Origin of the sequence: Bacillus tequilensis KCTC 13622, assembly GCF_000507145.1 — a bacterium.
Taxonomy (GTDB): domain Bacteria; phylum Bacillota; class Bacilli; order Bacillales; family Bacillaceae; genus Bacillus; species Bacillus tequilensis.
The window spans coordinates 1-57,671 of the sequence record NZ_AYTO01000019.1; the positions used below are offsets into that span (position 1 = coordinate 1).

The 57,671-nt window shown below is 44.8% G+C and carries 63 protein-coding genes, 1 riboswitch and 1 other annotated feature (1 of these 65 running past the window's edge); of the genes, 50 read left to right on the plus strand and 13 right to left on the minus strand.

All coding sequences use genetic code 11. The annotated features are described in order from the left end of the window. Positions 1–91 precede the first annotated feature (91 nt). The 3 genes from V756_RS0107300 to yitU form a co-directional block, all read right to left on the minus strand. A complete protein-coding gene (locus V756_RS0107300; protein WP_003239348.1) occupies positions 92–289 on the minus strand; it encodes a DUF3813 domain-containing protein in 198 nt (65 codons plus the stop codon). Continuing rightward, positions 290–442 (minus strand): hypothetical protein, encoded by a 153-nt coding sequence (locus tag V756_RS1000000124125; RefSeq protein WP_032681904.1) that lies wholly within the window; start codon positions 440–442, stop codon positions 290–292. It abuts the gene before it with no gap. A gap of 103 nt (positions 443–545) precedes the next feature. Beyond that, a complete protein-coding gene (gene yitU / locus V756_RS0107310; protein ID WP_024714082.1) occupies positions 546–1,358 on the minus strand; it encodes a 5-amino-6-(5-phospho-D-ribitylamino)uracil phosphatase YitU in 813 nt (270 codons plus the stop codon). A 120-nt stretch (positions 1,359–1,478) separates the two neighbouring features. Here yitU and V756_RS0107315 point away from each other — a divergent pair, with 120 nt between their 5' ends. From V756_RS0107315 to V756_RS0107380, 13 genes are all read left to right on the plus strand, one after another. After that, complete coding sequence (locus V756_RS0107315) at positions 1,479–2,246, plus strand: prolyl oligopeptidase family serine peptidase (RefSeq protein WP_024714083.1); 768 nt, start codon at positions 1,479–1,481, stop codon at positions 2,244–2,246. A gap of 64 nt (positions 2,247–2,310) precedes the next feature. After that, on the plus strand, positions 2,311–2,619 hold the full coding sequence (locus tag V756_RS0107320) for a metal-sulfur cluster assembly factor (RefSeq protein ID WP_014663505.1): 309 nt from the start codon (positions 2,311–2,313) through the stop codon (positions 2,617–2,619). Between the two features lie 68 nt (positions 2,620–2,687). Continuing rightward, positions 2,688–2,858, plus strand: a complete 171-nt coding sequence (locus V756_RS01000000122035) for a YqaE/Pmp3 family membrane protein (protein ID WP_032681906.1) — start codon at positions 2,688–2,690, stop codon at positions 2,856–2,858. A 62-nt stretch (positions 2,859–2,920) separates the two neighbouring features. Then, positions 2,921–4,351 carry an FAD-binding oxidoreductase gene (locus V756_RS0107330; RefSeq protein ID WP_024714084.1) on the plus strand — a complete coding sequence of 477 codons (1,431 nt, stop codon included), beginning with the start codon at positions 2,921–2,923 and terminating at the stop codon, positions 4,349–4,351. Next, positions 4,351–4,890, plus strand: coding sequence for an MFS transporter (locus V756_RS0107335; RefSeq protein ID WP_024714085.1), 540 nt, complete (start codon positions 4,351–4,353; stop codon positions 4,888–4,890). The genes V756_RS0107330 and V756_RS0107335 overlap by 1 nt, the downstream gene beginning before the upstream one ends. Positions 4,891–5,093: 203 nt before the next feature. After that, the gene (gene argC / locus V756_RS0107345; protein ID WP_024714086.1) at positions 5,094–6,131 is read left to right on the plus strand and encodes an N-acetyl-gamma-glutamyl-phosphate reductase; all 1,038 of its coding nucleotides are present in this window, start codon (positions 5,094–5,096) and stop codon (positions 6,129–6,131) included. 19 nt (positions 6,132–6,150) lie between these two features. Continuing rightward, positions 6,151–7,371 (plus strand): bifunctional ornithine acetyltransferase/N-acetylglutamate synthase, encoded by a 1,221-nt coding sequence (argJ, locus tag V756_RS0107350; protein WP_024714087.1) that lies wholly within the window; start codon positions 6,151–6,153, stop codon positions 7,369–7,371. Positions 7,372–7,385: 14 nt separating this feature from the next. Then, on the plus strand, positions 7,386–8,162 hold the full coding sequence (gene argB / locus V756_RS0107355; protein WP_024714088.1) for an acetylglutamate kinase: 777 nt from the start codon (positions 7,386–7,388) through the stop codon (positions 8,160–8,162). Then, complete coding sequence (argD, locus tag V756_RS0107360) at positions 8,159–9,316, plus strand: acetylornithine transaminase (protein WP_024714089.1); 1,158 nt, start codon at positions 8,159–8,161, stop codon at positions 9,314–9,316. The genes argB and argD overlap by 4 nt, the downstream gene beginning before the upstream one ends. A gap of 70 nt (positions 9,317–9,386) precedes the next feature. Then, a complete protein-coding gene (locus tag V756_RS0107365) occupies positions 9,387–10,448 on the plus strand; it encodes a carbamoyl phosphate synthase small subunit (protein WP_024714090.1) in 1,062 nt (353 codons plus the stop codon). Next, complete coding sequence (gene carB, locus V756_RS0107370; protein ID WP_024714091.1) at positions 10,441–13,533, plus strand: carbamoyl-phosphate synthase (glutamine-hydrolyzing) large subunit; 3,093 nt, start codon at positions 10,441–10,443, stop codon at positions 13,531–13,533. Before V756_RS0107365 ends, carB begins: the two co-directional genes overlap by 8 nt. Next, positions 13,521–14,465, plus strand: a complete 945-nt coding sequence (gene argF / locus V756_RS0107375; RefSeq protein WP_024714092.1) for an ornithine carbamoyltransferase — start codon at positions 13,521–13,523, stop codon at positions 14,463–14,465. Before carB ends, argF begins: the two co-directional genes overlap by 13 nt. Before the next feature lie 100 nt (positions 14,466–14,565). After that, a complete protein-coding gene (locus V756_RS0107380; RefSeq protein ID WP_010329358.1) occupies positions 14,566–14,745 on the plus strand; it encodes a YjzC family protein in 180 nt (59 codons plus the stop codon). A 45-nt stretch (positions 14,746–14,790) separates the two neighbouring features. Here V756_RS0107380 and V756_RS0107385 read toward each other — a convergent pair whose 3' ends face one another. Then, positions 14,791–14,976, minus strand: coding sequence for a YjzD family protein (locus V756_RS0107385; protein WP_024714093.1), 186 nt, complete (start codon positions 14,974–14,976; stop codon positions 14,791–14,793). A gap of 249 nt (positions 14,977–15,225) precedes the next feature. Here V756_RS0107385 and V756_RS0107390 point away from each other — a divergent pair, with 249 nt between their 5' ends. From V756_RS0107390 to comZ, 4 genes are all read left to right on the plus strand, one after another. Further along, positions 15,226–15,960 carry a hypothetical protein gene (locus V756_RS0107390; RefSeq protein WP_024714094.1) on the plus strand — a complete coding sequence of 245 codons (735 nt, stop codon included), beginning with the start codon at positions 15,226–15,228 and terminating at the stop codon, positions 15,958–15,960. A 79-nt stretch (positions 15,961–16,039) separates the two neighbouring features. After that, positions 16,040–16,597 carry a hypothetical protein gene (locus tag V756_RS0107395; protein WP_024714095.1) on the plus strand — a complete coding sequence of 186 codons (558 nt, stop codon included), beginning with the start codon at positions 16,040–16,042 and terminating at the stop codon, positions 16,595–16,597. Positions 16,598–16,687: 90 nt separating this feature from the next. Beyond that, on the plus strand, positions 16,688–17,653 hold the full coding sequence (med, locus tag V756_RS0107400) for a transcriptional regulator Med (protein WP_024714096.1): 966 nt from the start codon (positions 16,688–16,690) through the stop codon (positions 17,651–17,653). A gap of 1 nt (position 17,654) precedes the next feature. After that, a complete protein-coding gene (gene comZ, locus V756_RS0107405; RefSeq protein ID WP_024714097.1) occupies positions 17,655–17,846 on the plus strand; it encodes a ComG operon transcriptional repressor ComZ in 192 nt (63 codons plus the stop codon). A gap of 29 nt (positions 17,847–17,875) precedes the next feature. Here the strand turns inward: comZ and yjzB are convergent, their stop codons facing one another. After that, positions 17,876–18,109: a spore coat protein YjzB gene (gene yjzB, locus V756_RS0107410; RefSeq protein WP_081719798.1), complete on the minus strand. Its 234-nt coding sequence runs from the start codon at positions 18,107–18,109 to the stop codon at positions 17,876–17,878. Positions 18,110–18,272: 163 nt separating this feature from the next. Here yjzB and fabH point away from each other — a divergent pair, with 163 nt between their 5' ends. The 9 genes from fabH (at position 18,273) to V756_RS0107455 (ending at position 28,121) form a co-directional block, all read left to right on the plus strand. After that, a complete protein-coding gene (gene fabH, locus V756_RS0107415; protein WP_024714099.1) occupies positions 18,273–19,211 on the plus strand; it encodes a beta-ketoacyl-ACP synthase III in 939 nt (312 codons plus the stop codon). Positions 19,212–19,232: 21 nt separating this feature from the next. After that, positions 19,233–20,474 carry a beta-ketoacyl-ACP synthase II gene (gene fabF / locus V756_RS0107420; RefSeq protein ID WP_024714100.1) on the plus strand — a complete coding sequence of 414 codons (1,242 nt, stop codon included), beginning with the start codon at positions 19,233–19,235 and terminating at the stop codon, positions 20,472–20,474. Positions 20,475–20,548: 74 nt separating this feature from the next. After that, complete coding sequence (locus tag V756_RS0107425; RefSeq protein WP_024714101.1) at positions 20,549–21,334, plus strand: DUF2268 domain-containing putative Zn-dependent protease; 786 nt, start codon at positions 20,549–20,551, stop codon at positions 21,332–21,334. A gap of 187 nt (positions 21,335–21,521) precedes the next feature. Further along, a complete protein-coding gene (appD, locus tag V756_RS0107430) occupies positions 21,522–22,508 on the plus strand; it encodes an oligopeptide ABC transporter ATP-binding protein AppD (protein WP_024714102.1) in 987 nt (328 codons plus the stop codon). Further along, entirely contained in the window at positions 22,505–23,494 is a 990-nt protein-coding gene (appF, locus tag V756_RS0107435; RefSeq protein ID WP_024714103.1) for an oligopeptide ABC transporter ATP-binding protein AppF, read from the plus strand. Before appD ends, appF begins: the two co-directional genes overlap by 4 nt. Positions 23,495–23,580: 86 nt before the next feature. Beyond that, a complete protein-coding gene (locus tag V756_RS0107440; protein ID WP_024714104.1) occupies positions 23,581–25,209 on the plus strand; it encodes a peptide-binding protein in 1,629 nt (542 codons plus the stop codon). 75 nt (positions 25,210–25,284) lie between these two features. Next, entirely contained in the window at positions 25,285–26,235 is a 951-nt protein-coding gene (gene appB / locus V756_RS0107445; protein ID WP_024714105.1) for an oligopeptide ABC transporter permease AppB, read from the plus strand. A 16-nt stretch (positions 26,236–26,251) separates the two neighbouring features. Continuing rightward, positions 26,252–27,163: an oligopeptide ABC transporter permease AppC gene (appC, locus tag V756_RS0107450; protein WP_024714106.1), complete on the plus strand. Its 912-nt coding sequence runs from the start codon at positions 26,252–26,254 to the stop codon at positions 27,161–27,163. A gap of 205 nt (positions 27,164–27,368) precedes the next feature. Continuing rightward, positions 27,369–28,121, plus strand: a complete 753-nt coding sequence (locus V756_RS0107455) for a YjbA family protein (protein ID WP_024714107.1) — start codon at positions 27,369–27,371, stop codon at positions 28,119–28,121. A gap of 33 nt (positions 28,122–28,154) precedes the next feature. Here the strand turns inward: V756_RS0107455 and trpS are convergent, their stop codons facing one another. Next, complete coding sequence (gene trpS, locus V756_RS0107460; protein WP_024714108.1) at positions 28,155–29,147, minus strand: tryptophan--tRNA ligase; 993 nt, start codon at positions 29,145–29,147, stop codon at positions 28,155–28,157. Positions 29,148–29,205: 58 nt separating this feature from the next. Continuing rightward, positions 29,206–29,419, minus strand: a binding site (T-box leader). A 471-nt stretch (positions 29,420–29,890) separates the two neighbouring features. Here trpS and V756_RS0107465 point away from each other — a divergent pair. The 8 genes from V756_RS0107465 to spx all read left to right on the plus strand — a co-directional run bounded on the left by V756_RS0107465 (position 29,891) and on the right by spx (position 38,133). Next, positions 29,891–31,531 carry a peptide ABC transporter substrate-binding protein gene (locus V756_RS0107465; protein WP_024714109.1) on the plus strand — a complete coding sequence of 547 codons (1,641 nt, stop codon included), beginning with the start codon at positions 29,891–29,893 and terminating at the stop codon, positions 31,529–31,531. 94 nt (positions 31,532–31,625) lie between these two features. Then, entirely contained in the window at positions 31,626–32,561 is a 936-nt protein-coding gene (gene oppB, locus V756_RS0107470) for an oligopeptide ABC transporter permease OppB (protein WP_024714110.1), read from the plus strand. 3 nt (positions 32,562–32,564) lie between these two features. After that, a complete protein-coding gene (oppC, locus tag V756_RS0107475; protein WP_024714111.1) occupies positions 32,565–33,482 on the plus strand; it encodes an oligopeptide ABC transporter permease OppC in 918 nt (305 codons plus the stop codon). A gap of 4 nt (positions 33,483–33,486) precedes the next feature. Continuing rightward, the gene (oppD, locus tag V756_RS0107480) at positions 33,487–34,563 is read left to right on the plus strand and encodes an oligopeptide ABC transporter ATP-binding protein OppD (RefSeq protein WP_081719799.1); all 1,077 of its coding nucleotides are present in this window, start codon (positions 33,487–33,489) and stop codon (positions 34,561–34,563) included. Between the two features lies 1 nt (position 34,564). Then, positions 34,565–35,482 carry an oligopeptide ABC transporter ATP-binding protein OppF gene (oppF, locus tag V756_RS0107485; RefSeq protein WP_024714113.1) on the plus strand — a complete coding sequence of 306 codons (918 nt, stop codon included), beginning with the start codon at positions 34,565–34,567 and terminating at the stop codon, positions 35,480–35,482. 105 nt (positions 35,483–35,587) lie between these two features. After that, the gene (locus tag V756_RS0107495; protein ID WP_081719800.1) at positions 35,588–36,805 is read left to right on the plus strand and encodes an MFS transporter; all 1,218 of its coding nucleotides are present in this window, start codon (positions 35,588–35,590) and stop codon (positions 36,803–36,805) included. A 173-nt stretch (positions 36,806–36,978) separates the two neighbouring features. Further along, the gene (locus V756_RS0107500; RefSeq protein ID WP_024714115.1) at positions 36,979–37,557 is read left to right on the plus strand and encodes a GNAT family N-acetyltransferase; all 579 of its coding nucleotides are present in this window, start codon (positions 36,979–36,981) and stop codon (positions 37,555–37,557) included. 180 nt (positions 37,558–37,737) lie between these two features. Further along, positions 37,738–38,133 (plus strand): transcriptional regulator Spx, encoded by a 396-nt coding sequence (gene spx / locus V756_RS0107505; RefSeq protein ID WP_003224599.1) that lies wholly within the window; start codon positions 37,738–37,740, stop codon positions 38,131–38,133. A 130-nt stretch (positions 38,134–38,263) separates the two neighbouring features. Here spx and V756_RS0107510 read toward each other — a convergent pair whose 3' ends face one another. After that, positions 38,264–38,923 carry a TerC family protein gene (locus V756_RS0107510; protein WP_024714116.1) on the minus strand — a complete coding sequence of 220 codons (660 nt, stop codon included), beginning with the start codon at positions 38,921–38,923 and terminating at the stop codon, positions 38,264–38,266. Positions 38,924–39,091: 168 nt separating this feature from the next. Between V756_RS0107510 and V756_RS1000000123840 the strand changes: the two genes are divergently transcribed. From V756_RS1000000123840 to pepF, 4 genes are all read left to right on the plus strand, one after another. After that, positions 39,092–39,232 (plus strand): hypothetical protein, encoded by a 141-nt coding sequence (locus V756_RS1000000123840; protein WP_141770187.1) that lies wholly within the window; start codon positions 39,092–39,094, stop codon positions 39,230–39,232. After that, on the plus strand, positions 39,199–39,855 hold the full coding sequence (mecA, locus tag V756_RS0107515) for an adaptor protein MecA (RefSeq protein ID WP_024714117.1): 657 nt from the start codon (positions 39,199–39,201) through the stop codon (positions 39,853–39,855). Before V756_RS1000000123840 ends, mecA begins: the two co-directional genes overlap by 34 nt. 156 nt (positions 39,856–40,011) lie before the next feature. Further along, entirely contained in the window at positions 40,012–41,163 is a 1,152-nt protein-coding gene (coiA, locus tag V756_RS0107525) for a competence protein CoiA (RefSeq protein ID WP_024714118.1), read from the plus strand. Between the two features lie 229 nt (positions 41,164–41,392). Then, positions 41,393–43,222: an oligoendopeptidase F gene (gene pepF / locus V756_RS0107530; protein WP_167330628.1), complete on the plus strand. Its 1,830-nt coding sequence runs from the start codon at positions 41,393–41,395 to the stop codon at positions 43,220–43,222. Between the two features lie 38 nt (positions 43,223–43,260). Here pepF and V756_RS0107535 read toward each other — a convergent pair whose 3' ends face one another. The 5 genes from V756_RS0107535 to V756_RS0107555 all read right to left on the minus strand — a co-directional run bounded on the left by V756_RS0107535 (position 43,261) and on the right by V756_RS0107555 (position 46,611). Next, positions 43,261–43,428, minus strand: a complete 168-nt coding sequence (locus tag V756_RS0107535) for a hypothetical protein (RefSeq protein ID WP_019713977.1) — start codon at positions 43,426–43,428, stop codon at positions 43,261–43,263. Between the two features lie 313 nt (positions 43,429–43,741). Beyond that, positions 43,742–44,641, minus strand: coding sequence for a protease adaptor protein SpxH (gene spxH, locus V756_RS0107540; RefSeq protein ID WP_024714120.1), 900 nt, complete (start codon positions 44,639–44,641; stop codon positions 43,742–43,744). Continuing rightward, positions 44,638–45,036: a globin domain-containing protein gene (locus V756_RS0107545; protein ID WP_003224612.1), complete on the minus strand. Its 399-nt coding sequence runs from the start codon at positions 45,034–45,036 to the stop codon at positions 44,638–44,640. The genes spxH and V756_RS0107545 overlap by 4 nt, the downstream gene beginning before the upstream one ends. A gap of 253 nt (positions 45,037–45,289) precedes the next feature. Beyond that, on the minus strand, positions 45,290–46,024 hold the full coding sequence (gene cwlQ, locus V756_RS0107550; RefSeq protein WP_024714121.1) for a bifunctional muramidase/murein lytic transglycosylase: 735 nt from the start codon (positions 46,022–46,024) through the stop codon (positions 45,290–45,292). Between the two features lie 14 nt (positions 46,025–46,038). Further along, positions 46,039–46,611 carry a CYTH domain-containing protein gene (locus V756_RS0107555; protein WP_024714122.1) on the minus strand — a complete coding sequence of 191 codons (573 nt, stop codon included), beginning with the start codon at positions 46,609–46,611 and terminating at the stop codon, positions 46,039–46,041. A gap of 123 nt (positions 46,612–46,734) precedes the next feature. On the opposite strand from V756_RS0107555, the gene V756_RS0107560 reads away from it, so the two are divergent. The 4 genes from V756_RS0107560 to V756_RS0107575 are packed head-to-tail and all read left to right on the plus strand — an operon-like array spanning position 46,735 to position 49,500. Then, positions 46,735–47,103: a UPF0738 family protein gene (locus tag V756_RS0107560; RefSeq protein WP_024714123.1), complete on the plus strand. Its 369-nt coding sequence runs from the start codon at positions 46,735–46,737 to the stop codon at positions 47,101–47,103. A 28-nt stretch (positions 47,104–47,131) separates the two neighbouring features. After that, the gene (gene yjbM, locus V756_RS0107565; RefSeq protein ID WP_024714124.1) at positions 47,132–47,767 is read left to right on the plus strand and encodes a GTP diphosphokinase; all 636 of its coding nucleotides are present in this window, start codon (positions 47,132–47,134) and stop codon (positions 47,765–47,767) included. Positions 47,768–47,785: 18 nt separating this feature from the next. Further along, positions 47,786–48,586, plus strand: coding sequence for an NAD kinase (locus V756_RS0107570; RefSeq protein ID WP_024714125.1), 801 nt, complete (start codon positions 47,786–47,788; stop codon positions 48,584–48,586). 14 nt (positions 48,587–48,600) lie between these two features. Then, complete coding sequence (locus V756_RS0107575; RefSeq protein WP_024714126.1) at positions 48,601–49,500, plus strand: RluA family pseudouridine synthase; 900 nt, start codon at positions 48,601–48,603, stop codon at positions 49,498–49,500. A gap of 12 nt (positions 49,501–49,512) precedes the next feature. Here V756_RS0107575 and prpE read toward each other — a convergent pair whose 3' ends face one another. Continuing rightward, positions 49,513–50,247 (minus strand): bis(5'-nucleosyl)-tetraphosphatase PrpE, encoded by a 735-nt coding sequence (gene prpE, locus V756_RS0107580; protein ID WP_024714127.1) that lies wholly within the window; start codon positions 50,245–50,247, stop codon positions 49,513–49,515. A 232-nt stretch (positions 50,248–50,479) separates the two neighbouring features. On the opposite strand from prpE, the gene V756_RS0107585 reads away from it, so the two are divergent. The 8 genes from V756_RS0107585 to thiD form a co-directional block, all read left to right on the plus strand. Next, positions 50,480–52,324: a monovalent cation:proton antiporter family protein gene (locus V756_RS0107585; RefSeq protein ID WP_024714128.1), complete on the plus strand. Its 1,845-nt coding sequence runs from the start codon at positions 50,480–50,482 to the stop codon at positions 52,322–52,324. A gap of 60 nt (positions 52,325–52,384) precedes the next feature. After that, positions 52,385–52,493: riboswitch (TPP riboswitch) on the plus strand. An 80-nt stretch (positions 52,494–52,573) separates the two neighbouring features. Next, complete coding sequence (gene tenA / locus V756_RS0107590; RefSeq protein ID WP_024714129.1) at positions 52,574–53,287, plus strand: thiaminase II; 714 nt, start codon at positions 52,574–52,576, stop codon at positions 53,285–53,287. After that, entirely contained in the window at positions 53,262–53,879 is a 618-nt protein-coding gene (tenI, locus tag V756_RS0107595; RefSeq protein ID WP_024714130.1) for a thiazole tautomerase TenI, read from the plus strand. The genes tenA and tenI overlap by 26 nt, the downstream gene beginning before the upstream one ends. Then, positions 53,863–54,972: a glycine oxidase ThiO gene (gene thiO / locus V756_RS0107600; protein WP_024714131.1), complete on the plus strand. Its 1,110-nt coding sequence runs from the start codon at positions 53,863–53,865 to the stop codon at positions 54,970–54,972. Before tenI ends, thiO begins: the two co-directional genes overlap by 17 nt. Then, positions 54,972–55,172 (plus strand): sulfur carrier protein ThiS, encoded by a 201-nt coding sequence (thiS, locus tag V756_RS0107605; protein WP_081719806.1) that lies wholly within the window; start codon positions 54,972–54,974, stop codon positions 55,170–55,172. The genes thiO and thiS overlap by 1 nt, the downstream gene beginning before the upstream one ends. Next, positions 55,169–55,939 (plus strand): thiazole synthase, encoded by a 771-nt coding sequence (gene thiG / locus V756_RS0107610; RefSeq protein WP_081719801.1) that lies wholly within the window; start codon positions 55,169–55,171, stop codon positions 55,937–55,939. The genes thiS and thiG overlap by 4 nt, the downstream gene beginning before the upstream one ends. Continuing rightward, entirely contained in the window at positions 55,936–56,946 is a 1,011-nt protein-coding gene (gene thiF / locus V756_RS0107615) for a thiazole biosynthesis adenylyltransferase ThiF (RefSeq protein WP_024714134.1), read from the plus strand. The genes thiG and thiF overlap by 4 nt, the downstream gene beginning before the upstream one ends. Positions 56,947–56,964: 18 nt before the next feature. After that, on the plus strand, positions 56,965–57,671 hold the 5' portion of the coding sequence (gene thiD / locus V756_RS0107620; RefSeq protein ID WP_024714135.1) for a bifunctional hydroxymethylpyrimidine kinase/phosphomethylpyrimidine kinase. The gene runs 109 nt beyond the window's last position; only the first 707 of its 816 coding nucleotides appear in the window; its start codon is at positions 56,965–56,967; its stop codon lies beyond the right edge, outside the window.

The window sequence follows — 57,671 nt, forward strand, 5'->3', positions numbered from 1 at the left end:
GTAAAGAAACAGCACAAAACAAAAAAGCTTGTAGAAAAAACACCGTTTTCTCTACAAGCTGAGGCTATGGCGTACCCGCCATAGCCTTTTTTTATTGCAGTTTGTCCAGCTGATCCTGAAATTGATGCAGCTGGCGACGTTCCGCATCTGTCGAATTGGCATACGCAGAAGATACAGCATTTTTGGCTCTCAGAATCGCTTGCTCCTGATCGCCTTCCTCAAAGCCGTTTGTCACCATGACAGCCTGTTGAACAAATGATTTAGCCTGCTGAAAGAGTTCGTTTCTCATTTAAAATTCAACCTGTCTTTCGGCCGAGTCTCGTGCCGCGGCATGCTGGTGAGCTTCTTCTAATGTAGACCGATATGGAAATCTTGCGGCGTGTAGCCCGATGGAGTCTTTACCCTGCTGAATAAACCTTCTGGATTTGCTTCGTTTACCCATTGTGAGATGCCCCCTTCCATACTTTGACGAGATGAGTCGTCTTCAATAGTATGGTGGTGCGAAGTAACGTTTATGAGTGGGAAAAATTAATACGGGCCGGTCTTTAAAGTGAGAAATATTCTTTCAAAAACCTTGCCACGCCGTCCTCTTCATTTGCAGCCGTTGTTCGATCGGCAATCTGCTTGACCGCGTCAATTCCATTGCCCATCGCAACGCCCGTGCCTGCGAATTCAAGCATCTCCAAATCGTTATCCTCATCCCCGAAAGCAATGATCCGCTCGCTCGGCACGCCGTAATAATCGCTGATTTTCTGCAGGCCGACTGCTTTATTCATACCGCTTTTAATAATTTCAATGACATGCCACGGCGCGGCCCATCTTCTATGGTCAATCACCTCGGCATGCACATCCGACAAATAGGAGCGTATGGCCGGCACATCTTCTTCTTTTGCGTGAATGAGGACAGACGTCACATCCTCACCGAGATTTTCCCGCAAGTCTCCGACCGTCACGTTCGTCGTATTCATGTTAAAAGCATCAATCAGGTGCTCGTCATGGTAATGAAAGTACACGTCGTCAATCACTTCAGCAAGCACATTATGTACGTTGTAGCTCTCGCTGATATCCACCAGCTGTTTAACAACATCAAGCGGCAGCGACGTATGATACCTTCCCCAGCTATCGTCCTGCGGATGATGGACAAAAGCTCCGTTAAAATTGACAATTGGCGTTGTCAGCTCCATCTGCTGGTAGTACATGGAACTTGAACGGTACGGACGCCCTGTTGCGATGCAGACATAATGCCCGTCATTTTTTAAGCGCTGTATCGTCCGAAGGGTGTTTTCTGATATGGTTTTATCATCCTTTAATAACGTTCCATCTAAATCTAATGCGATTACGTAGGGTTTTGTCTCCATGAAAAGCTCCTTTAACCTTAGATTTTGCTTGTTTTGCCTTACTTACAGTGTAGCTTTTTACCATCTTTATTGTCTACATGTTACACTTATGATTATGGTTATCCTAAGGAGGGGCACATTGTGATTCAAATTGAAAACCAAACCGTTTCCGGTATTCCGTTTTTACATATTGTGAAGGAAGAGAACAGGAACCGCGCTGTTCCTCTCGTGATGTTTATACATGGTTTTACAAGCGCGAAGGAACATAACCTTCATATTGCTTATCTGCTTGCGGAGAAAGGCTTCAGAGCCATTCTGCCGGAGGCTCTGCACCATGGCGAACGGGGAGAAGAGATGGCTGTTGAAGAGCTTGCCGGCCATTTTTGGGACATCGTGCTCAATGAGATTGAAGAGATCGGCGTACTCAAAACCCATTTTGAAAAAGAGGGCCTGATAGACGGCGGCCGCATCGGCCTCGCAGGCACATCAATGGGCGGCATCACAACGCTTGGCGCATTGACTGCTTATGATTGGATAAAAGCCGGCGTCAGCCTGATGGGAAGCCCGAACTATGTGGAGCTTTTTCAGCAGCAGATTGACCATATCAAATCTCAGGGCATTGATATCGATGTGCCGGAAGCAAAGGTGCAGGAGCTGGTGAAGCGTCTCGAATTGCGTGATCTCAGCCTCCAGCCGGACAAATTGCGACAGCGCCCGCTATTATTTTGGCACGGCGCAAAAGATAAAGTCGTGCCGTACGCGCCGACCCGGGCATTTTATGATACGATCAAATCCCATTACAGCGAGCAGCCGGAACGCCTCCAATTTATCGGAGATGAGAACGCCGATCATAAAGTCCCGCGAACAGCTGTGTTAAAAACGATTGAATGGTTTGATATGCATTTATAAAGCGTAAAGGTGTTAACACTGGCTGAATTTACGTTATACTGTAGAAAAAAAGGAGTGAGGGAACGTGGAAGAAGCATTAAAAGAAAACATCATGGGCGCCCTGGAACAGGTTGTCGACCCTGAGCTTGGCGTTGATATCGTGAATCTTGGCTTAGTATACGACGTTGATATGGATGAAGACGGCTTAACGCACGTGACGATGACACTGACATCAATGGGCTGCCCTTTAGCGCCGATTATCGTGGATGAAGTGAAAAAGGCGTTAGCGGACCTTCCTGAAGTGAAAGAGACAGAGGTTCACATTGTATGGAATCCGCCTTGGACAAGAGATAAAATGTCCAGATATGCGAAAATTGCACTTGGCATTCAATAAACAAAACAAAAGAGGACAGCCTGACATGTGAGGCTGTCCTTTTTTACCGCTGAAAGGGGTGAAAGGAAATGATGTACCTGCTGGCTGTTTTATGCCCGCCGCTCGCTGTTTTGTTTTCGGGAAAACCGTTTCAGGCCTTGCTGAATCTCATCTTGACCTGTATCTTTTGGCTGCCGGGCGCGATTCACGCCTGCTTTATCGTCGCCGACCGCCGCGCCGAAAAACGGTCAAGGAGATAATTCGGAAAATTGAAGGCGCGGCCATGGTATAATGGTCTCATAAAAACTGCAGGGAGAGCGCTATGAAAAAGAAATTGTTTGCATTCGCGCTTTGTACAGGCGCGTATGCAGCCCTGTTTGCGTACTCTGTTTACTCGGATCAAAAAGCAGTCACAAGCGAGATGACGGATGTCAGCCGCCTGATGCCTGTGAAAATTAAGCAGACAGTGAAAGGGCAGGAAGAGGAAACGCTCATTGACACGGTCAAAGAGGCTAATCGAAAAAACATAAAGATTTCAATCGCCGGGGCGCAGCACTCCATGGGCGGCCATACATATTATGAGGACGGCATCGTTCTCGACATGACGGGCTACAACAAAATCCTGTCACTCGATCAAGAGAAAAAAACCATCAGAGTGCAAAGCGGTGCAACGTGGAATGACATCCAAAAATACGTGAATCCGTATGGACTCGCGGTAAAAGTCATGCAGTCACAAAACATTTTTACTATTGGCGGATCTCTCAGCGCTAATGCTCACGGACGAGATATCCGCTACGGCTCGCTGATTGATACAGTCAAATCATTTCGGCTTTTAAAAGCGGACGGAACGATCGTCACCGTCACCCCAAAAGATGATTTGTTTACGGCAGTCATCGGAGGGTACGGTCTTTTTGGCGTGATTCTTGATGTAACGCTTGAACTGACAGATGATGAGCTGTATGCCATGCAGACTGAAAAAATGAATTACAGCGCATACGCAGGCTATTTTACAAAGCACGTAAAAGGAAATCCGAATGTCAGAATGCATCTGGCCCGAATTTCAACAGCGAAAAAAGGATTTTTAAAAGACATGTATGTCACGAATTACGTATTGGCTGATCATCAGGAGCAACTGCCATCTTACAACGACCTCAAAGAAGATGAGTATACGGGAGCCACAAAGTTTGCACTCGGTTTGTCTAGACGGTATGAATGGGGCAGGAATTGGCTATGGAACACGCAGGAATCCTATTTTGTGGGCCAAAACGGCACAGAAATCTCACGCAATAACGTCATGCGGTCCGAATCCAAATTTCTTGAATATGAAAACAATGACAACACAGATGTTCTGCAAGAATACTTTGTGCCTGTGAAGGAGTATGCATCCTATATTGATGACTTGAGACAAACGCTGTCGGGCGAAGATCTGAACCTGTTAAACATTACGATCCGCTACGTGCAGAAAAATGAAAAGGCCGACCTTTCCTATGCAAAGGATGATATGTTTTCGCTTGTGCTTCTAATAAATGAAGGATTTTCAAAAGAAGATCAGGCAGATACTGCCAGGATCATCAGACGCATGACAGACGTTGCCATCAAGCATGGCGGCAGCTATTATCTGCCGTATATGACTTACCAGACAAAAGCGCAAATGAGACAGGCATATCCGAAAAGCGACGAGTTTTTTCAGAAAAAACGAATCTATGACCCGGATGAGCGCTTCATGAATTACTTTTATCAGAGGTATAAATAATGGGGAAAAACAAATTAAAATGGCTGACATTATCACAAAGCAGCGTGTTCTTCGCAAGCAGCTTGATCTTTCCGTTTTATATATTGTTTGTGAAAAATATCGGCTCAAGCTACACGCAGTTCGGTTTTTCCTACGGATTGTTCGGATTGAGCGGGGCGCTTATTTATCCGCTGCTCGGCCGGCTGTCTGAAAGGCTCGACAGCCGTTATTTCCTGCTCGCGAACTCTTGGGGCATGGCCGTGCTGCTTTTGTATGTTCCGCATATCGGAAGCGTCGGTCAAGTGTATATCGTCCAAGTGCTGTTGGGACTTTTGGGAGCAATGCAAAAGCATGGAGAAAAAGTGCTGATTGCCGACTTTACAGACAGCGGAGAGCGCGGAAAGAAAATTGGGAATTATCATTTTTGGACTGCGGTTTTTTCAGCGGCAGCCATCATGCTCGGCGGCTTTCTTGCCGATTTTTTTACAGTGCAAATGATTTTTTATGCAAGCTCTATTCTTTATTTTTTGAGCGGATTGATGATGATGAAAACAGGCTGACTTGGTCAGCCTGTTTTTTTATGCCATTGAAAAAAGCGGTAAATCAACGTTTTTCGCTGCAAAAGCACAGTTTTTCAGGAACGGATTTTTCATTGAACAGAAAATTTACAAGTGAATAAAAATATTAAATATACGATTGAATTAATTTTTATTCATGTTATAATGTTAAATAATTTCACAAAGACCAAGAAGGTGAACTTGTTTTGAAAATAGGAATTGTAGGCGCTACAGGATATGGAGGCACCGAACTTGTCAGGATTCTCTCGCATCACCCTCATGCAGAGGAATGTATACTTTATTCATCCAGCGGAGAAGGGAATGTCTATAGCGAGGTTTATCCTCATCTTACCGGTTTAGCCGATCAGAAGCTGAAGCCGATTGATATGAATACGATCAAACACGAAATAGATATCATGTTTCTCGCTGCGCCCCCCGGAGTATCAAGTGAATTGACTCCGCAGCTGGCGGATGCGGGAATACCGGTTATTGATCTGTCAGGTGATCTGAGGATCAAAGAGCCGGCTGAATATGAAAAGTGGTATAAACGGACAGCTGCACCGAAGGAAGTGGTTCATGAGGCGGTTTACGGGCTGGCGGAACTGAATCCAAAGCAAATTCAACAGGCGAAACTCATTGCCAATCCGGGCTGTTTTCCGACGGCTGTTTTACTTGGCCTCGCGCCATTGGCGCAAAAAAAACTGCTCAATGAATCTTTCGTTATTGTTGACGCAAAGACCGGTGTTTCCGGAGCGGGAAGAAAAGCATCCATGGGAACTCATTTTTCTGAGCTGAACGGCAATTTTAAAATTTACAAAGTCAATGAACATCAGCACACGCCTGAAATTGAACAGGCGCTGCAAAAATGGCAGCCAGGGCTCGGGCCTATCACATTTTCCGCTCATTTGGTTCCGATGACAAGGGGCATCATGGCGACGATGTATACGCAAGTAACCTCTGACCTATCGGCAGAAGACCTGCATCATTTATATTCGGAATTTTACCAAGATTCATATTTTGTGAGAGTAAGGCCAAAAGGGCAGTATCCGCAAACGAAGGAAGTGTACGGCAGTAATTTCTGTGATATCGCCGTGACGCTCGACGAGAGAACGAACCGGGTCACAATCGTCTCGGTTATCGATAATTTAATGAAGGGTGCCGCCGGTCAGGCTGTGCAGAACTTTAATATCATGAATGGCTGGAATGAAGAGACTGGGCTCACCATGACGCCAATTTATCCATAGAACGGGAGAGAATCGAATCATGATTCAGTTAAGTGAAGATCAAATAGTAAAAGTAACAGGTGGTGTATCCTCGCCAAAAGGGTTTCAGGCAAAGGGCGTGCATTGCGGTCTGCGCTACTCGAAAAAAGACCTTGGCGTCATTATCAGCGAGACGCCGGCAGCAAGCGCGGCGGTTTACACCCAAAGCCATTTTCAAGCCGCGCCGATCAAAGTCACACAAGACAGCTTGAAGTATGGATCAGCATTGAAAGCCGTCATCGTCAACAGCGCCATTGCCAACGCCTGCACGGGAGAACAGGGCTTAAAGGACGCATACACAATGCGGGAGAGCCTTGCTTCGCAGCTTGGCATTGAACCGGAGCTTGTCGCTGTTTCATCAACGGGCGTCATCGGCGAGCATTTAGACATGGAAAAAATCCATGCGGGGATCGAGCTGCTGAAAGAAACACCTGCGGGATCAGGCGATTTTGAGGAAGCGATTTTAACAACTGATACGGTGATCAAGCAGACGTGCTATGAGCTGACAATCGGCGGCAAAACAGTCACGATCGGCGGAGCGGCCAAAGGCTCAGGGATGATCCATCCGAACATGGCCACGATGCTGGGATTTGTGACAACTGACGCGGCAATTGAAGAAAAAACGCTGCAAAAGGCGCTGCGTGATATCACTGACGTTTCATTTAACCAAATCACAGTTGACGGTGAAACATCCACAAACGACATGGTCTTGGTGATGGCAAATGGCTGCGCCGAAAATGAGTGCCTGACGGAAGATCATCCAGACTGGCCTGTCTTTAAAAAAGCGCTCTTGCTCACTTGTGAGGATTTGGCTAAAGAGATTGCCAGAGACGGAGAAGGCGCGACAAAACTAATTGAAGCCCAAGTACAAGGGGCGAAAAACAATCTTGATGCAAACGTCATTGCAAAAAAAATTGTCGGCTCGAGTCTCGTGAAAACGGCAGTCTACGGTACAGATGCCAACTGGGGGCGCATCATCGGAGCCATCGGACACAGCGCAGCACAAGTGACGGCAGAAGAAGTAGAGGTTTACCTCGGGGGCCAATGCCTGTTTAAGCATAACGAACCTCAGCCATTCTCTGAATCTCTCGCCAAGGAATACCTTGAAGGAGATGAAATCACCATTGTCATCAAGATGGCTGAAGGGGACGGGAACGGAAGAGCGTGGGGCTGTGACTTGACCTATGACTATATCAAAATTAACGCGAGCTATCGCACGTAATAAAGGGGAGCATGATGAAGAAAACAATCGTTTTTAAATGCGGAGGAAGTGTCATCCGTGAGCTGTCTGAGGAATTTTTTCATAACCTGAAAGAACTGGTGGCGTCAGGATGGAAACTGGCAATCGTTCACGGCGGCGGCCCGGAAATCACAAATATGCTGAAACGGTTAAATATGAAAACCGAGTTTTCGGGAGGCCAGCGGAAAACAACGAAGCCGGTGCTCGAAGTGGCGGAGATGGTTTTATCCGGCTCTGTGAATAAATTTTTCGTTGCCGAGCTCGCCAAACACGGATTGCGTGCCGCAGGGGTCTCCGGCAAGGACGGAGGTCTTTTGGAGGCTGATTATCTCGATCCGGAAACATACGGGGAAGTCGGAGAAATCAAAAAAGTCGATGCATCCATAGTGAACGCGCTGATGGAAAAAGGCATCATTCCCGTTATTGCGCCGCTGTCTATGACAAGTGACTGCAAGACGCTGAATGTGAATGCCGATCTGGCCGCTTCAGCTGTCGCCGGAGCGCTTGAAGCCGATAAGCTGATGTTCGTTACAGATGTAGATGGAATCATGAAAGAAAAGCAGCGTCTCGACGTCCTGACTCCTGAGGAGATTCAAATACTGATCAAGCAGGAAGTCATCACAGGGGGGATGATTCCGAAGGTCAATTCAGCCTTGTCGGCTTTATCAGATCAGGTGTCTGAAGTTATGATCGTAAACGGCAAAGGAGCATTCTTCGCAGAACATACCTTTCAAGGAACAAAAATTGTCAAAACAAAGGAGGCTGTTTCATGAGCAGCTTGTTTCAAACCTATGGCCGCTGGGATATTGACATCAAAAAAGCAAAGGGAACGTACGTTGAGGATCAAAACGGCAAAACATATCTCGATTTCATTCAGGGGATTGCGGTATCCAATCTGGGCCACTGCCATGAAGCGGTGACAGAAGCAGTCAAAAAACAGCTCGGCAGCGTATGGCACGTATCGAATTTGTTTCAAAACAGTCTCCAGGAGCAAGCGGCACAGAAGCTGGCTGCACACAGTGCGGGAGACCTCGTTTTTTTCTGCAACAGCGGGGCGGAAGCGAATGAAGGCGCGATCAAGCTCGCCCGAAAAGCAACTGGAAAAACGAAAATCATCACGTTCCTTCAATCGTTCCATGGCCGCACATATGCAGGGATGGCTGCAACCGGACAGGATAAAATCAAAACAGGCTTCGGCCCGATGCTGGAAGGCTTTCACTACTTGCCGTACAACGACCCTTTTGCATTTGAGGCTTTTGAAGAGGAAGACGGCATTGCCGCAGTGATGCTTGAAACAGTTCAGGGGGAAGGCGGAGTCAATCCGGCGAGCGCTGAATTTTTAACAGCCGTCCAGTCGTTTTGCAAGGAAAAAGAGGCCCTTCTGATCATTGATGAAATCCAGACTGGCATCGGACGGACGGGAAAGGGATTTGCATACGAGCACTTCGGACTCTCACCGGATATTATCACAGCCGCAAAAGGATTGGGAAACGGCTTTCCGGTCGGCGCTGTTATCGGAAAAAAACAGCTAGGAAAAGCGTTTACCCCTGGTTCTCACGGAACCACTTTCGGAGGAAATATGCTGGCGATGGCTGCTGTGAATGCCACATTGCAAATTGTTTTCCAGCCTGATTTTCTGCAAGAGGCTGCTGACAAAGGGACATTTTTAAAAGAACAGCTCGAGGCTGAGCTAAACAGCCCTTTTGTCAAACAAATCCGCGGGAAAGGATTAATGCTTGGAATTGAGTGTGATGGCCCGGTTGCTGACATCATTACTGAATTGCAAACATTAGGCTTGCTTGTACTGCCGGCCGGACCGAACGTCATTCGTCTGCTGCCGCCGCTCACCGTGACAAAGGATGAAATAGCAGAAGCAATCAGCAAGCTGAAACAGGCAATCGCTCAGCATTCCGCTGTAAACCAATAATTTTTTTTCGGCACAAAGGTATAAAAATTCATTTTTATAATTAATTATTCATCAAGAGGTGGGCTGTTAAATGGAAGGTTATTTAGTGTTAGAAGATGGAACGGCGTTCAGCGGAGAGCTGGACGATCATGAAAACTGCACGGGGGAAGCTGTTTTTTTTACAGGAATGACAGGCTACCAGGAAGTGCTGACAGATCCATCATACAAAGGACAGATTATCGTATTTACCTACCCGCTGATTGGCAACTACGGCATTAATGAAAAGGATTTTGAAAGCAAGAAACCGCAAGTAAAAGCCGCGGTTGTCTACGAGGCGTGTGATCATTTTTCTCATCATGAAGCGGTATACAGCCTCAAGGAGTATTTGCAGAAATGGAACATCCCGCTGTTGACCCATGTGGATACGAGGGCAGTCGTGAAAAAAATCCGTGCGAACGGAACGATGGGTGCGACTGTCACAGCCTCTAAAGAAGCAACTGAGATCGCTCTTCAGCCTGAGAACGTTGCAGAACAGGCTTCCGCACAGGAAATCACAACACTTGGCGGCGGAAATAAACATATCGCCCTCATCGATTTCGGCTTTAAAAAGTCAATCGTGTCGTCACTTGTCAAACGAGGCTGCAAGGTCGCCGTGGTGCCGTATCAGCAAATGGAAGCTGTATACGATATAAAGCCGGACGGCATTGTGCTATCGAACGGACCTGGAGACCCAAAAGCCATTCAGCCGTATTTAGGAAAGCTCAAAAGCATCATCAGCCGTTATCCGACTCTCGGCATCTGTCTCGGACATCAGCTGATCGCGCTCGCGTTCGGAGGGAATACATTCAAGCTGCCATTCGGACACAGGGGCGCAAATCATCCGGTCATCGACCGAGAAACGAAACGCGTCTTTATGACAAGCCAAAATCACAGCTATGTGGTTGATGAACAGTCCATTAATGAAGAAGAACTCAAGATCAGATTTCATCATGTCAATGATACGTCAGTTGAAGGGCTTTCCCATAAAAAATGGCCTGTCATGAGTGTTCAATTCCACCCGGAAGCTCATCCCGGACCGGCGGAAAGCGAATGGATTTTTGATGATTATCTAAAGAATGTGATACCAGCAAGGAGAGAAATCGCGCATGCCTAAAGACACCAGTATTTCAAGCATATTAGTAATCGGCTCAGGCCCGATCATTATCGGTCAGGCGGCAGAATTTGATTATTCAGGCACTCAAGGATGCATCGCGCTGAAGGAGGAAGGCTATCGGGTGATCCTCGTCAACAACAATCCGGCGACCATTATGACCGATGAAGCCTTCGCTGATGAAATTTATTTTGAGCCGCTGACAGCGGAAAGCCTGGCTGCCATCATTAAGAAAGAACAGCCTGATGGACTTCTTGCCAATTTAGGCGGGCAGACCGCGTTGAATTTAGCAGTGGAGCTTGAGGAAACGGGTGTTTTGAAAGAACACGGCGTCAAGCTTCTCGGCACATCCGTTGAGACGATACAAAAAGGAGAAGACCGGGAAAAATTCCGTTCGTTAATGAACGAATTGAACCAGCCCGTGCCGGAGAGTGAAATTGTTGATAACGAAACCGACGCCATCCGTTTTGCGGAATCCATCGGTTTTCCTGTCATTATCAGACCTGCTTACACATTAGGCGGAAAGGGCGGAGGAATCGCTCCTGATAAAGAAGCCTTTACAGCCATGATCAAGCAGGCGCTATTAGCAAGCCCGATCAATCAATGCCTTGTGGAAAAAAGCATTGCCGGCTTTAAAGAAATTGAATACGAAGTCATGCGTGACAGCAATAACACATGCATTACCGTGTGCAACATGGAAAACATCGATCCGGTCGGTGTGCACACAGGTGACTCCATCGTTGTGGCGCCTTCACAAACGTTAACGGATGAAGATTATCAAATGCTGCGGACGGCAAGTCTGACGATCATCTCGGCACTTGATGTCGTAGGCGGCTGCAACATTCAATTCGCGCTTGATCCCTTCAGCAAGCAATATTACGTCATCGAAGTGAATCCGCGTGTCAGCCGGTCATCGGCTTTGGCGTCTAAAGCAACCGGTTATCCGATTGCAAAGATGGCTGCAAAACTGGCAGTCGGATACACCCTTGACGAGCTGAAAAATCCGCTCACAGGCTCGACTTACGCAAGCTTTGAACCGGCGCTGGACTATGTCATCGTCAAATTTCCGCGCTGGCCGTTTGATAAATTCAAAAACGCAGACCGCAAGCTCGGCACAAAAATGAAAGCGACCGGAGAAGTGATGGCGATTGAACGGAATTTAGAAGCGGCGGTACAAAAGGCTGCGGCATCTCTTGAACTGAAAAATATCGGTACGCACCTTCCAGAGCTCAGCGGCTTGTCGATTGAAGCGCTATGGGAATTGGCAGTCACGCCGGACGACCGCAGATTTTTCGTGGTCATGGAGCTGTTAAGCCGCAGCATGACGATTCATGACATTCATGCAAAAACAAAAATTGATCCGTTTTTCCTGCACGCGTTTAATAACATTATCAAACTGGAGAACCGCATAATGGAAGCGGGCGGCGATCTCTCTTTTGACTTATTGAAAAAAGCGAAGGAAAAAGGATTTTCAGATGCAACGATTGCCTCGCTTATCGGCAAAACAGAAGAAGAGGTGCGCGCGCTTCGCAAGGAGATGGGCATTGTGCCTTCCTTCAAAATTGTCGATACATGCGCGGCTGAATTTGATGCAAAAACAAACTACTTCTACTCCACCTATTTCGGAGAGAGCGATGGGGACATCAGCCGCAAAGAGAAAAAACGCGCGCTGATTATCGGTTCAGGACCCATTCGGATCGGCCAAGGCGTTGAATTTGATTACAGTGCCGTTCACGGTGTGCTGACACTGCAAGAGCTTGGGCTCGAAACCATCATGATTAACAATAACCCGGAAACAGTCAGCACCGACTATGAAATTGCAGACCGTCTGTATTTTGAACCGATGACGACGGAGCACATTTTAAACGTAGCGGAGCAGGAAAACATTGATTTTGCTATCGTGCAATTTGGCGGCCAAACCGCGATCAATGCTGCTGAAGCGCTCGAAAAAGCAGGCATTACCCTGCTCGGCACATCGTTTAAAACGCTCGACGTGTTAGAGGATCGCGATCAGTTCTATCAGCTTCTTGATGAGCTTGGATTGAACCACGCAAAAGGAGAAATCGCTTATACAAAAGAAGAGGCTGCTGCAAAAGCTGATGAGATCGGCTATCCGGTGCTCATCCGCCCATCTTATGTCATCGGCGGAATGGGCATGATCATTGTTCACTCGCAAGCCGAGCTTTCTCAGCTGCTGCATGGTGAGAACAGCATGCCGTACCCGATTTTAATTGATCAGTATGTGTCAGGAAAGGAAGTCGAAATTGATTTGATTTCCGATGGTGAGGATATCTTTATCCCGACATATACAGAGCATATTGAACGGGCTGGTGTCCATTCGGGAGACAGCTTTGCCATCCTTCCCGGACCGTCCATTACAAGCGGACTGCAGCAGGGCATAAAAGATGCCGCGGAAAAAATTGCCCGAAAGCTCTCCTTTAAAGGCATCATGAACATTCAATTTGTGATTGACAATGGCAATATTCTCGTTCTTGAAGTGAATCCGAGAGCGAGCCGCACGGTACCTGTCGTCAGCAAAGTAATGGGCGTTCCGATGATCCCGCTCGCCACACGTCTATTGGCGGGGGCGTCTTTAAAAGATCTAAACCCGGAAGTTCAAAATCATCATGGGGTTGCCGTGAAGTTCCCTGTATTTTCGTCTCACGCAATTCAGGATGTGGATGTCAAGCTTGGGCCGGAAATGAAATCAACGGGAGAAGGCATGTGTGTTGCATTTGATGCCGACAGTGCCTTGAAAAAAATCTATACACGTGTCTGGAATCTAAAAGGAAGCATTTATTTGCAAAACGGCCCGGAAGAGTTGAAGGAGTTAGCGGAAAAAGCCGGTTTTACGGTTCATGAAGGAACATTTGCCTCATGGATGAAACAGGAAGAAAAAGCGCTTCACATCAATCTGAGCGGCTCCGATGAAGCCCGCAAAGAACGTTTGGAAGCGATGACGCACGGCATTACCGTCTTTACAGAAGAAGAAACCGTGCGGGCGTTTTTACAAAGCGGTTCGGGCCATCCTCAGCCTGTATCTCTCAAAGATCTCTATAAAAAGGAAGTGGCATCATGCACACAGTGACGCAAACCAGTTTATACGGAAAAGATTTATTAACATTAAAGGATCTTAGTGAACAGGATATAAACGCCTTGCTCGCAGAAGCCGGTGAACTGAAACAAAACAAAATCCAGCCTATTTTCCAAGGCAAAACCTTGGCGATGATTTTTGAAAAATCATCAACGCGGACTCGTGTTTCATTTGAAGCCGGCATGGCGCAGCTGGGCGGGAGCGCCCTTTTCTTAAGCCGGAACGATATTCAGCTTGGACGCGGTGAAACTGTCGCTGATACAGCAAAAGTGCTGTCAGGCTATGTGGATGCCATCATGATCCGGACCTTTGAGCATGAAAAGGTGGAGGAGCTTGCCAAAGAAGCTGAGATTCCGGTCATCAACGGACTTACGGATAAATACCATCCATGCCAGGCGCTGGCGGACCTTTTGACGATTAAGGAAACGAAAGGGAAGCTTAAAGGCGTGAAAGTCGCGTACGTCGGAGACGGAAATAACGTGGCGCACTCCTTAATGATCGGCTGCGCCAAAATGGGCTGTGATATCTCGATCGCTTCGCCAAAGGGATACGAGGTATTGGATGAAGCAGTTGAAGCAGCGAAATCTGCTGCGCTTCAAACAGGGGCTTCCATCACGCTTACGGCTGATCCGATTAAAGCTGTAAAAGACGCTGATGTGATTTATTCCGATGTGTTTACAAGCATGGGGCAGGAAGCGGAAGAACAAGAGCGTCTCGCTGTCTTCGCGCCTTATCAGGTGAATGCGGCGCTGGTCAGCCATGCCAAGCCTGACTATACATTTTTACATTGTCTCCCTGCGCACCGTGAGGAAGAAGTGACTGCGGAGATTATTGACGGGCCGAATTCTGCGGTATTCCAGCAGGCGGAAAACCGTCTGCATGTGCAAAAAGCACTGCTGAAGGCCATTTTATACAAAGAGGAATAAGCGAAAAACTGCTGGGTTAGACTCAGCGGTTTTTTTGATGGAAACATATTCACAGCCGCTTAGGCGCATACTATAGCAAAAAGGAAAAGGAGGAAAAACAGTGGGACAGCAGCATCAATTCCGGCCCGGGCAAAAAGCGCCCAACAATGGCATTTATGTTGAAATCGGCGAGACGGGAAGCATGGTTAAAAATCCTCAAAAAATCCATTTGTCGGCAGGGGAAATGTTTCCCGAAACATCAAATCACAACCGGCTGTGGACTTATAAAAGAAAGCCGTGACCAAGAAAAAACCCAAAACAATAAATGTTTTGGGTTTTTGGCTTTTTAATGCTGGCTTGCATTTTTGTTCATAGGCATGATTTCCGCTAAAACCATGATTAAGACATACAGTACAACAGCAATGATAGATGATGATTTGAAATTGTACGCAGCGCTGTTCATGCTGGCAATCAAGTAGCATGCCATATGTGATAAAAGGAACGTCCAAATAAAGGCAATAATATATCGCACGTTTCCACCTCGTCCTTCTCATTCTATTCTAAAAGTTATCATACCATACAAAAAGCGTAGGGGGAATCCAATTTTAGAAGAAAGTGAGGTGACAAAAGAGTCTGATTCGTCACACTTTAATGATAAAATATAAAAAACGTCAATGGTATATTAGCCAAAACTGTAAAAGGCTAGGACTTTACCTTATTCGTTTCTTTTCTTTTTACATAAGATAGCGTGAGATGGAGTGTGAAAGGAGGCGGGCAAGCGATGGGAATAACGGAAAGGTATTTTCAATTAGGAACGGAGCATAATGTCATTCATCTGCCCTATCGCCCGAACGGCTTCGGCATCTTTATCCTGGGGGACAGAACCCACTTTGTCGGGAATGATTCAAGCTTTTGGCTTCAGCATTACGGCAGAAATCAGCTGCTGAATATGCTGAGGAATGAAGGCTATACTCTCTTTAACAGCAATCTGTTTGGAAGGCACTGGGGAGCGGAAAAAGCGGTCACCTATGCCAAGCAGCTGATACATTTCGTGCTGAAACAAGAAATACTCAATCCGAAGATTCATATTTTAGCAGAAGGCATGGGTGCTCTCGTAGCCGATGAACTGCTTCGTTTTTCCCCGGACCATATCCGCTCAGTCGCGATGTTGAATCCTTGTCTCGATCTTCAGGCTCATTATGAATCCGAGAAAGAAAATAAATTTTTCTATAAACAATTTTTAAAAGAAGTATCGGAAAGCTGCGGAATTTCTGAAAAAGAAGCCGAAGTGCTCCGTTACAAAACAATTGAAAGCTATCCGAGCGGTGTGCCGGTTCATATATGGCAGCGTATGACCGGAGCTCCCTATCCGTACAGCGTACATGCGGAAGTATTCAAGGAAAAGCAGCAAAAGCAAGGCTCCCCGGTCGACATGACATATCACTTATTTGAGCATCCAAACAGAATTTATGCATCAATCTGCAAATTCTTTCGCAGTCATGAAAAAGAGTTATAGAGAATACAATAATAACAGCCTTCTCTTTGCGGAGGCTGTTTTGCTTTGGAAAAATGCAACCAGAGGGGCGGCAGATGCAATGGAATCAACGCTAATTGTAGGTGCAGACGAATTTTTCGGCCTTTCATTGTGCGAGCGAATGATGGAAGAAGGCATACATGTTGACGTTATTTTGGCGGAAACAGAAGATGAAACGAGACAAATGTACCTAGAAGAAAGACTCATGTGGCTTGGGAGAAATGAACTCTTTCGTCAGCTTGAACACATTGAGGAGCAAAAATATGATACAATTTGTATCCAGTTTGGCGGCTTTTTGCCTGTAGACCAATTTGATTCTCCCTATATATTAGTATATGAACAAGACCGAAAAGAATGGGAAAAACGTGAAAAGCCAGGATCGGAAACAACAGTGATTCTGCCGAAAATGTATGGGCCGTGGAAAGAAGAAACCGAGGAAGAGGGCTATTACACAGGTGATGTGGCTGACGAACTGCTGAGATTCCTGCTCGAACCAAGCCGCACTGGCAAAAATCAGTTTTTCGATTTGCCAGTCACAGAAAAAACCACAAAAGAAGAAGCGAAAACAAAAATTTCCGAGTGGAAAAGACAATTTTCATCAATTTTCGACAAATATTAAGAAAAACCTTCCATGTTTCGAGTTTTCTAGATACAATAAACGTATAAAAATGCTACATGTCATAGCTTGTCAAAAGGAGTTGAACATGACTTGATCAAAAGGCTTGTCATGATCTTTTCTGTCCTCCTTTTATTGAGCGGATGTGGACAAACTCCGTTTAAAGGAAAAGTTGAGAAGGTCGGCATGCTCTTTCCTGATACGATTAATGACCTCGTATGGGGCACAAAAGGGTATAAAGGATTACTGAATATACAATCAAAATACAATGTGGATGTCTACTATAAAGAAGGCGTTAAAACAGATGAAGATATTATAAATGCGATTGAGGATTTTCATAAGCGAGGCGTCAATCTTCTCTATGGCCATGGGAGTGAATATGCAGAGGTGTTTAACTTGGTCAGCGAAGATTATCCAGATATGGAATTCGTCATTTCTAATGCAAAGGCGAAAGCTGATAATGTGACGAGTGTCCATTTCAGCGGGGAAGCAATTGGCTTTTTTGGCGGAATGACAGCCGCCCATATGTCGAAAACGAATCAGGTTGGCGTGATTGCTTCTTTTACATGGCAGCCTGAAGTTGACGGTTTTATCAAAGGAGCCAAATATGAAAATCCGGATATAGAAGTAAACACGGAATATACGGATCATTGGGATGATGATATGACAGCAGTAAAGCTTTATCAAAAAATGAAGAACGAGGGCGCGGATGTTGTTTATCCCGCCGGAGATGGGTATAATGTTCCTGTTATTCAGCAAATCAAAAAAGACGGCCTTTATGCCATCGGCTACGTCACAGATCAATCGGATCTGGGCGAGAATACCGTATTAACCAGCACTGTGCAGAATGTGGACAAGGCCTATGAAATCATCGCTGAGCAATTCAACAAAGGCACCCTTGAAGGCGGCGATCATTACTACGATCTGAAAACGAGAGTCGTTGAAATGGGAACTTTCAGCCCGCTTGTCGATAAAGACTTTCAGCAAAGAATCGCCAAGCTGATCAAAACATACAACAAAACAGGCGAACTGCCAAAAAACGAGTATGGAGTGATGTGAGATGCAACATGAAAAAGCACTTGAGTTCATGCAAATTGCTATGAAATATCTTCCTGAAGCGAAAGAGCAGCTTGAAAAATCAGGAATCGAGCTGTCAATGGAAGCCATACAGCCGTTTATGAATCTATTTACAACGGTTATGGCTGAGGCTTATGAGCTTGGCAAGTCTGACGCGAACTCTGAAACCGAATAAAAAGAAGCCACTTTTTCGAAAGTGGCTTTTCACATGATTTTCTTTTTAATAGCCGAAATCATCGGAGCAAGTTCCTTTAAAGCTGGCTTAATTTGATCAAGTGAGTTCATAATTGAACCGATTTGGTCCATAATATGCATGTACTGTATTGTCTCTTCATCATCGTTTGTCTCGGAAACCTCCTCTTCTTGTTGCTCTTCATTCTCAGCTGTTTGTTTTGGGGAATCACCGAACATCATTTTTGAAAACACATCCAACTGCATACGCCTCCTTTCTATATACAACATTCTATGAGTAAGATGAACTGATAGTTTAGACGAATATATTGCCATGCGAAAAAAAATAAGATAGAATTAGTACCTGATACTAATAATTGATCACAACCTGATTGATCTCTAAATTTACGATATAAAGGAGTCTTCCCTCATGAAAGCTGGAATACTTGGTGTTGGACGTTACGTTCCTGAGAAAGTTTTAACAAATCATGATCTTGAAAAAATGGTTGAAACTTCTGACGAGTGGATTCGTACTAGAACAGGAATAGAAGAAAGAAGAATTGCCGCAGATGATGTGCTTTCATCACATATGGCTGTTGCAGCTGCGAAAAAGGCGCTGGAACAAGCTGAAGTGGCAGCGGAGGATCTGGATATGATCCTGGTTGCGACTGTTACGCCTGATCAGTCATTTCCCACGGTCTCTTGTATGATTCAAGAACAACTCGGCGCGAAGAAAGCGTGTGCTATGGATATCAGCGCGGCTTGTGCTGGCTTCATGTACGGGGTTATAACCGGTAAACAATTTATTGAATCCGGAACCTACAAGCATGTTCTTGTTGTCGGTGTAGAAAAGCTCTCAAGCATTACAGACTGGGAAGACCGCAATACAGCCGTTCTGTTTGGAGACGGAGCAGGTGCTGCGGTAGTCGGACCGGTCAGCGATGACAGAGGAATCCTTTCATTTGAACTGGGAGCAGACGGCACAGGCGGTCAGCACTTGTACCTAAATGAAAAAGGACATACAATCATGAATGGACGAGAAGTTTTCAAATTTGCAGTCCGCCAAATGGGAGAATCATGCGTAAATGTCATTGAAAAAGCCGGGCTCTCAAAAGAGGATGTCGACTTTTTGATTCCGCATCAGGCGAACATCCGCATCATGGAAGCCGCTCGCGAGCGTTTAGAGCTTCCTGTCGAAAAGATGTCTAAAACCGTTCATAAATATGGAAATACTTCTGCCGCATCCATTCCGATCTCTCTAGTAGAAGAATTGGAAGCTGGTAAAATCAAAGACGGCGATGTAGTCGTAATGGTAGGGTTCGGCGGAGGATTAACATGGGGCGCCATTGCAATCCGCTGGGGTCGATAAAAAAAGTGAGGTGCACACAAGATGAGTAAAAAAAGAGTAGTTGTTACAGGCCTTGGAGCTTTATCTCCGCTTGGCAACGACGTCGATACAAGCTGGAATAACGCGATCAACGGTGTGTCCGGAATCGGTCCGATCACTCGTGTTGACGCTGAAGAATATCCGGCAAAAGTAGCCGCAGAGTTAAAAGACTTCAATGTTGAAGATTATATGGATAAAAAAGAAGCAAGAAAAATGGACCGCTTTACACAATATGCGGTTGTCGCTGCCAAAATGGCGGTTGAAGACGCGGATCTTAACATTACAGATGAGATCGCGCCGAGAGTCGGTGTTTGGGTAGGATCCGGTATCGGAGGACTTGAAACGCTAGAATCTCAATTTGAAATTTTCTTAACAAAAGGCCCAAGACGGGTAAGCCCGTTTTTCGTGCCAATGATGATTCCTGACATGGCGACAGGCCAGATTTCTATTGCGTTAGGAGCAAAAGGGGTTAACTCTTGTACGGTTACTGCATGTGCTACAGGAACGAATTCAATCGGTGACGCGTTTAAAGTCATTCAGCGCGGAGATGCAGACGTTATGGTCACAGGCGGAACAGAAGCGCCTCTGACAAGAATGTCATTCGCGGGCTTCAGTGCCAACAAAGCGCTGTCTACTAATCCAGACCCAAAAACAGCGAGCCGCCCGTTCGATAAAAACCGTGACGGCTTTGTCATGGGTGAAGGTGCAGGGATTATCGTTCTTGAAGAGCTTGAGCATGCCCTGGCCCGCGGCGCTAAAATTTACGGAGAAATTGTCGGCTACGGCTCAACGGGAGACGCTTATCATATTACAGCGCCGGCGCAAGACGGTGAAGGCGGAGCGAGAGCGATGAAAGAAGCCATTAGAGATGCGGGAATTGCCCCTGAAGAAATTGATTATATCAATGCTCACGGGACAAGCACGTACTACAATGACAAATACGAAACAATGGCGATTAAAACCGTATTCGGTGAGCATGCGCATAAACTTGCGATAAGCTCTACAAAATCGATGACTGGCCACCTTTTAGGAGCGGCCGGCGGTATTGAAGCGATTTTCTCTGTGCTTGCCATTAAAGAAGGTGTGATCCCGCCGACAATCAATATTCAAACGCCTGATGAAGAATGTGACTTGGATTATGTGCCTGATGAAGCCCGCAGACAGGATCTCAATTATGTTCTCAGCAACTCATTGGGATTCGGCGGACATAATGCAACATTAATCTTTAAGAAATATCAATCATAATCACGCCAAACCGGCTGCCTTTAAAGGTAGCCGGTTTTTTTTGTGCGCATAGGATAAAATGAGGAGGCGATCACATGAGTGTGAAACAAACATATAAATGGCTCCGGCAGGCTGCTTCAATCGATGATTTGGCGCCATACATTGTCCCGCTTTTTTCAAGTGCGGAGAAAAAGAACTGGAAAGGCATTCTGGGCCATCTTCAGCATCATGGAATGTTTAAACACATAAAAGAAGGTATTCATACTGCATCCAAGCTGAAAGAAAGAGGTTTTTACGAGCATATTCAAAAGGAAGAACAGTACCTCAAAAATAAATGGCAAGGTCCTGATGTCCCGATTGTCCCGCTCCCGGTTGATGAGCGAAACAGAAGAATTCGTTTAGAATTCGGATCAAAATCAGGGCTCGCTTTTCAAGACAAAATGTTCCTCTTTCTGTCGTCAGATTTAAATTTTGCATCGGTATCTGCCCTAGTGACACATGAATATCATCATGTTTGCCGGTTAGAGCGTCTGACGAAAGAGGAAAAGGATGTCACATTACTTGATACAATCATCATGGAAGGACTTGCAGAATATGCTGTTTATGAGAGGTTCGGCCGAAGTCAAACAGCTGAATGGATATCTTGGTATACCCAGGAGCAGCTGCAAGCTTTATACGAGAAAAAGATTGCGCCCCATCAGGATATTAAACGAGATAATCGATTATTCTCCCAGCTGTTATTCGGCAAAGGATACCAGCCAAAAATGCTTGGATATGCGGTCGGATTCAATATTGTAAAAAAATATTTAACGGCCAACAAAGCAAACACGGCAGACGGGCTGTCCATTCCTGCTGAAACCTTTTTGAATGTAATGCTTTAACAGGATAAAATAATGGAATTTCATTAATAATATTACATTTATCCTAAAAAATTCTTGATTTTGCAAAATGATTGTAATAATATACAAATATAAAATTTTCGATAATTCAATATTATTTATTATTTCTGAATAAAGGGATTGCTTTCTCTTGCAAACGTTTGAAACAAGAGGGGGAAGGAGAGCTAGCATGAGCACACTTTTAGAAGTGAATAATTTAAAGACTTATTTTTTCAGAAAAAAGGAGCCGATCCCTGCGGTTGACGGTGTCGATTTTCACATCAGCAAAGGCGAAACCGTCGCGCTTGTAGGTGAATCGGGCTCCGGGAAAAGCATTACTTCTTTATCAATCATGGGCCTTGTTCAAAGCTCAGGCGGAAAAATCATGGACGGCTCTATTAAACTCGAAGACAAAGACCTCACCTCATTCACTGAAAACGACTATTGCAAAATCCGCGGAAACGAAGTATCCATGATCTTTCAGGAACCAATGACCTCCCTTAATCCGGTGTTAACAATCGGAGAACAAATTACCGAAGTGCTGATTTACCATAAAAACATGAAGAAAAAAGAAGCCAGTCAAAGAGCTGTTGAACTCTTGCAGATGGTTGGGTTCTCGCGGGCTGAGCAAATGATGGATGAGTATCCGCACAGGCTGTCCGGAGGAATGAGACAGAGGGTGATGATTGCCATCGCACTTAGCTGTAACCCTAAATTGCTCATTGCCGATGAACCGACGACAGCTCTGGATGTGACAATACAAGCCCAAGTGCTGGAGCTCATGAAGGATCTCTGCCAGAAGTTCAATACGTCGATTCTTCTCATCACCCATGACTTAGGTGTCGTATCAGAAGCAGCCGACAGAGTAATTGTCATGTACTGCGGACAAGTCGTAGAAACCGCCGCCGTTGACGACTTATTTTTAGAGCCGCTGCATCCTTACACAGAAGGCCTGCTTACATCGATTCCCGTCATAGATGGAGAGATTGATAAATTAAATGCGATTAAAGGCAGCGTGCCGACACCGGATAATCTGCCGCCGGGCTGCCGCTTTGCCCCAAGGTGTCCGAAAGCCATGGATAAATGCTGGACAAATCAGCCTTCGCTTTTGACGCACAAAAGCGGAAGAACGGTGAGATGCTTTTTATATGAGGAAGAGGGTGCCGAACAATCATGACAGCAGCTAATCAAGAAACAATCTTAGAGCTTCGTGACGTAAAAAAATACTTCCCGATCCGCTCAGGTCTTTTTCAAAAAAAAGTCGGCGATGTAAAAGCAGTGGACGGTGTTTCATTTTCATTACATAAGGGAGAAACCCTCGGAATTGTCGGAGAATCAGGCTGCGGAAAATCGACTGCCGGCAGGACGATGATCAGGCTCTACAAACCGACAGAAGGCCAAATCTTTTTTAAAGGGCAGGATATTTCCAATCTGTCAGAGGAGAAGCTGCGGAAAAGTGTCCGCAAAAATATTCAAATGGTTTTCCAAGATCCATTTGCCTCTTTGAATCCAAGAAAGACATTGCGTTCTATCATTAAGGAGCCGCTTCATACGCACAGCATGTATACGATGCGCGAACGAAACGAAAAAGTCGAAGAACTGCTTGCGAGAGTGGGGCTTCACCCATCGTTTGCCAGCCGTTATCCCCATGAATTTTCGGGAGGCCAGCGGCAGCGGATCGGCATCGCCAGAGCGCTCACGTTGAATCCTGAGCTGATCATTGCAGATGAGCCGGTTTCTGCGCTTGATGTATCCATTCAGGCCCAAGTGATTAATTTAATGGAAGAATTACAGGAAGAATTTAATCTGACGTATCTATTTATCTCTCATGATCTAAGTGTCGTCCGCCATATCAGCGACAGAGTCGGAGTGATGTATCTTGGAAAAATGATGGAATTGACCGGTAAGCATGAACTTTACGATAATCCGCTTCATCCTTATACACAGGCTCTTTTATCATCTGTCCCGGTTACAAGAAGAAAAGGATCCGTCAAACGTGAGCGCATCGTCCTGAAGGGGGAACTGCCAAGTCCGGCCAATCCGCCAAAAGGCTGTGTTTTTCACACAAGATGTCCTGCCGCAAAGCCGATATGCAAGGAACAAATACCAGAATTCAAAGAAGCTGCTCCCAGCCATTTTGTGGCTTGTCACCTTTATAGCTAATCGTTGCCCGACTAGCTTTGAGAGGGGGTATGCACTACATAAACAACAGCTGAGAAGTACGAACATTTCAAGAGGGGGAATATCTAATGAAAAGACGGAAAACCGTACTGATGATGCTAAGTGTATTGATGGTTCTGGCCATCTTTTTATCGGCCTGCTCAGGATCAAAATCGAGCAGCAGCGAGAAAAAGTCAGCAGGAAAACCGCAGCAAGGCGGAGATTTGGTTGTCGGGTCAATCGGGGAACCCACGCTCTTTAATTCTCTGTATTCTACGGACGATGCAAGTACGGATATTGAAAATATGCTGTACAGCTTTTTAACGAAAACGGATGAAAAACTAAATGTAAAATTGTCGCTCGCTGAAAGCATTAAAGAATTGGACGGCGGTCTGGCATACGATGTGAAAATCAAAAAAGGCGTTAAGTTTCATGACGGGAAAGAACTGACTGCAGATGACGTCGTATTTACGTACAGTGTCCCTTTAAGCAAAGATTATAAGGGAGAACGCGGCTCAACATATGAAATGCTGAAATCCGTAGAGAAAAAAGGCGATTACGAAGTATTGTTCAAACTGAAATATAAAGACGGTAATTTCTATAACAATGCGTTAGACAGCACAGCCATTCTGCCGAAGCACATTCTCGGTAATGTTCCGATTGCCGATTTAGAAGAAAATGAGTTTAACAGAAAGAAACCGATCGGTTCAGGTCCATTTAAGTTTAAAGAATGGAAGCAGGGCCAATATATTAAGCTCGAAGCGAATGATGATTATTTTGATGGAAGACCGTATTTAGATACTGTGACGTATAAAGTCATTCCTGATGCAAATGCTGCCGTTACACAGCTGCAGGCAGGCGATATTAACTTTTTTAATGTGCCCGCCACTGACTATAAAATGGCTGAAAAATTCAATAACGTGAAAGTCGTTACTGATTTGGCATTAAGTTATGTGTACATCGGATGGAATGAAAAAAAAGAATTATTTAAGGATAAAAAGGTCCGTCAGGCGCTGACAACCGCTCTTGACCGCGAGTCAATCGTCAACCAAGTATTAGATGGGGACGGAAAGGTAGCTTACATTCCGGAAAGCCCTTTATCTTGGAACTATCCTAAAGATATAGATGTTCCGAAATTTGCGTACAACGAGAAAAAAGCGAAACAAATGCTCGCAGAAGCCGGCTGGAAAGATACGAACGGTGATGGCATTTTAGATAAAGACGGAAAGAAATTCTCGTTTACGCTTAAAACGAACCAAGGAAATAAAGTCCGTGAAGACATCGCTGTCGTCGTTCAGGAGCAGCTGAAAAAAATCGGCATTGAAGTAAAGACCCAAATCGTTGAATGGAGTGCTCTCGTTGAACAAATGAGTCCTCCGAATTGGGATTTTGATGCAATGGTCATGGGGTGGAGTTTATCCACATTCCCTGATCAATATGACACGTTCCATTCAAGCCAGATTAAAAAGGGTTTAAACTTCGTTTGGTATAAAAATGCCGAAGCGGATAAACTCATGAAAGATGCAAAATCAATCAGCGACAGAAAGCAATATTCAAAAGAATATGAGCAGATTTATCAAAAAATTGCGGAAGATCAGCCGTATACGTTCTTGTATTACCCTAACAACCATATGGCAATGCCGCAAAATCTTGAAGGATACAAATACCATCCGAAACGTGATTTATATAATATCGAAAAATGGTGGCTTGCAAAATAATTTTCCCTTAAAGGGGAGGGAGAGCGTTTTCTCCCTCTTCTGTTTTTAATAAGGAAAGTAAAGGGGGACAAGTATATGGCTGCATATATTATCAGAAGAACCGTCATGTCTATTCCAATTTTATTGGGAATTACGATTCTATCATTTGTTATTATGAAAGCCGCACCCGGAGACCCGATGACGTTAATGATGGACCCGAAAATCAGCCAGGCTGACAGAGAGCAGTTTATTGAAAAATATGGTCTGAATGATCCTCAGTACGTTCAATATTTAAAGTGGCTCGGCAACATGGTGCAGGGTGATTTCGGAACGTCTATTGTCAGAAAAGGGACGCCTGTTTCAGAATTGATTATGGCAAGGCTGCCCAATACGCTGCTGCTGATGCTCGTTTCAACGATTATGGCTCTTATGATTTCTATTCCATTCGGTGTCCTGTCGGCAAAGCGGCCGTATTCAAAGCTCGACTATGGCATTACATTTACCTCGTTTATAGGTCTGGCTATTCCAAACTTTTGGTTTGGATTAATTTTGATTATGGTGTTATCAGTAAATCTCGGCTGGTTTCCAACCGGTGGTGTCGAGACGCTGAATACCGAATTCAATATATTTGACCGGATTCATCATTTAATTCTGCCTGCATTCGTATTAGCTACAGCTGACATGGCCGGACTGACGAGATACACGAGATCCAATATGCTTGATGTCTTAAAACAAGATTATATTCGCACAGCGAGAGCAAAAGGTTTTAAAGAGAATAGAGTGCTATTTAAACATGGATTGAGGAATGCATTATTACCCGTCATTACAATTTTCGGTTTGATGATTCCTTCATTTATCGGCGGATCTGTCGTTGTTGAACAAATTTTCACTTGGCCGGGGTTAGGAAAGCTGTTTGTCGATTCGGCATTCCAGCGTGATTATCCGGTTATCATGGCAATGACTGTGATCTCCGCGGTTCTTGTCGTTGTCGGAAACCTCATTGCAGACATCCTTTACGCGATTGTTGATCCGCGGATCGAATATTAAAAGGAGGGAAACGGAGATGTCAGAGCTGCAAACCACTCCCTCGCCGGAGATCAGGCTGAAAGAAAATATTTCGAAAAAACCAGATACGATGACCAAGATATTCTGGGAAAAATTCTCGAAAAACAAACTGGCCGTTCTAGGAGCCGTCCTGCTGTTTATCATTATTATGTCTGCTGTTTTCGCTCCTTTGATTGCGCCTTATCCCCAGGAGCAGCAAAGCCTGCTTGATAAATATAAGGCGCCGGGCCTCGAACATTTGATGGGGACGGATAAATTCGGACGTGATATTTTCAGTAGGATCTTGTATGGAGCGCGTGTCTCTTTATTGGTTGGTTTTGCGTCTGTAGTCGGTTCGATTTTGATCGGAACGGTTTTAGGAGCAATAGCTGGATATTTCAGAGGAATCGTGGATGCTGTCATCATGCGTCTGGTCGACATTGTATTATCTATTCCTGATATTTTCTTGCTTATCACACTTGTCACCATCTTTAAACCAGGTGTGGACAAACTGATTTTAATTTTCTGTCTCACAGGCTGGACCACGACAGCGCGTTTGGTAAGGGGAGAATTTTTGTCGCTTCGTTCAAGGGAATATGTTCTCGCCGCTAAAACAATTGGAACAAAGACACATAAAATTATTTTTTCTCATATTCTGCCCAATGCATTGGGGCCGATTATCGTCTCGGCGACGCTCAAAGTAGGATCTGTCATTCTCGCTGAATCAGCGTTAAGCTACTTGGGCTTCGGAATTCAGCCGCCAATCGCAAGCTGGGGAAACATGCTCCAAGATGCGCAGAATTTCACAGTCATGATTCAAGCATGGTGGTACCCATTATTTCCCGGGCTATTAATTTTAATAACCGTTCTATGCTTCAACTTTGTCGGTGACGGCCTAAGGGATGCACTTGATCCGAAAAATATTAAATAAAAATGAAAATAATATTTGTTATAAAATATAACAAAAACAGAAGGAAAGCAGATCTCTTTTTGTCAGAAAATATACAAAGAGATCTGCTTTTTGTGATTCTTATATAAATCCAGCAATTCCAGATTTCCTCAATCTCCTTGGAATAATTTCTCTGTCCCTTGCCTATACTGTGGACAACAGTTTTTATAAAAGTGAGGGGTTAGAGATGTTATTTCTTCATGATGTGTGGGTCAATTGGTTTGAAGGGGAAGAAAATGGCTACAATGTATGTCACTTTCATGAATGGCGCAAGGAAGATACGGTTGAGCTTTTGGATCAGGTGCCGCTGTTAAGGGTGCCGTCAGTGCTGTTTCATTACATAGAAAACGATCTGTCTGAGCTTCCGAAAGGTTTGCTTGAAGACGTACATCAAAAATCGTACATTCGAAAAAATCACGAGCGGACTAAGCTTGAGTATTGTTTTGTCGTAACAGACGGAATCGGCATTTTGGCTGTCGACACAATCGGCTACACAATCCCTGTCAGAAAAAGCCGTCTGATTCCAAGACAGGAGCAGCTCGTTTATGAAATGGTAAAAGATGTAGAGCCTGAAACTTATGAATTTGAGCCAAAGAAGCTGGAATCCTCAAAAGAATATCACATTTTATCATTAGCTCCGGAACACGTCAGAGGACTGACAAGAAAAGAACGGCAAATCAAGCAGCTGATGTTTATGGCGCTTGACCAATTAAAAGGGCTGAAAAACCGCGCTGAAATCGGCTACTGGTACACAGAGTGGAACCCGCATATGTATGAACAAATCAAGCGGATGAGCTTTGAAGAGATTTGGGACATGCTGTATAACGAAACAATTGAAGGCTGGTCGGACAAGCATCTGGCTTTTTGCGAAAACCTGATAAAAGGGCAGCCTTTCTTTGAAAAGCTGTGGGAAATAGAAAACGAATCAAAGGTAAACTGAAAAAACCGCTCTTGCTAAAGAGCGGTTTTTTGATCAGCGTCTTTTTCGGCCAAGACCCATGGCATTCTCCATTTTTTTCAGCATTTTGTTTGCTGCCCGGTTTGCCCGTTCCGCGCCTTCATCAAGAATCCGGTCTAATTCATCAGATTCAATCAGTTCATGATAGCGTTCTTGGATCGGTTTTAATGCGTTCACCACGACTTCTGCCAAATCACCTTTAAACTCGCCGTAGCCTTTTCCTTCGTACTTTGCTTCAAGCTCTTCAATTGTCGTATTGCCGAGGATTGAATAAATCGTAAGAAGATTGGAAACGCCCGGTTTGTTTTCTTTATCAAATTTCACTATGCCTTCAGAATCTGTCACAGCGCTTTTGATCTTCTTTTCAAGGAGCTTCGGTTCATCAAGCAACGTAATATAAGATTTCTGGTTTGGATCGGATTTGCTCATTTTCTTCAATGGATCATTCAGAGACATGATGCGTGCGCCGACTTTTGGAATTTTCACTTCTGGAACTGTAAAGATGTCGTTATATTTTTTGTTGAAGCGTTCGGCGAGATTCCGCGTCAGCTCAAGGTGCTGCTTTTGATCCTCACCAACAGGCACAAGGTCTGTTCCATACAGCAGAATATCAGCGGCCATCAGCGGCGGGTACGTTAACAGGCCGGAGACGACAGCTTCATTGCCTTTGGACTTGTCTTTAAATTGAGTCATCCGTTCAAGCTCGCCGATATACGCGACACACTGCATCATCCATCCGGCCTGCGCATGGGCGGGAACCTCTGACTGAATAAACAATGTCGCTTTTTCCGGATCAAGTCCTACAGCTAGGTAAAGCGCCGCCAGACTGCGGATATTCTTTCTTAGCTGAAGCCGGTCTTGAGGAACGGTTATCGCATGCTGATCCACAATGCAAAAATAGCTGTTATAATCATGCTGCAGTTCGACAAACTGCTTCATCGCACCGATATAGTTGCCGAGCGTAACGGAGCCGCTTGGCTGAATGCCTGAAAAAATCGTTTGTTTCATGTAAACATCAACCTCATTTCTTAAAACATAATAAAAAAGGCTCATTCTTCCCCTGTAAAAAAGGGACGAATGAACCGTGGTACCACCCTGATTATTCCATTAAAATGGAATCACTCTGACGTTTGTAACGGAGACTGCTCCGGCTGAGCCTACTTTTTCGGTTTCGGTCAGCTGCTCCAAAGTCCATTCCGCATTGCCCGTTATCTGCTCCCAGCACCGCAGACTCTCTTCAAACGGGTGAAATGTGTACTACTCTTTTTCATAGCAGGCTTTTCTTTTGATTGCTTCATTATAAATCAATTATAACCAATTGTCATCATCAAAAAACATTCTTTTTCCCGGTAATATTGTAATGATATACATAACACAGGCGCTGAAAAATCCTTAAATGATAACTGATATCAGCGTGATAACAGCAATATATTATATGTAAAAAGCAATATGGATACAAAACTCCTAAAATAGTTTTTAATCAATTTATGCTTTAATCGATAGAAGGATATTACGTTCGTGGAAGAAAAACTAACGAAGTTCAAATATTTTAAATTGATAAAATAATATTGCAATAAATTATTTGTTTCATTATAATGAACTTGTTCACTCTAGTGTTACAGCTTTTTTACAAAAATAATCAGAAAAGACGGAACAGAATAAAAGTTTCGGAAACTTAGGTTCATTTGTCTGATATTTCTGAGTGTTTAGCCGTAAGGAGCTGAAAAATTATGATTAGGGGGTTTGCGAATATGAAAAAACGTTGGTCGATTGTCACGTTGATACTCATTTTCACTCTCGTGCTGAGCGCGTGCGGCTTTGGCGGCAACGGCGGATCAAACGGTGAAGGGAAAAAGGACAGTAAAGGAAAGACGACACTTAACATTAATATTAAAACTGAGCCATATTCTTTACATCCGGGATTGGCAAAAGATTCAGTATCAGGGGGTGTTATCCGTCAGACTTTTGAAGGATTGACACGCATTAATGCAGATGGTGAGCCTGAAGAAGGCGCAGCTTCTAAAATTGAAACGAGCAAAGATGGAAAGACATATACATTTACAATTCGTGATGGCGCAAAATGGTCAAACGGCGACCCTGTAACAGCACAAGACTTTGAATATGCTTGGAAATGGGCTCTTGATCCTGTTAATGAGTCGCAGTATGCTTATGAGCTTTATTACATCAAAGGCGCGGAAGCTGCAAACACAGGAAAAGGAAGCTTGGATGACGTAGCTGTAAAAGCGGTGAACGATAAGACGTTAAAAGTTGAATTGAATCATCCGACACCGTTTTTCACTCAATTGACTGCGTTCTATACTTATATGCCGGTCAACAAAAAGGTTGCTGAGAAAAATGGAAAATGGTATACCAATGCGGGCGAAGATTACGTCTCCAACGGACCATTTAAAATGACATCTTGGAAACACAGCGGATCTATTTCTCTTGAAAAAAATGATCAATATTGGGATAAAGACAAGGTTAAGCTGAAAAACATCAAAATGGTCATGATCAACAATAACAATACTGAGCTTAAGAAATTCCAAGCTGGTGAACTTGATTGGGCAGGGATGCCGCTTGGCCAGCTTCCGACTGAATCGCTGCCAACTCTGAAGAAAGATGATTCGTTACACGTTGAAGCGATTGCTGGTGTTTACTGGTACAAATTTAATACGACGGCAAAGCCATTGAATAATGTAAACATTCGTAAAGCGCTGGCCTATTCAATCAATCGTCAATCGATCGTGAAAAACGTGACGCAGGGCGAACAAATTCCGGCTATGGCCGCAGTTCCACCGTCAATGAAGGGATTTGAAGATAATAAAAAAGGTTATTTCGACGATAACGACGTGAAAACCGCGAAAGAATATTTGAAAAAAGGTCTTAAGGAGTTAGGCCTGAGCAAAGCTTCCGACCTGCCGACAATTAAATTGTCTTATAATACGGATGATGCGCATGCGAAACTTGCTCAAGCTGTTCAGGAAATGTGGAAAAAAGACCTTGGTGTAAATGTGGAGCTTGATAATTCCGAATGGAACGTCTATATCGACAAACTTCACAGCCTAGACTATCAAATCGGGCGTATGGGCTGGCTTGCCGACTATAATGATCCGATCACCTTCCTTGAATTGTTCAAGGATAAAGACGGAGGAAATAATGATACTGGCTGGGAAAACGCGGAATTTAAAAAGCTGTTGAATGAGTCCCAAACTGAAACGGACAGTAACAAGCGTATCGAACTGCTTAAGAAAGCAGAGAAGATTTTTATGGATGATATGCCTGTTGCACCAATCTATTTTTATACGATCCCTTGGGTGCAGGACGAAAATCTGAAAGGAACTATCATTACTGGAACTGGAGAAATTTATTTCAGAAATGCGTACTTTCAATAAGTCTATGTGAAAACAACAAACCTCAAGGTATATGGGACCTATTACCCATATACCTTTCTTGCTGATCATGTAAAAACAATGGAGGTGTTTCCCCTTGCTGAAATATATCGGAAGACGTTTAATCTACATGGTTATCACTCTATTTGTCATTGTAACCGTGACTTTTTTCTTAATGCAGGCAGCACCGGGCGGGCCATTTTCGGATGAGAAAAAGCTTCCGCCTGAAATTGAAGCCAACTTAAATGAACACTATGGGTTGGACAAGCCGCTGTTTGTTCAATACCTTGGCTATTTAAAATCAGTTGCAATGTGGGATTTTGGACCGTCATTTAAATATAAAGGTCAGAGTGTTAACGACCTGATCAATTCGGGTTTCCCCGTTTCATTCACTCTTGGAGCAGAAGCTATTCTCCTCGCTTTAGCGTTAGGTGTATTGTTTGGGGTCATTGCAGCCCTTTACCATAATAAGTGGCAGGATTATACTGTCGCGATTTTGACCATCTTTGGCATTTCAGTTCCGAGCTTTATCATGGCGGCTGTTCTGCAATATGTGTTCTCCATGAAGCTTGGTCTGTTTCCAGTCGCGGGGTGGGAGTCCTGGGCATACACCTTCTTGCCTTCAATCGCACTTTCTTCCATGCCGATGGCGTTTATTGCCAGACTTTCCCGTTCAAGCATGATCGAAGTGTTAAACAGTGACTATATTCGCACAGCGAAAGCAAAAGGGCTGTCCCGTCCGGCCGTCACAGTGCGTCACGCCATTAGAAACGCTCTTTTGCCAGTTGTTACATACATGGGCCCGATGGCCGCACAAGTTTTAACGGGAAGCTTCATTATTGAAACGATTTTTGGTATTCCGGGACTTGGTGCACATTTCGTAAACAGTATTACAAACCGTGATTACACAGTCATTATGGGTGTAACGGTGTTCTTCAGCGTCATCCTGCTATTGTGTGTATTAATCGTAGACGTGCTATATGGCATTATCGATCCAAGAATCAAGCTTTCCAAAGCAAAGAAAGGAGCCTAGGCCATGCAGAACATTCCAAAAAATATGTTTGAACCAGCCGCAGCGAATGCCGGCGATGCAGAAAAAATAAGTAAAAAGAGCCTTTCCCTCTGGAAAGATGCGATGCTTCGCTTCCGCAGCAATAAGCTTGCAATGGTCGGGCTTATCATTATTGTACTTATTATTCTTATGGCGATTTTTGCGCCGGTTTTCTCAAGATATGATTATTCAACTACTAATCTCTTAAATGCGGATAAGCCGCCTTCAAAAGATCACTGGTTCGGAACAGATGACCTTGGACGGGACATTTTCGTCCGGACATGGGTTGGTGCGCGAATCTCAATCTTTATCGGTGTCGCGGCCGCTGTTCTTGATTTGCTGATCGGCGTCATTTGGGGGAGCATTTCAGGCTTCCGCGGCGGCAGAACGGATGAAATCATGATGCGTATCGCCGATATCCTTTGGGCAGTTCCTTCATTATTAATGGTTATTTTACTGATGGTCGTTCTTCCGAAAGGGCTATTTACAATTATTATTGCGATGACGATTACGGGCTGGATTAATATGGCCAGAATTGTACGCGGACAAGTGCTGCAACTGAAGAATCAGGAGTATGTCCTTGCTTCACAGACACTTGGTGCAAAAACGTCTCGTTTGCTGTTTAAACATATCGTGCCAAACGCAATGGGCCCTATTTTGGTCACGATGACATTGACAGTGCCTACTGCGATTTTTACAGAAGCCTTTTTAAGCTATTTGGGACTTGGTGTTCCGGCTCCGCTGGCAAGCTGGGGAACGATGGCTTCTGACGGATTGCCTGCATTGACCTATTATCCGTGGCGTTTATTCTTCCCTGCCGGATTTATCTGCATTACAATGTTTGGCTTTAACGTTGTCGGCGACGGATTAAGAGACGCATTGGATCCTAAGTTACGTAAATAAGGGAGTGATACGGGTGACACGCCTATTAGAAGTAAACGATTTAGCGATTTCATTTAAAACATATGGCGGAGAGGTTCAGGCAATCCGCGGGGTGAATTTTCATTTGAATAAAGGAGAGACGCTGGCCATCGTCGGAGAATCAGGTTCCGGAAAAAGTGTGACCTCTCAAGCGATCATGAAGCTGATTCCAATGCCTCCGGGCTATTTTAAGCGCGGTAAGATCTTATTTGACGGCAAGGACCTGGTGCAGCTGTCTGAAAGAGAGATGCAAAATGTCCGGGGAAAAGAGATCGGGATGATATTCCAGGATCCGATGACCTCTTTAAATCCGACGATGAAGGTCGGCAAACAAATTACGGAAGTGCTTTTTAAACACGAGAAGATTTCAAAGGAAGCGGCGAAAAAACGCGCCGTTGAGCTGCTGGATTTAGTCGGTATCCCGATGCCGGAAAAAAGGGTCAATCAATTTCCGCATGAGTTTTCAGGCGGGATGAGACAGCGGGTTGTCATTGCGATGGCTCTTGCGGCGAATCCGAAGCTTCTGATCGCCGATGAGCCGACAACTGCTCTTGATGTAACAATCCAAGCGCAAATTTTGGAATTGATGAAGGATTTGCAAAAGAAAATTGACACATCCATCATCTTTATCACACACGATCTTGGTGTGGTGGCTAACGTTGCTGACCGAGTCGCTGTCATGTACGCGGGACAGATTGTAGAAACAGGTACGGTAGACGAGATTTTCTATGATCCGAGACATCCGTATACTTGGGGGCTGCTTGCATCCATGCCGACACTGGAAAGTTCGGGAGAGGAGCAATTGACTGCCATTCCCGGCACGCCGCCTGATTTGACGAACCCGCCAAAAGGAGATGCTTTTGCGCTGCGAAGCCCTTACGCGATGAAAATTGATTTTGAACAGGAGCCGCCAATGTTTAGGGTGTCTGATACTCATTATGTCAAATCGTGGCTGCTTCATCCTGACGCGCCAAAGGTAGAGCCGCCTGAAGCGGTAAAAGCGAAAATGCGCAAACTGGCAAACACGTATGAAAAACCTGTCTTAGTGAGAGAAGGTGAATAAATTGACTGAGAAACTATTAGAAATCAAACATTTAAAACAGCACTTTGTCACGCCGAGGGGAACGGTTAAGGCTGTAGACGATTTATCATTTGATATCTATAAGGGTGAAACGTTAGGTCTGGTTGGTGAATCGGGCTGCGGTAAATCAACAACAGGGCGAAGCATTATTCGGCTTTACGACGCGACCGATGGTGAGGTGCTGTTCAACGGCGAAAATGTGCACGGGAAAAAATCGCGGAAAAAGCTGCTGGAGTTCAACCGCAAAATGCAGATGATTTTCCAAGACCCATACGCATCCCTGAATCCGAGAATGACAGTTGCTGATATTATTGCTGAGGGCCTCGATATTCATCATTTGGCGAAAACGAAAAAAGAGCGGATGCAGCGGGTTCATGAGCTCTTGGAAACAGTCGGTTTAAACAAGGAACACGCCAACCGCTACCCGCATGAATTTTCCGGCGGCCAGCGCCAAAGAATCGGGATTGCCAGAGCTCTGGCTGTTGATCCGGAATTCATTATCGCGGATGAGCCGATTTCCGCTTTGGATGTATCCATTCAAGCGCAGGTCGTGAATTTAATGAAAGAACTGCAAAAAGAAAAAGGGCTCACATATCTGTTTATTGCCCACGATTTATCGATGGTCAAATACATCAGCGACCGTATCGGAGTGATGTATTTCGGGAAACTGGTTGAGCTTGCGCCGGCAGATGAACTTTATGAAAACCCGCTTCACCCGTATACAAAGTCATTGCTTTCAGCGATTCCGCTTCCTGATCCGGACCATGAGAGAAATCGCGTCCGCCAGAAATACGATCCGTCAGTCCATCAATTAAAAGATGGAGAAACGATGGAATTCCGTGAAGTGAAACCGGGACATTTTGTGATGTGCACAGAGTCAGAATATAAAGCTTATTCATGAGCAGACAGTTCTTCAAGAGATTTCTCTTGAAGAATTTTTTGTGCAATCATAGAAAATAAGAGTGGAAACATTTACAATGAGAGGAAAAAGCGGAGGTGAAATGCGATTCACTTTCTGCATAACAAAAATGTTTTTGCGCTGCTGCTGTCTCAACCTCTTCAATCTTTAGCAGGAGTCCTTGTTACAATTGTTTTAATGGTCCGGGTCTATCAAATGACTGACTCCGTCTTTTTGGCGGGTCTTGTTTTATCGTTCATGTCGTTTGCGAGTATAGCGGCAAGCTTTTGCATCACACCGATGATTCGCAATCTCGGTTTTAAAAAGGTGCTTGCACTTGCAAATCTGCTGAGAGCGGTCTTTACAATATTAATGGCATACACCGTCAGTCATAACGGACAAGCTTCCTTTTGGGTAACGCTGCTGTTTGTTTTCTGTTTTTCTTTCGCGGGCGCCTTTTTTCAGCCGGCGAGATTTGCGCTCCTGCCGATGATTGTTCCAAAAGAGCAATATGTAAAAGCGAATGGTGTGATCTCCCTCTCGAATCAATTGTTTTTAACAGCAGGCTGGGGCCTTGGAGGCCTTCTGACGTATGCCGTGCCTTTTGAATTCGTTGTTGGTGCAGCTATTTGCCTGTTTGTTCTTTCAGGAGCTTCCATCAGTATGCTTCTCGTAAAGGAAAAAGAGACTGAAGGAACTGCTGAAACTGCATCTGCCAGAAGTATATGGAAGGATTTAATGCTCATCCCGGTTGTAAGAGACATTGCTGTAATGGACATGATAGAAGCGCTGGCGGGTTCTGTTTGGTCATCTGCTATTCTACTCGCATTTACTTCGGCTGTTTTGCATGAAACAGAGGTGTGGTGGGGGACGTTTAACGCTTCTTATTTTATAGGTGCAATGATTGGCAGTGTAATTGCCATTCGTTTTTCTGCCTTTTTTGCGCAGAACATGGGCTATGCCATTATGTTCAGCTCGCTTGTGATGTCAGTGCTGACTCTTTTGTTTTCATTTTCTCCATTTCCGCCTTTATGCGCTCTGGCTTGTGCTGCAATGGGGCCTTTTTATCAGGTGCGTGATATTTGCCAGGAAACGATCCTGCAGGAGGTCATTCCCGAGCAGATGCGTATCGGGATCATGGCTGCAAAAAATGCGATATTGACTCCTTGGTCAGGCATCACTTACTCCGTTATGGGGTTCGTGGCTGATGCGGCTGGTGCGAAAGCAGCTTTTCTCGCGTCCGCAGCATTATACGGCATGACATTTCTTATTGCACTGGCGCAGCCCAAGCTGCTTCATTATAAGCGGGAAAACCGCGTTCTATGAGAGTTTTTACATCTACGTCAAAATGAACGGAGCATCTGGCTCCGTTTTTTGCTGAAAAAAAATGAAACCATGGCGGAAGTTCGTACGTCTTTATAGATGTAAAGCTGTTTAAACAAGAAGAAATGGGGTATATCTAAAAGTATGAAGACAATGAACTCATAAGGAGCAAATTAATGAACTGGTATGAAAAGCTTAGCGAGTACTTTCCAATTGAAGAAATGAAATCAAAAGCGCATATGGAAGCTCTTCTGAAAGAGCGGAGCGATATTTATCATAAAGACGAAGGCAAACATCATATTTTAATGTTTGCGGAATTCGATTCTTTTATCTTCGTAGATTATCTATATGTGTCTAAAGATGCAAGAGGGCAGGGGCTTGGCGGCAAATTGATCGCGAAGCTGAAAATGAAAAACAAGCCGATATTGCTCGAGGTGGAGCCTGTTGATGAAGATGATACTGATACAGAAAAACGCCTTAGATTTTATCAAAGAGAGCATTTTAAGCATGCTCAGTCAATTGGGTACCGGCGCCGGTCATTGGCTACGAATGAAGTAAGCAAGATGGAGATTCTGTACTGGTCACCAAAAACAGAATCAGAAGAAGAAATTTTAGAAGCCATGAAGCAGACATATGAAAACATTCATACTTATAAAGATGAGAAATGGTACGGGGAATCGTACGAAAAAACACATGAGGTCTTGAAAATCATTGATGAAGAAAAACAAAAAAATATTTTCGATCAGTTAAGCTAATTGAGAATTAGAACAGATCATTAACATTAAAAATTTGCCGGATTGACATATTTTTTTCTTAGGATACTGTTCACACTTACTTTTTTATAGTATAATACCTGTAAAGATTCCTTTTTTAGAGTAATTTCAATTTAAGAATAAAATAGATGTTCATCCTACTAATTAGAGGAGTGAAGATGAATGGTTACATTATACACATCACCAAGCTGTACTTCATGTAGAAAGGCGAGAGCATGGCTCGAGGAGCATGAGATTCCATTTGAAGAAAGAAACATTTTCTCTGAACCTTTATCAATTGATGAAATAAAACAAATCCTTCGAATGACTGAGGACGGAACAGATGAAATCATCTCAACTCGTTCAAAAGTATTCCAAAAACTGAACGTGAACGTTGAATCTATGCCGCTGCAGGATTTGTACCGTTTGATCAACGAGCACCCAGGTTTGCTTCGCCGTCCGATCATCATTGACGAAAAACGCTTGCAGGTCGGATACAACGAAGACGAAATCAGACGTTTCCTGCCAAGAAAAGTCCGCTCTTTCCAATTAAGAGAAGCACAGCGTTTGGCAAACTAATAGATCGTATTATCAAAAGAAGGCTGACAAGACCTTAAAACTGATTTGTGTTTTAGGGTCTTGTCATTTTTTCAGTTCAGCGTGTTTGAAAACCTTTGAAGAATAGGAAGGCTGAGTCATCAGCCTTCCTTTATTTCTTTTCAACCTGCTGATAATAAATACTCGCAAGGATGACAAACGCAACCGTTAAAATGGGGAGGAGTGTTTCAACGGCACCGTGCTGTGCCATGAAAAAAGACAGCTTTTTGTCTCTTACAATCATTTCTCCTCCTGTGTAAGCAAGCAGCCCGCTGCCCGCGTAAATCAGAAGCGGTATTTTCTCCAATGCAATATGGATGAGTTTGCTGCCCCAAATAATAACCGGCACCGATACGCACAAACCTATGACAACGAGAGAAAACTCACCGTGTGACGCTCCCGCAACTGCGATGACGTTGTCCAGTGACATGAAGAGATCTGCAAGCACAATCGTTCGTATCGCTCTCCACAGGGAGGTGCTGCTTTTGATGTGCTGCGTGTCTTTTTTTTCAATCAGCAGCTGATATCCTAAATACAGCAGAAAAACTCCGCCGGCGCATTGCAAGAACGGAATGTTCAAAAGATATACCGCTGCGCTGGTTAATCCGATTCTCATGGCCACGGCGATAAATGTTCCGAGAATAATGGCTTGCTGTCTTTGCTTGTCCGGCAAATTTCTGCTGGCCATGGCAATGACGACAGCATTATCTCCGCCGAGGATCAGATCGATCCCGACAATAACAAGCAGAGAAATCAGATAGTCATGCTCCATGAATCGGCACCTCGCTTTCGTTCCATCGCTTGTACTACTACTATATGAGACAGGTCGTATTTTATGATATGAGCCGCGGATCTGCCGTTTTTTGGGCAAAGGTGCATTTTTATTTCTTTTGTGACTGTTTTATCATAAAATAGAAATACAAAGGAATTCACACTGGCTTTGCATAAGGTTAAGATGTGGACGGAATGGGTAAAGTGTAGTAAAGTACAATTAATCGGGAGCTTAGATGTCCCTTCAACATCTTATATAGAAGGGAAGGTTGGCAAATGGAAATTGAAAGAATTAACGAGCATACAGTAAAATTTTATATGTCTTACGGAGATATCGAAGATCGCGGTTTTGACAGAGAAGAAATTTGGTATAACCGTGAGCGCAGTGAAGAACTATTCTGGGAAGTCATGGATGAAGTTCATGAGGAAGAGGAATTTGCTGTGGAAGGCCCTCTTTGGATTCAAGTTCAGGCACTGGACAAAGGATTAGAAATCATCGTCACAAAAGCCCAGCTTTCCAAAGACGGACAAAAGCTCGAACTGCCGATTCCTGAGGATAAAAAGCAAGAACCAGCATCTGAGGATCTTGACGCCTTGCTGGATGACTTCCAGAAAGAAGAGCAAGCCGTCAATCAGGAAGAGAAGGAGCAAAAGCTTCAATTTGTCTTGCGGTTTGGCGATTTTGAGGATGTTATTTCTCTATCTAAATTGAACGTTAACGGAAGCAGAACGACTTTATATTCGTTTGAGAACCGATATTATTTATATGTAGATTTTGGCAATATGACTGATGAAGAGGTTGAAAATCAGCTAAGCATCCTGCTGGAGTACGCAAATGAATCTTCAATCAGCATACACCGTCTTGAAGAGTACGGCAAGCTGGTTATTTCAGAGCATGCTCTAGAAACAATAAAAAAACACTTTGCATCATAGCAAACCGATTTCTTCCCGGAAATCGGTTTTTTCATGCGCTGAAATGCCATTTTTGAGGCCAAAAATAAAAACATCCATACATGCGGAAAATACGGCGAACAGGAGTTGCTCATCTTTTCCAGAAAGTATACCTTATCTGGAAAGGAGAGATGACAAGTGTTTAGTGCTGTAACTGAAGACGGCCAAATGTTTCACCTTCTAGGCGCTTCGCAAAGGCAGAAATTAAAGCAGGGACGATTCTTCTGCCCGGTGTGCGGGGGTGAGCTTGCTGTGAAGCTCGGACCTCAAAAAGCGCCGCATTTCGCCCATAAACAGAACAAATCCTGTTCGATAGACATTGAACCGGAGAGCGCCTATCACTTAGAAGGAAAAAGGCAGCTGTATGTGTGGCTGAAAACGCAGCAAGCTTCTCCGCTATTGGAACCGTATATCAAGAGCATCAATCAAAGACCTGACATCATGGGAAATATTAAGGGGCATATGCTTGCTGTTGAATATCAATGCGCCACTATCGCTCCAGATGTCTTTCAAAAACGGACAGCGGGCTTCAAACAAGCGGGGATCATCCCGCAGTGGATTATGGGGTACAGCCGCTTAAAACGCACTGCTCCATTCTTTTATCAGCTTTCTGCTTTCCATTGGCAGTTTATCAATGCCGGTCCATGCAGGGAACTGATATGTTATTGCCCGGAAACACGTTCTTTCTGCCGGCTCAGCCACATCATTCCATTTTACACGAACCATTCTTATTGCTCCATACAAACCATTCCAATCCATCTGGCATCTGCGAGACATCTTTTTTTTACTGAATCTAAGTCTTCATTGCGTTATGACAACTGGATGAAGGCCGTTCTTCGTTTTCGCCATAAACCCCATCGGTTCATCTCCAAGGAATTAAATCGCCTCAGGATGCTGTTTTATGAAAAGCGGCAGACGTCCCTTCCGTTTCTTCCGACTGAAGTGTTTGTCCCTGTTAAAAAAGGAGCCGTTTTTAAGAGTCCGGTTTTTGTGTGGCAGGGATATCTTTATCTGTTTATTACGGATCTCGGAGCTAAACGTGCGCCGATTCATTTTTCAGCCGTTTTACAGCAGTGCAAACTGCATATTCATAAAAAAAATATGTCGCTCAGATATGAATGCAGTGAAGATTGTCTTTCTGAAGCGGTGAAACAGTACATTGATTTTTTGTGTAAGAAGGGATTTTTAAGGGAAACTCAGAAAGAAGTATATGTGCTGAATCATCCTGCAGAGGGTGTTCGCTCATTACAGGATCTCATTGAGAGAGACCGGAGCTGTTTTATAGAATGAGTTTATCTCATTTGGCTCACCCTAAGACAAAGGTGGTGGGCTGGCTGTGAGAGGCACAAAAGGAAAGGTTTTTCGTGTTTTTACTGCTTTTTTGGCATTCGTCCTCTTCATTACTGCATATGATTTGACAAAAGGCAGTGAAAAACCGGAAGATATTCACAACACAAGTTTATTGAGAAACAGCGGTTTTTTCAATTGGCTTGAATCAAAGAAAACGAGGGGGATCACCATGGCTGAGGAAAAAAAAGCAAACCAACTGCCTGAAAGAAGTGAGGTAAAGGCAGAAGACACATGGAGACTTGAGGATATTTTTCCTAATGATGAGGCCTGGAATAAAGAATTTCAAGCTGTAAAAGAATTAATTCCGAATTTATCTAAGTATAAAGGAAAGCTGGCAGATTCAGCTGATCATTTGTACGAGGCTCTTACGTACCAAGATAAAGTGATGGAGCGGCTGGGCAGGCTTTACACATATGCGCATATGCGTTCTGACCAAGATACCGGGAACTCCTTTTACCAGGGGCTGAATGACAAGGCGGGAAACCTGTATACACAGGCCGCAAGCGCGATAGCTTATTTGGTTCCGGAAATCTTATCCATAGAAGAAGACAAGCTGCAGCAGTTTATTCTTGAAAAAGAAGAACTGAAACTGTACTCCCATGCGATTGAGGAGATTACAAAGGAGCGCCCTCACGTACTGAGCGAAAAGGAAGAAGCGCTGCTTGCTGAAGCTTCTGAAGTGCTAGGGTCACCTTCCAATACGTTCAGCGTGTTAAATAACGCCGAGATTACATTCCCGTCCATTAAAGATGAAGAGGGAAATGAAAAACAGATCACTCACGGAAACTTTATTAACTTCTTAGAAAGTGAAAACCGTGAAGTCCGCAAAAATGCCTTTGAGGAAGTATATAAAACATACGGTCAATATAAAAATACAATGGCCACGACGCTAAGCGGCACTGTGAAAAAGGACAACTTCTACGCCAGAGTGAAAAAGTACAAGTCAGCGCGTGAAGCTGCGCTTTCTAACAACAGTATTCCTGAGGAAGTATACGACAACCTCGTCAAAACGATTAATAAGCATTTGCCGCTCCTGCACCGCTATATCGCACTGAGAAAGAAAGTGCTTGAGCTTGATGAAGTGCATATCTATGATCTGTATACACCGCTTGTGCAGGATGCGGGAATGAAGGTCACGTACGAGGAAGCCAAAGATTACATGCTAAAAGGCCTTGCACCTTTAGGAGAAGAATACGCCGCCATCTTAAAAGAAGGGCTGGAAAACCGCTGGGTCGACGTTTATGAAAATAAAGGAAAACGCAATGGCGCTTATTCATCCGGATCTTACGGCACGAATCCGTATATTTTGATGAACTGGCATGATAACGTCAATAATCTCTTTACGCTCGTGCACGAGTTTGGCCATTCCGTTCACAGCTACTATACGAGAAAGCACCAGCCATATCCGTACGGCAATTACAGCATCTTTGTTGCGGAAGTTGCGTCTACAACAAACGAAGCGCTTCTTGGCGAATATCTGCTGAACAATTTAGATGATGAAAAACAGCGCTTATACATCCTCAACCATATGCTTGAGGGCTTCAGAGGGACTGTTTTCAGACAAACGATGTTTGCTGAATTTGAACATCTCATCCATACAAAGGCGCAAGAAGGGGAGCCGCTCACACCTGAGCTTCTGACAAGTGTCTACTACGATCTGAATAAAAAGTATTTCGGAGACGGCATGGTAATTGATAAGGAAATCGGTCTTGAATGGTCACGGATTCCGCACTTCTATTACAATTACTATGTGTATCAGTATGCGACAGGATACAGTGCTGCCCAAGCGTTAAGCAACCAGATTTTAAAAGAAGGAAAGCCGGCAGTTGACCGTTATATTGACTTCCTGAAAGCTGGAAGCTCACAATACCCGATTGATGTCCTGAAAAAAGCGGGTGTTGATATGACGTCTCCAGAGCCGATCGAAGCTGCATGCAAAATGTTTGAGGAAAAACTAGATGAAATGGAAGAACTGCTGATGAAAGTCGAGCAGTCATAAAAAAGAAAGCCTGTGCAGAAATGGCCGCACAGGCTTTTTTAAAACCCTTTAAAGGTTTTCCTGTGGTTCAGCCGGTAGAGAGTGAACAAAATAGACAGAAACAGCAGAGGAGAGGTAATGTAAAGCGGCAGCATATGCATCATGCCTAATATATTCAAACAGAAAAAAACAGCAATACATACAATGGAGATGACAGTATACATCATGGCGTTCCTCCTCGTCCTTTTTCCTTATTAGGATATGAGTGAATACACGTCGTTATGTTTTGTGACAAAAATATGAACATTAAGCATAGAGGTTGTCAAAAGTCGACATCTTTTGTTATCATAAGGATGTGAAATTGATCACAAACAAACATTACCCCTTTGTTTGACCGTGAAAAATTTCTCCCATCCCCTTTGTTGTCGTTAAGACATACGAAACCGCGCTTATCCCGGCGCGGTTTCTTTAGCACTATAAACGGAACGCACGTTCGGTGTCGGCGTAAAAAAACAGCCTCAAGCATATTCACGCCTGCGGCTATTTTTCACATGATTGATATTCATCAGAATAAGTGCTGAGAGATTTCCAAAACATTCCGTGTTTGGCTTCCACTTTTGCAACCTTTTTAGCAAACGCCAATTTTTTCATTTCTTTTTCTACCTCTTCAAGGCTCAGATCATATACAAGCGCAATTTCTTTAGAGGCAACGAAGCGGAAATATTCAATAAAACATTCCAAAGGCGGGGTTTCCGAAGGCGTCGGCTCGTCGCCAAGCATCTCAAATAAGATTTCTTCATATACATCGTATGAATAGCTGCCTGGTACTTTAAGTCCTTCGTCCTCATGCTGTGTATTAAAAAACGTCAGCGTCGGATTAACGGAAACATCCATCTCAGCGGCAATTCTCATGTCACATTGAAGCGCCTTGACAGCGCTTTGAGAATGCAGATCGTTTTTGAATTCTTCAAGATCGAGACTTGTTTTTTCCGCGATTTCCAAAAGCACGTTTTCATCCGTAATGTTTTGTTTTGAAACAAACAGACTCTCCTGCATGTTCCTGAGAAATTGCATGCCGGCTTTTCGTCCTTGCAGTTCGGCTGCTTTAAAAGCGAGAGCTGCCATATAAGGCGATGAAAGCGGCTGATCTTGCTCGAACCAGACATTGCCGTCACATGACATGCCGGAGCGGCTTGCGATCTTTTCCCATGCTTCTGCGAGAAGATGCTTTTTCCGTTTCTTATTCAAAACGGTAAGGCTTGCGGAAGCTATTATGCGTAAGGTGAAAAAGCGTCCGTATCTGATTTTCAGCTTTTTGATGACGGGTTCTAAGGACCAGCATTCAGGACATAAAGGGTCTACAAACATGTAGATTTCAAGCGGTTTTTTTGGATGACCGTGGCAATGGGCGAAGTATTGCTCATGCTGATAGTTTGTCAAGATGATCGATCCTCCGCTTCCGTTTGATTCACCATATGCCTTGCTGTCAATTCAAGCCGTCCAAACAAAAACTCGCGAATATCGCCCTCCAGCCCTACATGGTCCATTGCGTCCTTCATACAGCTGAGCCATGCATCAGCTCTCTCGTTTGTAATTGGAAAGGGAAGATGCCTTGCTCTGAGCATGGGGTGGCCGTGTTCCTCAGTATAAAGCGGGGGACCGCCTAAATACTGAGTCAAAAATTGCTTCTGTTTCCTGGCGGTTTCTGTTAAATCACTAGGAAAAATCGGCTTCAGCAAAGGATGAGACGCGACACGTTCATAAAAAGTATCAACAAGTTGCGATAGAAGTTCCTCTCCAATCGCTTCATAAGGTGCGTTAAACGATTGTCCCATGTTGACTACTCCTTTAAATATGGCTAATAGGAATCATAAATCCTATTGCGAAAAGTAATTTTCTGTATTTCATGAATTCATCTAGATTTATTTTAGCAACAAGGCACCATTTCTACAAACAAACTGCCTTTTATGCGTTTGATTACAAGTTTCGGCTGACAGCCGGGGTTGTATTTCATATCATATCACATAAAAATCAGGAATGCGTAGGATTTCACTCCGTAAAAAAACCAGAGGGCAAGGGCCGCTCTGGTTACGCGTAATAAGCTGAAGTTATTTTTTTTACATAATTTTGCGTTTCTCGGAAAGGAGGAATACCCCCGTATCGGTCCACATTTCCCGGTCCGGCGTTGTAAGCCGCTAAGGCCATAGACACATTGCCGTCGTATTTATCCAGCATTTGTTTTAAATATTTCGTACCGCCTTCTACATTTTGCTGCGGGTCCAGCGGATTAGAAACACCGAGTGAGCTTGCCGTTGACGGCATCAGCTGCATTAGGCCCATCGCACCTGCTCCGCTGACTGCTTTTGCGTTAAAGCCTGATTCCTGCTTGATGATGGAATGGATCAGTTTTTCATCGACGCCATATTTATCAGCGGCTTTTTTTATTGCGCTGTCAACGGAGAAGTCTCCCGAACTGATCTGTTTGGCTTCTTGTTTGTTTGAAGATGAAGCTGCATCAGCTGTTTCGGTGCTTTCTGCCGCTTTTGTAATGTAGTCTGAATTGCTATTTGTATATGAGTTAAGCCCAAAAGCTGAAAGCAGTGACGGCGCTGTTGGAGAAGCGCTGTTCAGCAGGCTGAGCGGGCTTGGCGATGCAGAAGATGCTGTTGGCTGCTGATTCGTCAGTCCGTTTGTATATTGGCTGAGCAAAGAGCTGAAGCTTGAGAGCGGGCTTTCCGCATTTTGAGTGCCTGTGCTGCGTGCATTAGATATGGACTGTAATGCCTGAAGCTGAAGTAAAGATGTCCAATTCGTTACATTCACGATGTCATTCCACCTTATATAGACTTTCGTTTTTCTTCATAAAAACGCAGAATTTTATTTTTGGTTTCGCGCAGAGGAATGCTGAATTGCTGAAGCAGCTTTTCAAAAGCTTGTTTGCCTTCATGCCAGTCTGCCGCCTCGAATTCGATTTCATAGTCCTCTTTATTTAAATATCGGCTGTGGTCTAAAACTATTAAGCCTTTTTCTGTTTCTTTTTCAGCGCGGTTTGTTGCTAAAGATCCAAAGTACTGGATGGCGTCTGTATTGACCTGAAGCTTGTGCAGCTGGTCCTTCACAGGGCCTTCGGGGATTGAAAAGCCGGCTAGATCTGAAACATCCGAAAGCCGTTGGTGTGTTTCTAAAAGCCCGACAGCTGCCGGTTCTTTTAACGTGAGAACATACTCGCTGTTTTTTTTGCGTATTCGAAGCGCAGCTTGTTTTTGTTTCAGTGCAAAACAGTTTGTGTCAAAATAGTGATTCTTTTGATCTGTAAAATCTTTTTCTGTCAGCTGGAGTTCGGCTGTTAAGGTTTTAAATTCTTGTTTGGTCAGCATGTTTTTAAATTCTATTTCAATTTCTTGGCTCATGATGCTCTTCCTTTCCGCCCTGTAAATCTTATTTTTACTATTATCTCTTTAGATGTTAGGTTTATCAATATCGAGCTTGATATGATAAAATGAATCTGTAATTTGTTTAAAAAGGAGCGCATTATGCAAAACAGAATCGAAATCATGAACGCAACATTATCGGATGATCAGCTTCGCCTTGCCTGTGAGGCAGAAGGAATCGAAGTGAAACGCAAGCCGTCAGGTCAAATGCTTGTTGATTCTGACCACTTTGCTTTTGTATACATACTTGAATTAGCTGATTCTTTTGAATATGTCATTATAAAGGAACATGTATGGCCGGAACTGAAGCAGGCCCACGCACAAAGAATTCCGGTTGTTTTAGAGGCCGGAGGCGAACCGATTGAACTTTCTGGCCTGCATGAGGAGCTGGAGTATCTTTTAGAAAATATAAAAGATAATGCGAACTACGGAGAAGAAATGGAAGATAAAGTGAAACGCGTGTTTTTATAGAAACTGGTTCGGAATTGGGGGATGTATGATGGATGACAAACAATGGGAGCGTTTTTTAGTGCCGTACCGCCAGGCTGTCGAAGAGTTGAAAGTAAAGCTCAAGGGGATCCGCACACTATATGAATACGAGGATGACCATTCGCCGATCGAATTTGTGACCGGACGCGTCAAGCCTGTGGCGAGCATACTTGAAAAAGCCAGACGGAAAAGCATACCGCTGCATGAAATTGAAACCATGCAGGATATCGCAGGCCTTAGAATCATGTGCCAATTTGTCGATGACATTGAAATCGTGAAAGACATGCTGTTTGCCAGAAAAGATTTCACCGTTGTGGATCAGAGGGATTATATTGCGGAACATAAAGAGAGCGGATACCGGTCATATCACCTTGTCGTCGTGTATCCTTTACAGACGGTGTCCGGAGAAAAGCATGTTCTGGTGGAAATACAGATCCGCACGCTGGCGATGAATTTTTGGGCGACCATTGAGCATTCATTAAATTATAAATACAGCGGAAACATTCCTGAAAAAGTAAAACTAAGGCTTCAGCGCGCTTCTGAAGCGGCTTCCCGGCTTGATGAGGAGATGTCGGAGATCAGGGGTGAAGTACAAGAAGCTCAAGCTGCCTTTTCAAGAAAGAAAAAAGGCAGCGAGCAACAATAGGTAAAGGGGAAGAAAAGCATGAAATTTGCCGTATCATCAAAAGGAGATCAAGTTTCTGATACGCTGAAAAGCAGAATACAGGCGTATTTATTGGATTTTGATATGGAGCTGGATGAAAACGAACCGGAAATCGTCATTTCAGTCGGAGGCGACGGAACGCTTTTATACGCTTTTCACAGATACAGCGACCGCTTGGACAAAACAGCATTCGTCGGTGTTCACACGGGCCATCTCGGGTTTTATGCCGACTGGGTTCCTCATGAAATTGAAAAACTTGTTCTTGCGATTGCGAAAACACCGTATCATACAGTTGAATATCCGCTGCTTGAAGTGATTGTGACCTATCACGAAAATGAGCGGGAAGAAAGATATTTAGCATTAAATGAATGCACGATTAAAAGCATAGAAGGAAGCCTTGTGGCTGATGTGGAAATCAAGGGGCAGCTTTTTGAAACCTTCCGGGGCGACGGTCTCTGCCTGTCAACGCCATCCGGCAGCACAGCCTACAATAAGGCGCTGGGCGGAGCGATTATTCATCCGTCTATCAGAGCGATCCAGCTTGCGGAAATGGCCTCTATTAATAACCGCGTATTCCGGACGGTCGGATCGCCGCTGCTTCTCCCTTCCCATCATGATTGCATGATTAAGCCGAGAAACGAAGTTGACTTTCAAGTGACGATTGATCATTTAACTCTTCTTCATAAAGATGTCAAATCGATTCGCTGCCAGGTGGCATCTGAAAATGTGAGATTTGCGCGATTCCGTCCGTTTCCATTTTGGAAAAGAGTCCAGGATTCGTTTATCGGAAAAGGTGAATAGAAAGAGGACGTATCGTGGAGCATTTTTATATCAAAAAGAACATGACTTCCGCTGAAGACGGGATGACTGTAAAAGAATATGCCGGTGAACTGGGAATTTCGAAACGTCTGCTGACCGATATCAAGTTTGGCGGGGGAGACCTGCTGATCAATGGTGAGCATGTGACGGTCAAATACGTTTTGAGAGAGGGAGATCTTCTTGTTGTGAAGTTTCCTGAGGAACAGGTGAGCGAGACGCTATTGGCAGAGCCTGTTCCGCTCGATATCCTTTATGAGGATGATCATGTGCTTGTGATAAACAAACAGCCGTACGTATCTTCCATCCCTTCAAGAGAACATCCTTCCGGCAGCATTGCGAATGGACTTATCCATCATTATCAAAAAAACGGAGTGCGGGCAACGGTGCACCTTGTCACTCGGCTAGACCGGGATACATCAGGTGTTATGCTTGTTGCCAAGCACCGCTTTGCTCATTCCATTTTATCGTCAGCGCAGAAAAACGGACTTGTGAAACGCCGGTATGCGGCAGTCGTTCACGGGCGGATGGCGCAGGCGGAGGGAACAGTCGATGCTCCGATTGGCAGACATCCTGACAGTATTATTGAACGGATGGTGACACCGGATGGCCAGAAAGCGGTTACTCATTTTTATGTTACACGCGCAACCGATGATATGACCTCGGTGACATTGCAGCTTGAGACAGGCAGGACCCACCAAATTCGCGTGCATATGAGCTACCTCGGACACCCGCTGTGCGGTGATACACTGTATGGCGGGACGAGACGGGCAATCGGCCGGCAGGCCCTGCACAGCGAGCGCCTTTCGTTTATCCATCCGCTGACACAGAAGAACATGACATTTCATGCTGCGCTGCCTCAAGATTTGAAAGAACTGATAAAAGGAGAGAATCCATGATTCTCTCCTTTTTTATATGGGGCGAAATCTCGATTCGTCATAAGGAAGGGTGCTTGGGACGGAAACGGTCTCTATTTCTGGAAAACGAAAGCCTGTCAGTTTATTTCCGAACACGCAGCCTGTATCAATATTGATGGTCCGATTAATCTTTCGAGGCTCTTTTACAGGCGTATGACCGTATACCACCCAAGCCTTTCCGTTATAGGCGGCTGCCCAATCACGTCTGACAGGCCTGCCGTCCGGATACGTTTCGCCCGTCACATCGCCGTAAAGCACAAAGTCTTTCACTCTGCCGGTATATTTGCCGATATCGTCAGCCTTTATGCCAGCATGGGCGACAACTAATTCTCCGTTATGTAAGATGTCGTAAAGCGGGGCCGTTTCGTACAGCTTCATAAACTGTTCGCTGACTGCTTTTCTTTCTTCTTTAGAAAATTCTTCAAGTTCTGCCGCTGATGTTTCCAGCCCATGCATCACTTTCACCGGATTTCCTTTTAAGTAGCGGTACAGCTTATTGCAATGATTTCCCGGGACATAACGTACTGCGCCTTTTTCGTAAGCACCGGCTACAAAACGGATGACCTCTATTGATTTTGGTCCTCTGTCAGTTAAATCTCCGGCAAAAACAAGCACCCTGCCTTCTGCGTGGACAGGCACTCCATTTTTGATTGTGTAGCCAAGCTTTTGGATTAATGCCGTCATTTCGTCATAGCAGCCGTGAATATCACTGATGATATCGTAAGCCATGCGGTAGCCTCCTTGCTGATTGTTTTATTTATTATGATGCAAAGTGCTGTGAGTCATCACAAGCTTTTATGTGCAAATTATAGAAGAATGATTTTCTAAACAGGATTAAGACCTTATTGCTTTATTTTTCATCATCACCCTTGTTAAAATCGCGTTATGTTTTTTAAAACATGTGGTTCTGTTCTTTGATTGAGAACTGGAATAACCCTGATCAAAAAAGGAGGTTCTGATTATGGCCCATACATCTGTTGCATCTTTAGTTGTTGTACTTATCGTTGCATTTTTGACACCTATCCTTCTACATCGGTTTAAACTCAGCATTCCAGTTGTTGTTGCTGAAATCATTATGGGGCTGATTATTGGAAAAAGCGGTCTTAATTTAGTTGTGGAGGGTGATACATGGCTCCAGACACTTTCGATGCTCGGATTTATCTTTTTAATGTTTTTAAGCGGACTTGAAATTGATTTTTCATCGTTTGAGAAAGGAAAGAAAAAGCAGCTTTTGCCGAACGGCAAGGAAGCGCCTCATACGTTTGCTGCGGCATCTGTTATTTTTGCTGGTATTTTTATTTTATCATTGCTCTTGTCCTATGGGTTCGTCCTGGCTGGATTTATTCAAAATGCTTTTTTAATGACGCTTATTATTTCAACAATTTCGTTAGGCGTTGTCGTTCCAACGCTGAAAGAAGAACGGATCATGAATTCGAATATCGGCCAGATTATTTTGCTCGTTGCTGTTATTGCGGATTTGGCTACGATGATTCTTCTTGCAGTTTTTTCTTCTTTATACGGAGAGGACAGCGGGAACATGTGGCTCTTGATGATTCTGTTTGTTGCCGGAGTGGTGCTTTACTTTTTCGGCCGGGTCTTTAAACATCGCTCTTTTGTTCAATCTATGTCAAAAGGGACGGTCCAGATCGGGACGCGTGCCATTTTCACGTTAATCATCGTGCTCGTTGCCCTTTCTGAATCACTTGGGGCAGAAAATATTCTCGGCGCTTTTTTAGCGGGTGTTCTCGTTTCCCTTCTTTCACCAAACAAAGAGCTTGTTCAGCAGCTGGATTCATTCGGCTACGGGTTCTTAATACCGATTTTCTTTGTAATGGTCGGTGTGAAGCTGGATATTTGGACTCTTTTCCAAGATAAAACCATTTTAATCATGATTCCGCTTCTGCTACTGGCGCTGTTAGTCAGCAAAATCATTCCTGTCTTGTACTTAAAGAGGTGGTATGATAACCGAACCATTTTCGCGTCTGGTTTCCTGCTGACATCAACGCTTTCGCTCGTGATTGCCGCTGCGACAATCGGACAGCAGCTTCACGTGATTAGTGCGAATATGTCAGGAGCGCTAATTTTAGTAGCCGTTATTGCAAGTATTTTTACGCCGATCTGTTTTAAAAAATTGTACAAACGGGAAGAGCAGCCGGAGGAGAAAAAGACGATTACGTTCATCGGCGCCAATCAAATGACTTTGCCTGTTACACTTGAGTTGCCGGAGAACGAGTATGACGTGCGGGTTGTTCATGTCTATCAGGAAAATGCTGAGGAAAAGCTGTCAGACTCAGTGTTTACAGTTGAAACGATTTCTGATTATGAGCTTAAAACCCTTGATTCGCTCGGTATTTTTGATGCTGATATCCTTGTGGTGGCGACAGGGAATGAAGACATGAATACGGACATTGCATTACGTGCAAAAGAAAAAGGTACAGAAAGAGTCATTGCCAGCGTTGGATCGCCGGAGAATGAAGCAGCTCTGAAGGAGCAGGGAATCAGTATTTTTTCTATTCTGCTGTCGACCAAAACGCTGCTTCGTGCGCTGATAGAAGCGCCTGGTGTCATGAAGCTTCTCACGAATCAGGAGTCTTCGCTGTATCAAATTAATATGGAAAACAGCACTTACGACGGTGTCATATTACGGGAATTCCCTTTAACAGGCGACGTCATTTTTGTCAGGATTTTCAGAGGGGTCGACAGCATTGTTCCTCATGGGGATACAAGGCTGAAGCTGGGAGACCGTTTAATTGTTACCGGATCCAGGGGGTATGTAACGGATCTTAAGAAAACATTGGAAGGATAAATCTTGACCAAATAGGGATTCGTGTTAATATAGAGGTGCAGAACAATTCAATATGATTCGTATAACCACTAGGGGTGTCCTTCATAAGGGCTGAGATAAAAGTGTGACTTTTAGACCCTCATAACTTGAACAGGTTCAGACCTGCGTAGGGAAGTGGAGCGGTATTTGTGTTATTTTACTATGCCAATTCCAAACCACTTTTCCTTGCGGGAGAGTGGTTTTTTATTTTTCAGACAGGGGGAATGATGTGTGAAGTTTTCAGAAGAATGCCGCAGTGCAGCCTCAGAATGGTGGGAGGGGAGCTTTGTTCATCCGTTCGTTCAGGGAATCGGTGACGGAACGCTTCCGATTGACCGTTTTACATACTACGTGCTTCAGGATTCTTATTATTTAACGCATTTTGCGAAGGTACAGTCATTCGGTGCCGCTTATGCAAAAGACCTTTATACAACGGGGCGGATGGCGAGCCATGCCCAAGGTACATATGAGGCGGAAATGGCGCTTCATCGCGAGTTTGCGGAGCTGTTGGAAATCAGCGAGGAAGAGCGCAAGGCGTTTAAGCCGTCTCCTACGGCATACTCTTATACATCCCATATGTACCGTTCGGTTTTGAGCGGGAATTTTGCTGAGATCTTAGCGGCCCTGCTGCCATGCTACTGGCTGTATTACGAGGTTGGGGAGAAATTGCTGACGTGTGATCCAGGGCATCCGATTTATCAGAAATGGATCAGCACATATGGCGGTGATTGGTTCAAACAGCAGGTTGAAGAGCAAATCAATCGTTTTAATGAGCTGGCGGAAAACAGCACGAAGGAAGTGCGCGCCAAGATGAAAGAAAATTTTGTGATTTCCAGCTACTATGAATATCAATTTTGGGGAATGGCCTATCAAAAAGAAGGCTGGTCTGAAAGCGGTATAAAAGAAGAGGTGGAGGAATGTGGAGCTTCACGCCATAACGGATGACTGCAAGACGGTTGAAGAGCTGGCAAGAGCGGTGATCGCTATTCACAATGAAGTTGATTTTATTCACATTCGGGAACGGTCAAAAACGGCGGCTGACATTTTGAAACTGCTTGAGCTTATTTCTAAAGGCGGGGTAGACAAACGAAAACTGGTCATGAATGGGCGAGTGGATATTGCGCTTTTTTCCACGATTCATCGCGTGCAGCTGCCAAGCAGCAGCTTTTCGCCGAAGCAGGTCAGAGCCAGATTTCCTCACCTTCATATCGGGCGGTCGGTGCATTCGCTTGAGGAAGCGGTTCAAGCAGAAAAGGAAGACGCAGACTACGTGCTGTTTGGCCATGTGTATGAAACGGATTGTAAAAAGGGTCTTGAAGGCAGAGGGATGTCATTGCTGTCAGATATAAAACAGCGGCTTTCCATCCCGGTTATCGCAATCGGCGGAATGACGCCGGACAGATTAAGAGATGTAAAACAAGCAGGAGCAGACGGCATCGCAGTGATGTCAGGAATATTTTCCTCTGCTGATCCTTTGGAAGCTGCCAGACGATATTCCCGTAAGCTAAAGGAGATGCGCTATGAAAAAGCATTATGATGCAGTTGTCATTGGAGGCGGAATCATAGGTTCAGCCATTGCTTACCATCTAGCAAAGGAAAACAAAAGCATCGCATTGTTTGAAAGCGAAACAATAGGCGGCAGAACAACAAGTGCTGCTGCCGGAATGCTGGGCGCCCACGCCGAGTGCGAGGAACGTGACGCGTTTTTTGATTTCGCCCTGCACAGCCAGCGTCTGTACAGAGGTCTTGGTGAAGAGCTTTACACATTATCTGGTGTTGATATCAGGCAGCATAACGGCGGCATGTTTAAGCTTGCGTTTTCTAAAGAAGATGTGTTGCGGCTGAGGAAGATGGATGACTTGGATTCTGTCAGCTGGCATACCAAAGATGAAGTGTTAGATAAAGAGCCGTATACGTCTGATGACATTTTCGGAGCATCTTTTATTCAGGATGATGTGCACGTAGAGCCTTATTTTGTTTGCAAGGCATATGCGAAAGCAGCGAAAGCGCTCGGGGCGGAGATTTTTGAGCATACGCCCGTTCTGCATGTCGAACGTGACGGTGATGCGCTGTCCATTGAGACACCGAAGGGTATCGTGTGGGCGGATCATGTCGCGGTTGCCAGCGGGGTATGGAGCGGGATGCTTTTTAAACAGCTCGGGCTGAACCATGCATTTTTCCCTGTGAAAGGGGAGTGCCTGTCCGTGTGGAACGATGATATCCCGCTGACAACAACACTTTACCATGACCATTGCTATATCGTACCGAGAAAAAGCGGCAGACTGGTTGTCGGTGCGACGATGAAGCCGGGTGACTGGAGTGAAACACCGGATCTTGGCGGATTGGAATCGATTATGAAAAAAGCAAAAACGATGCTGCCGGCCATTCAGAATATGAAGGTGGATCGTTTTTGGGCTGGACTGCGGCCGGGAACAAAGGATGGGAAACCGTACATCGGCAGACACCCCGAGGACAGCCGTATTGTATTTGCGGCGGGCCATTTCAGAAATGGGATTCTGCTTGCTCCGGCAACGGGCGCTTTGATCAGTGATCTCATCATGAATAAAGAGGTCAATCAAGACTGGCTGCACGCATTCCGAATTGATCGCAAGGAGGCGGTTCACATATGATGCTACAGCTGAACGGAAAAAATGTGATGTGGGAAAAAGACACAGGTACCATTCAAGACCTGCTGGCGTCTTATGAGCTTGAAAATAAAATTGTCATCGTTGAGAGAAATAAAGAAATTATCGGCAAAGAACATTATCACGAGGTTGAGCTTTGTGATCGCGATGTCATTGAAATTGTCCATTTTGTAGGAGGCGGATGAGCATGTTAACAATTGGGGGAAAATCATTTCAATCAAGATTGCTGCTGGGCACGGGGAAATACCCATCGTTTGAAATCCAAAAGGAAGCGGTGGCTGTTTCCGAGTCTGATATTTTAACATTTGCTGTGCGAAGAATGAACATTTTTGAAGCGTCTCAGCCTAATTTTCTGGAACAGCTTGATTTATCCCAATATACGCTGCTGCCGAATACTGCCGGCGCCGGCACAGCTGAGGAAGCGGTCCGGATTGCAAGGCTGGCGAAAGCGTCAGGTCTTTGTGACATGATTAAAGTCGAAGTCATCGGCTGCAGCCGTTCCTTGCTGCCTAATCCTGTTGAGACATTAAAAGCGTCTGAGCAGCTTCTTGAAGAAGGCTTTATTGTGCTCCCGTATACGTCTGATGACGTTGTATTAGCGAGAAAACTGGAGGAGCTCGGCGTTCATGCCATCATGCCGGGTGCGTCTCCGATCGGGTCGGGACAGGGAATCTTAAATCCTTTGAATCTATCATTTATTATTGAACAGGCGAAAGTGCCGGTCATCGTGGACGCCGGCATCGGATCGCCGAAAGACGCGGCATACGCAATGGAGCTCGGAGCGGACGGCGTACTCCTCAATACGGCAGTATCTGGCGCAAGTGATCCTGTGAAAATGGCTCGTGCCATGAAGCTAGCGGTCGAAGCAGGACGCCTTTCTTTTGAGGCGGGACGCATTCCGCTTAAGCAATACGGAACGGCAAGCAGCCCGGGAGAAGGTATTCCTGTATGACGGACAGGTATTCCAGACAGGAGCTGTTTGCTCCGATCGGCCCATCCGGCCAGAAAAAATTGAAAGAAGCGCGCGCCGTGATTATCGGCGCCGGCGCGCTTGGAACAGCGAGTGCGGAAATGCTGGTGAGAGCGGGAGTCGGTTCTGTGAAGATTGCCGACAGAGATTATGTTGAATGGAGCAACCTGCAGCGCCAGCAGCTGTATACAGAGGATGATGTCAGAAAAGAGATGCCAAAAGCAGCCGCTGCTGAGCGTCGCCTCCGTTCGATTAACAGCGAAGTCGATGTGACGGGCTTTGTCATGGATGTGACAGCCGAAAATATCTTCGAGCTGATTAAGGGCGCTTCCATCATTGTCGATGCGGCAGATAATTTTGAAACCCGCCTGATCGTAAATGACGCTGCAGTAAAAGAAGGAATTCCTTTTCTTTACGGTGCCTGTGTAGGAAGCTATGGCCTCACCTTTACGGTAGTACCGGGAGCGACCCCCTGTCTGCATTGCCTGCTCGATACTCTTCCGATAGGCGGAGCGACATGTGACACAGCCGGCATCATCAGTCCGGCTGTTTTGCAGGTAGCGGTCTTTCAAGTGACAGACGCGCTGAAGCTGCTGACGGGAGAGAAGTGCGAGCCGGTGCTGCGCTCCTTTGACTTGTGGAAAAATGAGCGTTCAGAGGTGAGAGCGGCTGGTCTCAAACATGACGCATGTCCAAGCTGCGGCACGAAGGATTTTCCGTTTTTGTCATATGAGAAACAAACAAAAGCGGCTGTATTGTGCGGCAGGAACACAGTGCAAATCAGATCTTCCTTTACAAAAAAAGCGGATCTTGACGTGCTTGCCGGTCAGCTGAGACAGGCCGGGCTTGAAGTAGCTGCGAATCCGTATTTAATTTCCTGCCGCTCGGATGATATGAAAATGGTGCTGTTCCGGGACGGCAGAGCGTTAATCCATGGAACGAATGATATTGCCCGGGCAAAGTCCATTTATCATAAATGGATCGGGTAATAAAAGGAGTGTAGTGTAATGAGTATCTATAAAGCATTGACAATCGCCGGCTCTGATTCAGGCGGCGGCGCAGGGATACAGGCAGATATTAAAACCTTCCAAGAGCTTGACGTTTACGGTATGTCTGCGATTACGGCGGTAACCGCCCAAAATACGCTTGGCGTCCATGGGGTGTATCCGCTGACCGCGGAGGCGCTGAGAGAGCAAATTGATGCTGTTGCCGAGGATTTGAGACCGGACGCTGTAAAAACAGGGATGCTCTGGAATGCCGAAATGATCGAAGAAGTGGCGAGGAAAATTGATGAGTACGGGTTTAGCCGTGTGATTGTTGATCCGGTTATGATTGCAAAGGGCGGGGCATCCTTGCTGCGTGATGAATCAGTTGCTGCCTTAAAGGAGCTGCTCATTCCAAGAAGCTACGCGATTACGCCGAATATCCCGGAAGCAGAAACACTGACAGGAATGACAATCAGCTCGCTGGATGATCGGAAAAAAGCGGCGGAGCAGCTCGTCGAGATGGGTGCGCAGCATGTGATTATCAAAGGCGGGCACCAGCCTGAGGACAATCACATTACTGACCTTCTTTTTGATGGGAGCATGTTTATGCAAATCAGCCATCCTTATATTGATACAAAGCATACACATGGCACAGGATGCACCTTTGCGGCGGCTTTAACAGCCCAAACGGCTAAAGGAGACAGGATCCATCAGGCATTCGAGGCTGC

Bases quoted from the DNA above. Each gene is read 5' to 3' on its own strand.
- V756_RS0107300 (WP_003239348.1), bottom strand. From the start codon at position 289: ATGAGAAACGAACTCTTTCAGCAGGCTAAATCATTTGTTCAACAGGCT.
- V756_RS1000000124125 (WP_032681904.1), bottom strand. From the start codon at position 442: ATGGGTAAACGAAGCAAATCCAGAAGGTTTATTCAGCAGGGTAAAGAC.
- yitU (WP_024714082.1), bottom strand. From the start codon at position 1,358: ATGGAGACAAAACCCTACGTAATCGCATTAGATTTAGATGGAACGTTA.
- V756_RS01000000122035 (WP_032681906.1), top strand. From the start codon at position 2,688: ATGATGTACCTGCTGGCTGTTTTATGCCCGCCGCTCGCTGTTTTGTTT.
- V756_RS0107330 (WP_024714084.1), top strand. From the start codon at position 2,921: ATGAAAAAGAAATTGTTTGCATTCGCGCTTTGTACAGGCGCGTATGCA.
- V756_RS0107335 (WP_024714085.1), top strand. From the start codon at position 4,351: ATGGGGAAAAACAAATTAAAATGGCTGACATTATCACAAAGCAGCGTG.
- argJ (WP_024714087.1), top strand. From the start codon at position 6,151: ATGATTCAGTTAAGTGAAGATCAAATAGTAAAAGTAACAGGTGGTGTA.
- argB (WP_024714088.1), top strand. From the start codon at position 7,386: ATGAAGAAAACAATCGTTTTTAAATGCGGAGGAAGTGTCATCCGTGAG.
- argD (WP_024714089.1), top strand. From the start codon at position 8,159: ATGAGCAGCTTGTTTCAAACCTATGGCCGCTGGGATATTGACATCAAA.
- V756_RS0107365 (WP_024714090.1), top strand. From the start codon at position 9,387: ATGGAAGGTTATTTAGTGTTAGAAGATGGAACGGCGTTCAGCGGAGAG.
- carB (WP_024714091.1), top strand. From the start codon at position 10,441: ATGCCTAAAGACACCAGTATTTCAAGCATATTAGTAATCGGCTCAGGC.
- argF (WP_024714092.1), top strand. From the start codon at position 13,521: ATGCACACAGTGACGCAAACCAGTTTATACGGAAAAGATTTATTAACA.
- V756_RS0107390 (WP_024714094.1), top strand. From the start codon at position 15,226: ATGGGAATAACGGAAAGGTATTTTCAATTAGGAACGGAGCATAATGTC.
- V756_RS0107395 (WP_024714095.1), top strand. From the start codon at position 16,040: ATGGAATCAACGCTAATTGTAGGTGCAGACGAATTTTTCGGCCTTTCA.
- comZ (WP_024714097.1), top strand. From the start codon at position 17,655: ATGCAACATGAAAAAGCACTTGAGTTCATGCAAATTGCTATGAAATAT.
- yjzB (WP_081719798.1), bottom strand. From the start codon at position 18,109: ATGCAGTTGGATGTGTTTTCAAAAATGATGTTCGGTGATTCCCCAAAA.
- fabH (WP_024714099.1), top strand. From the start codon at position 18,273: ATGAAAGCTGGAATACTTGGTGTTGGACGTTACGTTCCTGAGAAAGTT.
- fabF (WP_024714100.1), top strand. From the start codon at position 19,233: ATGAGTAAAAAAAGAGTAGTTGTTACAGGCCTTGGAGCTTTATCTCCG.
- V756_RS0107425 (WP_024714101.1), top strand. From the start codon at position 20,549: ATGAGTGTGAAACAAACATATAAATGGCTCCGGCAGGCTGCTTCAATC.
- appD (WP_024714102.1), top strand. From the start codon at position 21,522: ATGAGCACACTTTTAGAAGTGAATAATTTAAAGACTTATTTTTTCAGA.
- appF (WP_024714103.1), top strand. From the start codon at position 22,505: ATGACAGCAGCTAATCAAGAAACAATCTTAGAGCTTCGTGACGTAAAA.
- V756_RS0107440 (WP_024714104.1), top strand. From the start codon at position 23,581: ATGAAAAGACGGAAAACCGTACTGATGATGCTAAGTGTATTGATGGTT.
- appB (WP_024714105.1), top strand. From the start codon at position 25,285: ATGGCTGCATATATTATCAGAAGAACCGTCATGTCTATTCCAATTTTA.
- appC (WP_024714106.1), top strand. From the start codon at position 26,252: ATGTCAGAGCTGCAAACCACTCCCTCGCCGGAGATCAGGCTGAAAGAA.
- V756_RS0107455 (WP_024714107.1), top strand. From the start codon at position 27,369: ATGTTATTTCTTCATGATGTGTGGGTCAATTGGTTTGAAGGGGAAGAA.
- trpS (WP_024714108.1), bottom strand. From the start codon at position 29,147: ATGAAACAAACGATTTTTTCAGGCATTCAGCCAAGCGGCTCCGTTACG.
- V756_RS0107465 (WP_024714109.1), top strand. From the start codon at position 29,891: ATGAAAAAACGTTGGTCGATTGTCACGTTGATACTCATTTTCACTCTC.
- oppC (WP_024714111.1), top strand. From the start codon at position 32,565: ATGCAGAACATTCCAAAAAATATGTTTGAACCAGCCGCAGCGAATGCC.
- V756_RS0107500 (WP_024714115.1), top strand. From the start codon at position 36,979: ATGAACTGGTATGAAAAGCTTAGCGAGTACTTTCCAATTGAAGAAATG.
- spx (WP_003224599.1), top strand. From the start codon at position 37,738: ATGGTTACATTATACACATCACCAAGCTGTACTTCATGTAGAAAGGCG.
- V756_RS0107510 (WP_024714116.1), bottom strand. From the start codon at position 38,923: ATGGAGCATGACTATCTGATTTCTCTGCTTGTTATTGTCGGGATCGAT.
- mecA (WP_024714117.1), top strand. From the start codon at position 39,199: ATGGAAATTGAAAGAATTAACGAGCATACAGTAAAATTTTATATGTCT.
- pepF (WP_167330628.1), top strand. From the start codon at position 41,393: ATGGCTGAGGAAAAAAAAGCAAACCAACTGCCTGAAAGAAGTGAGGTA.
- V756_RS0107535 (WP_019713977.1), bottom strand. From the start codon at position 43,428: ATGATGTATACTGTCATCTCCATTGTATGTATTGCTGTTTTTTTCTGT.
- V756_RS0107545 (WP_003224612.1), bottom strand. From the start codon at position 45,036: ATGGGACAATCGTTTAACGCACCTTATGAAGCGATTGGAGAGGAACTT.
- V756_RS0107555 (WP_024714122.1), bottom strand. From the start codon at position 46,611: ATGAGCCAAGAAATTGAAATAGAATTTAAAAACATGCTGACCAAACAA.
- V756_RS0107560 (WP_024714123.1), top strand. From the start codon at position 46,735: ATGCAAAACAGAATCGAAATCATGAACGCAACATTATCGGATGATCAG.
- yjbM (WP_024714124.1), top strand. From the start codon at position 47,132: ATGGATGACAAACAATGGGAGCGTTTTTTAGTGCCGTACCGCCAGGCT.
- V756_RS0107570 (WP_024714125.1), top strand. From the start codon at position 47,786: ATGAAATTTGCCGTATCATCAAAAGGAGATCAAGTTTCTGATACGCTG.
- prpE (WP_024714127.1), bottom strand. From the start codon at position 50,247: ATGGCTTACGATATCATCAGTGATATTCACGGCTGCTATGACGAAATG.
- V756_RS0107585 (WP_024714128.1), top strand. From the start codon at position 50,480: ATGGCCCATACATCTGTTGCATCTTTAGTTGTTGTACTTATCGTTGCA.
- thiO (WP_024714131.1), top strand. From the start codon at position 53,863: ATGAAAAAGCATTATGATGCAGTTGTCATTGGAGGCGGAATCATAGGT.
- thiS (WP_081719806.1), top strand. From the start codon at position 54,972: ATGCTACAGCTGAACGGAAAAAATGTGATGTGGGAAAAAGACACAGGT.
- thiG (WP_081719801.1), top strand. From the start codon at position 55,169: ATGAGCATGTTAACAATTGGGGGAAAATCATTTCAATCAAGATTGCTG.
- thiF (WP_024714134.1), top strand. From the start codon at position 55,936: ATGACGGACAGGTATTCCAGACAGGAGCTGTTTGCTCCGATCGGCCCA.